At 65.5% G+C, this 54,606-nt stretch carries 61 protein-coding genes (2 of these 61 only partly in view); 23 read left to right on the top strand and 38 right to left on the bottom strand.

Translation table 11 applies throughout. The features are described 5' to 3' along the window. Window positions 1-1,013, top strand: partial view of an arylsulfatase gene (locus JN280_RS10080; protein WP_202311867.1) — the end only. 1,222 nt of this gene lie to the left of the window's left edge; 1,013 of the gene's 2,235 nt are visible here — the last part of the coding sequence; its start codon lies off the left edge, out of view; it ends in the stop codon at window positions 1,011-1,013. A 7-nt stretch (window positions 1,014-1,020) separates the two neighbouring features. Here JN280_RS10080 and JN280_RS10075 read toward each other — a convergent pair whose 3' ends face one another. Beyond that, entirely contained in the window at window positions 1,021-1,902 is an 882-nt protein-coding gene (locus JN280_RS10075; RefSeq protein WP_202311865.1) for a LysR family transcriptional regulator, read from the bottom strand. 115 nt (window positions 1,903-2,017) lie between these two features. On the opposite strand from JN280_RS10075, the gene JN280_RS10070 reads away from it, so the two are divergent. From JN280_RS10070 to JN280_RS10050, 5 genes are all read left to right on the top strand, one after another. Beyond that, a complete protein-coding gene (locus tag JN280_RS10070; RefSeq protein ID WP_202311863.1) occupies window positions 2,018-2,509 on the top strand; it encodes a DMT family transporter in 492 nt (163 codons plus the stop codon). Continuing rightward, complete coding sequence (locus tag JN280_RS10065; protein WP_202311861.1) at window positions 2,506-3,060, top strand: DMT family transporter; 555 nt, start codon at window positions 2,506-2,508, stop codon at window positions 3,058-3,060. Before JN280_RS10070 ends, JN280_RS10065 begins: the two co-directional genes overlap by 4 nt. Window positions 3,061-3,429: 369 nt before the next feature. Further along, entirely contained in the window at window positions 3,430-4,341 is a 912-nt protein-coding gene (locus tag JN280_RS10060; protein WP_202311859.1) for a hypothetical protein, read from the top strand. Next, window positions 4,322-4,801, top strand: a complete 480-nt coding sequence (locus tag JN280_RS10055; RefSeq protein ID WP_202311857.1) for a hypothetical protein — start codon at window positions 4,322-4,324, stop codon at window positions 4,799-4,801. The genes JN280_RS10060 and JN280_RS10055 overlap by 20 nt, the downstream gene beginning before the upstream one ends. Window positions 4,802-4,885: 84 nt before the next feature. After that, entirely contained in the window at window positions 4,886-5,647 is a 762-nt protein-coding gene (locus JN280_RS10050) for a glycosyltransferase family 25 protein (protein ID WP_202311855.1), read from the top strand. A gap of 139 nt (window positions 5,648-5,786) precedes the next feature. On the opposite strand, the gene JN280_RS10045 is transcribed toward JN280_RS10050, so the two are convergent. After that, window positions 5,787-7,031: an RNA polymerase sigma factor gene (locus JN280_RS10045; RefSeq protein ID WP_202311853.1), complete on the bottom strand. Its 1,245-nt coding sequence runs from the start codon at window positions 7,029-7,031 to the stop codon at window positions 5,787-5,789. Next, window positions 7,028-7,390 carry a YciI family protein gene (locus JN280_RS10040; RefSeq protein ID WP_202311851.1) on the bottom strand — a complete coding sequence of 121 codons (363 nt, stop codon included), beginning with the start codon at window positions 7,388-7,390 and terminating at the stop codon, window positions 7,028-7,030. Before JN280_RS10040 ends, JN280_RS10045 begins: the two co-directional genes overlap by 4 nt. Before the next feature lie 169 nt (window positions 7,391-7,559). Between JN280_RS10040 and JN280_RS10035 the strand changes: the two genes are divergently transcribed. The 3 genes from JN280_RS10035 (at window position 7,560) to JN280_RS10030 (ending at window position 8,750) form a co-directional block, all read left to right on the top strand. Further along, window positions 7,560-7,994, top strand: coding sequence for a YybH family protein (locus tag JN280_RS10035; RefSeq protein ID WP_202311849.1), 435 nt, complete (start codon window positions 7,560-7,562; stop codon window positions 7,992-7,994). A gap of 78 nt (window positions 7,995-8,072) precedes the next feature. Beyond that, on the top strand, window positions 8,073-8,294 hold the full coding sequence (locus tag JN280_RS40285; RefSeq protein WP_446720747.1) for a DUF6958 family protein: 222 nt from the start codon (window positions 8,073-8,075) through the stop codon (window positions 8,292-8,294). 75 nt (window positions 8,295-8,369) lie between these two features. Continuing rightward, window positions 8,370-8,750, top strand: a complete 381-nt coding sequence (locus JN280_RS10030; protein WP_202311847.1) for a VOC family protein — start codon at window positions 8,370-8,372, stop codon at window positions 8,748-8,750. A gap of 206 nt (window positions 8,751-8,956) precedes the next feature. On the opposite strand, the gene JN280_RS10025 is transcribed toward JN280_RS10030, so the two are convergent. Continuing rightward, on the bottom strand, window positions 8,957-9,838 hold the full coding sequence (locus JN280_RS10025; RefSeq protein WP_202311845.1) for an EamA family transporter: 882 nt from the start codon (window positions 9,836-9,838) through the stop codon (window positions 8,957-8,959). 80 nt (window positions 9,839-9,918) lie between these two features. Here JN280_RS10025 and JN280_RS10020 point away from each other — a divergent pair, with 80 nt between their 5' ends. Then, window positions 9,919-10,410 (top strand): MarR family winged helix-turn-helix transcriptional regulator, encoded by a 492-nt coding sequence (locus JN280_RS10020; RefSeq protein ID WP_202311844.1) that lies wholly within the window; start codon window positions 9,919-9,921, stop codon window positions 10,408-10,410. 129 nt (window positions 10,411-10,539) lie between these two features. On the opposite strand, the gene JN280_RS10015 is transcribed toward JN280_RS10020, so the two are convergent. Beyond that, a complete protein-coding gene (locus tag JN280_RS10015) occupies window positions 10,540-10,848 on the bottom strand; it encodes a hypothetical protein (RefSeq protein ID WP_202311843.1) in 309 nt (102 codons plus the stop codon). A 309-nt stretch (window positions 10,849-11,157) separates the two neighbouring features. Here JN280_RS10015 and JN280_RS10010 point away from each other — a divergent pair, with 309 nt between their 5' ends. After that, complete coding sequence (locus tag JN280_RS10010) at window positions 11,158-11,583, top strand: OsmC family protein (RefSeq protein WP_202311842.1); 426 nt, start codon at window positions 11,158-11,160, stop codon at window positions 11,581-11,583. A gap of 30 nt (window positions 11,584-11,613) precedes the next feature. On the opposite strand, the gene JN280_RS10005 is transcribed toward JN280_RS10010, so the two are convergent. The 7 genes from JN280_RS10005 to JN280_RS09975 form a co-directional block, all read right to left on the bottom strand. Then, complete coding sequence (locus JN280_RS10005) at window positions 11,614-12,702, bottom strand: glycosyltransferase family 4 protein (RefSeq protein WP_202311841.1); 1,089 nt, start codon at window positions 12,700-12,702, stop codon at window positions 11,614-11,616. Between the two features lie 25 nt (window positions 12,703-12,727). Beyond that, the gene (locus JN280_RS10000) at window positions 12,728-13,507 is read right to left on the bottom strand and encodes a succinate dehydrogenase iron-sulfur subunit (RefSeq protein WP_202311840.1); all 780 of its coding nucleotides are present in this window, start codon (window positions 13,505-13,507) and stop codon (window positions 12,728-12,730) included. A gap of 103 nt (window positions 13,508-13,610) precedes the next feature. Next, a complete protein-coding gene (gene sdhA / locus JN280_RS09995; protein WP_202311839.1) occupies window positions 13,611-15,446 on the bottom strand; it encodes a succinate dehydrogenase flavoprotein subunit in 1,836 nt (611 codons plus the stop codon). Window positions 15,447-15,449: 3 nt separating this feature from the next. After that, window positions 15,450-15,833: a succinate dehydrogenase, hydrophobic membrane anchor protein gene (gene sdhD / locus JN280_RS09990; RefSeq protein ID WP_202311838.1), complete on the bottom strand. Its 384-nt coding sequence runs from the start codon at window positions 15,831-15,833 to the stop codon at window positions 15,450-15,452. Window positions 15,834-15,835: 2 nt separating this feature from the next. Next, complete coding sequence (sdhC, locus tag JN280_RS09985) at window positions 15,836-16,243, bottom strand: succinate dehydrogenase, cytochrome b556 subunit (RefSeq protein WP_202311837.1); 408 nt, start codon at window positions 16,241-16,243, stop codon at window positions 15,836-15,838. Between the two features lie 234 nt (window positions 16,244-16,477). Then, a complete protein-coding gene (locus JN280_RS09980; protein ID WP_202311835.1) occupies window positions 16,478-16,843 on the bottom strand; it encodes a hypothetical protein in 366 nt (121 codons plus the stop codon). Window positions 16,844-17,012: 169 nt separating this feature from the next. After that, window positions 17,013-17,474, bottom strand: coding sequence for a GNAT family N-acetyltransferase (locus JN280_RS09975; RefSeq protein ID WP_202311833.1), 462 nt, complete (start codon window positions 17,472-17,474; stop codon window positions 17,013-17,015). A 138-nt stretch (window positions 17,475-17,612) separates the two neighbouring features. Here JN280_RS09975 and JN280_RS09970 point away from each other — a divergent pair, with 138 nt between their 5' ends. Continuing rightward, window positions 17,613-17,954, top strand: coding sequence for a hypothetical protein (locus JN280_RS09970; protein WP_202311831.1), 342 nt, complete (start codon window positions 17,613-17,615; stop codon window positions 17,952-17,954). 159 nt (window positions 17,955-18,113) lie between these two features. Here JN280_RS09970 and JN280_RS09965 read toward each other — a convergent pair whose 3' ends face one another. From JN280_RS09965 to JN280_RS09945, 5 genes are all read right to left on the bottom strand, one after another. Beyond that, complete coding sequence (locus JN280_RS09965) at window positions 18,114-19,307, bottom strand: GGDEF domain-containing protein (RefSeq protein ID WP_202311829.1); 1,194 nt, start codon at window positions 19,305-19,307, stop codon at window positions 18,114-18,116. Between the two features lie 90 nt (window positions 19,308-19,397). Continuing rightward, the gene (locus tag JN280_RS09960) at window positions 19,398-20,585 is read right to left on the bottom strand and encodes a GGDEF domain-containing protein (RefSeq protein WP_202311828.1); all 1,188 of its coding nucleotides are present in this window, start codon (window positions 20,583-20,585) and stop codon (window positions 19,398-19,400) included. Between the two features lie 154 nt (window positions 20,586-20,739). After that, on the bottom strand, window positions 20,740-22,149 hold the full coding sequence (gene leuC, locus JN280_RS09955; protein WP_202311827.1) for a 3-isopropylmalate dehydratase large subunit: 1,410 nt from the start codon (window positions 22,147-22,149) through the stop codon (window positions 20,740-20,742). Between the two features lie 284 nt (window positions 22,150-22,433). Beyond that, entirely contained in the window at window positions 22,434-22,976 is a 543-nt protein-coding gene (locus JN280_RS09950; protein ID WP_202311826.1) for an MgtC/SapB family protein, read from the bottom strand. Between the two features lie 51 nt (window positions 22,977-23,027). Then, complete coding sequence (locus JN280_RS09945; protein ID WP_202311825.1) at window positions 23,028-23,663, bottom strand: class I SAM-dependent DNA methyltransferase; 636 nt, start codon at window positions 23,661-23,663, stop codon at window positions 23,028-23,030. Window positions 23,664-23,819: 156 nt separating this feature from the next. Between JN280_RS09945 and JN280_RS09940 the strand changes: the two genes are divergently transcribed. Continuing rightward, on the top strand, window positions 23,820-24,266 hold the full coding sequence (locus JN280_RS09940) for a group I truncated hemoglobin (protein ID WP_202311824.1): 447 nt from the start codon (window positions 23,820-23,822) through the stop codon (window positions 24,264-24,266). A 29-nt stretch (window positions 24,267-24,295) separates the two neighbouring features. Here the strand turns inward: JN280_RS09940 and JN280_RS09935 are convergent, their stop codons facing one another. The 6 genes from JN280_RS09935 to rplS form a co-directional block, all read right to left on the bottom strand. Further along, the gene (locus tag JN280_RS09935) at window positions 24,296-25,111 is read right to left on the bottom strand and encodes an amino acid ABC transporter permease (RefSeq protein WP_202311823.1); all 816 of its coding nucleotides are present in this window, start codon (window positions 25,109-25,111) and stop codon (window positions 24,296-24,298) included. A gap of 36 nt (window positions 25,112-25,147) precedes the next feature. Beyond that, the gene (locus JN280_RS09930; protein WP_202311822.1) at window positions 25,148-25,942 is read right to left on the bottom strand and encodes a transporter substrate-binding domain-containing protein; all 795 of its coding nucleotides are present in this window, start codon (window positions 25,940-25,942) and stop codon (window positions 25,148-25,150) included. Between the two features lie 190 nt (window positions 25,943-26,132). After that, window positions 26,133-26,633 carry a MarR family winged helix-turn-helix transcriptional regulator gene (locus JN280_RS09925; RefSeq protein WP_202311821.1) on the bottom strand — a complete coding sequence of 167 codons (501 nt, stop codon included), beginning with the start codon at window positions 26,631-26,633 and terminating at the stop codon, window positions 26,133-26,135. Beyond that, complete coding sequence (locus JN280_RS09920; protein ID WP_202311819.1) at window positions 26,630-27,046, bottom strand: organic hydroperoxide resistance protein; 417 nt, start codon at window positions 27,044-27,046, stop codon at window positions 26,630-26,632. Before JN280_RS09920 ends, JN280_RS09925 begins: the two co-directional genes overlap by 4 nt. Before the next feature lie 90 nt (window positions 27,047-27,136). After that, window positions 27,137-27,955 carry a class I SAM-dependent methyltransferase gene (locus tag JN280_RS09915; RefSeq protein WP_202311817.1) on the bottom strand — a complete coding sequence of 273 codons (819 nt, stop codon included), beginning with the start codon at window positions 27,953-27,955 and terminating at the stop codon, window positions 27,137-27,139. Window positions 27,956-28,176: 221 nt separating this feature from the next. Further along, on the bottom strand, window positions 28,177-28,680 hold the full coding sequence (rplS, locus tag JN280_RS09910) for a 50S ribosomal protein L19 (RefSeq protein WP_202311816.1): 504 nt from the start codon (window positions 28,678-28,680) through the stop codon (window positions 28,177-28,179). Window positions 28,681-29,044: 364 nt separating this feature from the next. Here rplS and JN280_RS09905 point away from each other — a divergent pair, with 364 nt between their 5' ends. Beyond that, on the top strand, window positions 29,045-29,797 hold the full coding sequence (locus JN280_RS09905; protein ID WP_202311815.1) for a sulfite exporter TauE/SafE family protein: 753 nt from the start codon (window positions 29,045-29,047) through the stop codon (window positions 29,795-29,797). Here JN280_RS09905 and trmD read toward each other — a convergent pair. The 3 genes from trmD to JN280_RS09890 form a co-directional block, all read right to left on the bottom strand. Continuing rightward, a complete protein-coding gene (gene trmD, locus JN280_RS09900) occupies window positions 29,779-30,483 on the bottom strand; it encodes a tRNA (guanosine(37)-N1)-methyltransferase TrmD (RefSeq protein ID WP_202311814.1) in 705 nt (234 codons plus the stop codon). The two genes, JN280_RS09905 and trmD, sit on opposite strands and share 19 nt — an antisense overlap. After that, entirely contained in the window at window positions 30,480-31,076 is a 597-nt protein-coding gene (gene rimM, locus JN280_RS09895) for a ribosome maturation factor RimM (RefSeq protein WP_202311813.1), read from the bottom strand. Before rimM ends, trmD begins: the two co-directional genes overlap by 4 nt. A 170-nt stretch (window positions 31,077-31,246) precedes the next feature. After that, a complete protein-coding gene (locus tag JN280_RS09890) occupies window positions 31,247-31,798 on the bottom strand; it encodes a DMT family transporter (RefSeq protein WP_202311812.1) in 552 nt (183 codons plus the stop codon). Between the two features lie 289 nt (window positions 31,799-32,087). On the opposite strand from JN280_RS09890, the gene JN280_RS09885 reads away from it, so the two are divergent. Beyond that, on the top strand, window positions 32,088-32,789 hold the full coding sequence (locus JN280_RS09885) for a LysR substrate-binding domain-containing protein (RefSeq protein WP_244743168.1): 702 nt from the start codon (window positions 32,088-32,090) through the stop codon (window positions 32,787-32,789). 64 nt (window positions 32,790-32,853) lie between these two features. Here JN280_RS09885 and JN280_RS09880 read toward each other — a convergent pair whose 3' ends face one another. Continuing rightward, window positions 32,854-34,347 carry a hypothetical protein gene (locus JN280_RS09880; protein ID WP_202311811.1) on the bottom strand — a complete coding sequence of 498 codons (1,494 nt, stop codon included), beginning with the start codon at window positions 34,345-34,347 and terminating at the stop codon, window positions 32,854-32,856. A 362-nt stretch (window positions 34,348-34,709) separates the two neighbouring features. Here JN280_RS09880 and JN280_RS09875 point away from each other — a divergent pair, with 362 nt between their 5' ends. From JN280_RS09875 to JN280_RS39370, 4 genes are all read left to right on the top strand, one after another. After that, a complete protein-coding gene (locus JN280_RS09875; protein ID WP_202314668.1) occupies window positions 34,710-35,657 on the top strand; it encodes a tyrosine recombinase XerC in 948 nt (315 codons plus the stop codon). A gap of 258 nt (window positions 35,658-35,915) precedes the next feature. Then, window positions 35,916-36,983, top strand: coding sequence for a TraB/GumN family protein (locus tag JN280_RS09870; protein ID WP_202311810.1), 1,068 nt, complete (start codon window positions 35,916-35,918; stop codon window positions 36,981-36,983). Window positions 36,984-37,069: 86 nt separating this feature from the next. Further along, window positions 37,070-37,282, top strand: coding sequence for a hypothetical protein (locus JN280_RS09865; RefSeq protein WP_202311809.1), 213 nt, complete (start codon window positions 37,070-37,072; stop codon window positions 37,280-37,282). Between the two features lie 139 nt (window positions 37,283-37,421). Next, the gene (locus JN280_RS39370) at window positions 37,422-37,772 is read left to right on the top strand and encodes a hypothetical protein (protein WP_244743164.1); all 351 of its coding nucleotides are present in this window, start codon (window positions 37,422-37,424) and stop codon (window positions 37,770-37,772) included. Window positions 37,773-38,047: 275 nt separating this feature from the next. Here the strand turns inward: JN280_RS39370 and lpdA are convergent, their stop codons facing one another. From lpdA to JN280_RS09805, 11 genes are all read right to left on the bottom strand, one after another. After that, window positions 38,048-39,454, bottom strand: coding sequence for a dihydrolipoyl dehydrogenase (gene lpdA, locus JN280_RS09855; RefSeq protein ID WP_202311807.1), 1,407 nt, complete (start codon window positions 39,452-39,454; stop codon window positions 38,048-38,050). Window positions 39,455-39,532: 78 nt separating this feature from the next. Continuing rightward, window positions 39,533-40,036 (bottom strand): hypothetical protein, encoded by a 504-nt coding sequence (locus JN280_RS09850; protein WP_202311805.1) that lies wholly within the window; start codon window positions 40,034-40,036, stop codon window positions 39,533-39,535. Continuing rightward, window positions 40,033-40,461 carry a VOC family protein gene (locus JN280_RS09845; RefSeq protein WP_202311803.1) on the bottom strand — a complete coding sequence of 143 codons (429 nt, stop codon included), beginning with the start codon at window positions 40,459-40,461 and terminating at the stop codon, window positions 40,033-40,035. Before JN280_RS09845 ends, JN280_RS09850 begins: the two co-directional genes overlap by 4 nt. A 55-nt stretch (window positions 40,462-40,516) precedes the next feature. After that, window positions 40,517-40,789: a hypothetical protein gene (locus JN280_RS09840; protein WP_202311801.1), complete on the bottom strand. Its 273-nt coding sequence runs from the start codon at window positions 40,787-40,789 to the stop codon at window positions 40,517-40,519. A gap of 12 nt (window positions 40,790-40,801) precedes the next feature. Continuing rightward, entirely contained in the window at window positions 40,802-42,073 is a 1,272-nt protein-coding gene (gene odhB / locus JN280_RS09835) for a 2-oxoglutarate dehydrogenase complex dihydrolipoyllysine-residue succinyltransferase (protein WP_202311799.1), read from the bottom strand. Between the two features lie 26 nt (window positions 42,074-42,099). Beyond that, window positions 42,100-45,087, bottom strand: a complete 2,988-nt coding sequence (locus JN280_RS09830; RefSeq protein WP_202311797.1) for a 2-oxoglutarate dehydrogenase E1 component — start codon at window positions 45,085-45,087, stop codon at window positions 42,100-42,102. 132 nt (window positions 45,088-45,219) lie between these two features. After that, on the bottom strand, window positions 45,220-46,122 hold the full coding sequence (gene sucD / locus JN280_RS09825; protein WP_202311795.1) for a succinate--CoA ligase subunit alpha: 903 nt from the start codon (window positions 46,120-46,122) through the stop codon (window positions 45,220-45,222). Window positions 46,123-46,213: 91 nt separating this feature from the next. Continuing rightward, entirely contained in the window at window positions 46,214-47,407 is a 1,194-nt protein-coding gene (gene sucC, locus JN280_RS09820) for an ADP-forming succinate--CoA ligase subunit beta (RefSeq protein WP_202311794.1), read from the bottom strand. 13 nt (window positions 47,408-47,420) lie between these two features. After that, window positions 47,421-48,389, bottom strand: a complete 969-nt coding sequence (mdh, locus tag JN280_RS09815) for a malate dehydrogenase (protein WP_202311793.1) — start codon at window positions 48,387-48,389, stop codon at window positions 47,421-47,423. 304 nt (window positions 48,390-48,693) lie between these two features. Next, entirely contained in the window at window positions 48,694-49,872 is a 1,179-nt protein-coding gene (zapE, locus tag JN280_RS09810; RefSeq protein ID WP_202311792.1) for a cell division protein ZapE, read from the bottom strand. Between the two features lie 37 nt (window positions 49,873-49,909). Next, the gene (locus tag JN280_RS09805; protein WP_202311791.1) at window positions 49,910-50,440 is read right to left on the bottom strand and encodes an AprI/Inh family metalloprotease inhibitor; all 531 of its coding nucleotides are present in this window, start codon (window positions 50,438-50,440) and stop codon (window positions 49,910-49,912) included. A gap of 555 nt (window positions 50,441-50,995) precedes the next feature. On the opposite strand from JN280_RS09805, the gene JN280_RS09800 reads away from it, so the two are divergent. From JN280_RS09800 to ftsY, 4 genes are all read left to right on the top strand, one after another. Next, complete coding sequence (locus JN280_RS09800) at window positions 50,996-52,024, top strand: MBL fold metallo-hydrolase (RefSeq protein WP_202311790.1); 1,029 nt, start codon at window positions 50,996-50,998, stop codon at window positions 52,022-52,024. Between the two features lie 88 nt (window positions 52,025-52,112). Continuing rightward, window positions 52,113-52,994, top strand: a complete 882-nt coding sequence (gene dapF / locus JN280_RS09795) for a diaminopimelate epimerase (protein WP_202311789.1) — start codon at window positions 52,113-52,115, stop codon at window positions 52,992-52,994. After that, window positions 52,994-54,277, top strand: a complete 1,284-nt coding sequence (gene mtaB, locus JN280_RS09790) for a tRNA (N(6)-L-threonylcarbamoyladenosine(37)-C(2))-methylthiotransferase MtaB (RefSeq protein WP_202311788.1) — start codon at window positions 52,994-52,996, stop codon at window positions 54,275-54,277. The genes dapF and mtaB overlap by 1 nt, the downstream gene beginning before the upstream one ends. An 11-nt stretch (window positions 54,278-54,288) precedes the next feature. After that, window positions 54,289-54,606: the 5' end (the start) of a signal recognition particle-docking protein FtsY gene (gene ftsY / locus JN280_RS09785; protein WP_202311786.1), read on the top strand. It continues 1,464 nt past the right edge of the window; the window shows 318 of its 1,782 coding nt (coding positions 1-318); its start codon is at window positions 54,289-54,291; the stop codon falls past the right edge of the window.

Below are 54,606 nucleotides of genomic sequence, written 5' to 3'. Positions count from 1 at the left end.
ACCCGCTCATCGTCTCGTGGCCAAGGCGTATTGCCGATCACGGCGCGATACGACACCAGTTCCACCACGTGACCGACATCACGCCGACCGTGCTCGAGATTTGCGGCGTCGACGCACCCATGACGTTTCGCGGCGTGCCGCAGATGCCGATCCACGGCACCAGCCTGGCCTACACCTTCGCCGACCCCAAGGCGGAAACGCGCAAGGAAGTGCAGTATTTCGAGATGTATGGCCACCGCAGCATCTGGCACAAGGGCTGGAAGGCGGTCACCAACCACCAGCCGGCGACCTCCTTCGATCTCGACGACTGGGAGCTCTACCACCTCGACGAGGACTTCGCCGAGACGCGAAACCTGGCGAAGTCGCATCCCGAAAAACTCCGGGAACTGGTCGAACGATGGTGGGCGGAAGCCGGCAAGTATGACGTCCTGCCGCTGGACGACCGGCGCGAGATCCTGTTCAAGCCGGCGCCAAAGCCCGATTCCATCCGGGCGAAGAAGCGCTTCGTCTATCATCCCCCGATCTCGGCCGTTCCCGCCGAGGCCGCGCCGCTCACCCAGGACGTCTCGCACCGCATCGAGATCGAAGCCGAACTCGGCGACGGCGACGCGGGCGCGCTGGTGGCCTTCGGCAGCAGCGCCGGCGGCTACGCTCTCTTCGTCAAGGGCGGCAGGCTCGTCTATGCCTACAACCGTTGCGGGGAGATCATGCGGCTTGTTTCGGACCGGGCGATCGGGACGGGACGGATGTCGCTGGGCTTCGAGTTCAGGAAGACCGGTATCCTCAGGGGAACGGGCCGCCTGACGGTTGCTGGACGGGCAGCGGGAGAGCGCGCCTTCGACGCGACCCTGCAGCGCATCTCGCTCTCCCCGATGCTGATCGGCCGCAGCGGCATGCCGCCCGTGGTCGACGACTATGCCGACCAGTTCTGCTTTTCGGGTCGGATCGAGCGCGTGACCTTCGAAATCGGCGACGACAGGGACCTGCCGCCCCCCTCGCCCGAGATCGATTGACCGGAGATCAGGACACCACCAGCCGCTCGGCCAGGAAATCGACGAAGGCCCGGATTCTCGGCGAGCGGCTTGCCGGCCACAGCACGCGCAACGCCCCGCAATCGCGCACCGAGCCTTCGAGCAGCGACACCAGCCTTCCCGCCGCGATCTGCCTGGTGACCGCATAGGCGGGCAGGCAGGCGATGCCGAAGCCCTCTTCGGCCAGATAGGCACGGGCTTCGATCGTGCTCACCGTGGCGGCGACCGGAAACTCAATGTCCAGATCGGCGCCATCCCGCACCAGCGGCCATGGTTCCAGCTTGCCCGATGTCGGATGCCGGTGGTGCAGGCAGGCATGTTTCGTCAGGTCTTCCGGCACGGCCGGGACGCCGCGGCGCGCCAAATAGGCGGGGGCGGCGACGAGCCGATGCGGGAAACTGCCGAGCTTACGGCTCATCAGCCGGGAATCGGCGACGTCGCCGGTCCGCACCACCGCGTCGAAACCCTCCTCGATGATATCGACGAGGCGGTCGGAAAAATCGATCTCCATGCGGATATCGGGATAAGCGCGCATGAAGGCCGCGATCGTCGGCAGCAGCAGGCCCTCCGCGATCGGCAGGCTGACCCGAAGCGTCCCTCGCGGAGCGGAGGCGGCTTCCGACAATTCCTGCTCGGCCGCCTCGATCTCGCCCAGGATCCGTCGGCAGCGTTCGAGAAAGATGCCGCCGTCGGCGGTGAGCATCATGGTGCGCGTGCTGCGATGGAACAACCGCACGCCGAGTTGGCCCTCCAGCCGCGCCACCGCCTTGCCGACGGCGGATGCCGACATGCCGAGTTGCCGCCCCGCGGCAACGAAACTACCAGCCTCGGCAGCCTGGACGAAGGCGCCGAGCGCGACGAGCCTGTCCATGGTTGCACCTCGATTGCGGAAGAATCTTCCGGATTGTCCGGAACCATAGCTGATTTTTCCGGAAAGCCGATGCGCTTATTTCGATGGCCATCGACCAGACAGGCAGGAAACCTTCATGGGACGCCCGACAGACTGGCTGCTCGCAACCGCCGCCGGTGCAGTGCTCGCAGTGATGATCCAGTTGAACAGCCTGCTCGCCGCGCACAGCAGCGCCCTTTTTGCATCATGGGTCGCTCACGGCGTCGGCGCCGCAATGGCCCTTTGCCTGGCGGCCGCCGCCTCGCGGCTCGCCCGTTTTGCAGGCCCCCGCGACGTAGGGGACACGCAGGAGCCTCTTCCGCGCCTGCCGACGCCGTTCTGGGCCTATCTCGGCGGGATTCCGGGAGCCTTCACGGTCGTTCTGGCGGCAATCGCAGTGAATGGCGGCCTGACGCTTTCGGCGACGCTCGCCCTGATGCTTGTCGGACAGACGGCATTCGGCATGGCCGCCGATCGTTTCGGATGGTTCGGCCTTGCGCGGCGACCGCTCGGAGCCAGGGAACTGGTCGGCGCCCTCGCGCTTCTTGCCGGCAGCGCGTTCCTGCTTCTCGGAGGGCGCGCGCCGTGACCATCCTCATCCTCGTCGCCTTTCTCAATGGCGGACTGATCGCAGCCAGCCGGTCGATCAACGCACGCCTCGGCATGTCGATCGGCGCCCTGCGTTCCTCCTTCTGGAACCATCTCGGGGGCCTGATACTGCTCACCGTCCTGTTGACTGCCGCCGGGCTGCCCGATCCCGACAGAGCGCTCGGCGCACCGCCCGCCGCCTATTGCGGGGGCGTTCTGGGGGCACTCTTCGTCGCGATCAACAGCCGCGTCCTCCCAAGGCTCGGCGCCCTCACCACGCTGACGCTGATCATCGGCGGCCAGATGGCGGCGGGCCTCGCGATCGAATACCCCATTTGGGGGATGCCGCTCGATCCGCTGCGGATCGCCGCGGTCATGCTCATCATCCTCGGCGCAGCGCTTGCACGGGGAGGCATCATGCATGCAACATGTTGCAACGGCGGGCTTATCCGATGCGAAACCGGTAAGATCCGACGCCTGGTCGAAACGCGGGAGTCGGATGCAAAGCCAGTTGGACGCACGACAGTCCCACAAGAAACGCGTCCACCCTGAATCCGTACCGCGCTTACGCCTTATGCGTAACGTGGCACGCGCGGACGTTGTGGTAAGCTCCGGTCAGTTTTTCCATACGGGCTGGGAGTAGTAGGAATGCGGAAGATCAAAACCTTTGCTTGGGCAGGCGCGGTCTTGTTGATGGCCACAGCTCCGAGCTTTGCGATGGGATGGTGGTTCCCCGGTGACGGGGATGGCGAGGGAAACCCGCCGCAAAGCCATTCCGCGCCGGGGCCTGTCCTTGGAATCGGCCTCCCGGCATTGGCGATCGCAGGTGGGTACGCGCTGTACATGATCCGGCGCAGGAAATAGCGGCGCGCGTAAGTGGCCGCGGCTAAAGGACTCCGTCCGGTTGGGTGTCGGCAGGCCGTGACGAAACTTCTCTCACAACTTTCCCGTGCCGGCGCGCCGAAGTCAGGCGCACACGCCTCGGGTTCGGCGGCCGCGCCGGAGGCGAGCGGTCACCTTCAGGCCGCACCGGTCACCCGGGGTGTGCTCTTTGGCGGCCTCACTGTCGTGGGCTTCGCCAACGGCATCAGCGAGCGGGCCGCCGACCAGATTGCCGGGAGCGGTGTCGCGACGGCACTGTTCAACACATTCGGGGTCAGCGCGGTGGTCTGGGCTGGCGCAATCGCGGCCCTCTGGCTGCTCGCGCGGGCTCCGCGCGAGGCTGCGACGCGAATGGATTTCGGCGTCGCCGCGGCCGCGGCGATCGCTTTCCTGCTGCCGGTCCCGTCTCTCGCCTGGCTGGCGATCACGGCGCTGGCCGCCTGGCTCGTCTGGACCTCGCCACCCGACGGGCCCATGCGGCGCGCGGCGGTCGTGCTCGCCGCCCTGACCGTGCCGATGCTGTGGGCCCGCATCCTCTTCGCTTCATTCAGCAATGCGATCCTCGGCGTCGACGCCAAGCTAGTCGGCTGGCTCGTCGGCACTCAGAGCACGGGCAACACGATCCCCTTCGCCAACGGAAACGGCGTGCTGTTCCTCGAGCCGGCCTGCTCCTCACTCACCAATGTGTCGCTCGCCCTTCTGTGCGGCGTGCTGTTCGTGAAGGTCTACGATCGGCTATGGTCTGGCCCGATCATCGGCGCAACCTTGCTCGCCTGCCTTGCCACCATCGCGATCAACGTGTTCCGGATCGCTCTCATCGGGGTCTTCCCCGACAGCTACGCACTGCTCCACGGTACGACCGGCGCAATGGCGGCGGAATGGGCGACCATATTGGCGGTTCTCGCCATTTACACCGCGGGGATCAAACCCGATGCGCCGGCTCGCGCTTAGCGTCGCCCTCGGCCTGCTGCTCGCGGCAAGCCTCGCCATCAAGGTCTACGGCCGTGCCGCGCTCGCCGGGAGCGCGGACGATGTCGGCGACCAGGATATCGTCGCCCTTCTTCAAAAGCACGGCTTCCAGACGTGGAGAGCCGCGACCGACACGGATCCGGTCTGGGTGCACGGCACCAGGAATGGCTGCCAAATCGACATCGCCGGCGTCTCCCCGCAGGGTTGGCATCGCGCAATCGTCGACTGGCATGCAGCCGGCAAAAGACTTCAATACTCCGCAATGGGCGAACTGCGCGACCAGCAGCCTATGCTGAAGCCGATGATGGTTCACTATCTCGCCCGGCTTCAGCGTTATGCGGGCATAGGCGCGCCGGAAGTGAAGATCCGGGCGATCGTCATCACGCCCGGTTGCCCGGCTGATGTCGTTCCGCCCGCAGAGCTGGCCGCCTTGTCGGATTGATGCTTTCGCCTGCCGCGCGGAACGCGGTTTGTCATCATTGAAGAACCCGGCGGCTTCATATACCCAAGGCCCGGTCGAAGTACGATGCGGCGGGTCCTCTTGCAGCTCTACGTCATCAATCTGCAGCGGTCGGGCGCCCGGCGGGCAACGATGAAGCGCCAGCTCGACGCGCTTGGCATCGGCCATTCCTTCTTCGATGCTGTCGACGCGTCGAAGGGTGAGCACCTGTCCATCTCGCGCTACGCTCCACGGCGCGCGGTCTGGCTGCGCCAGCGGCGCATGAGCGCCGGCGAGATCGGCTGTTTCGCCAGCCACTATCTGCTTTGGCAACGCTGTGCATCCGGCACGGAGCCCATGATCGTCATGGAGGACGATCTCGCCATCGATGCCGGCTTCTGCAGCGTGGTCGCGCTCGTCGAGGCTTCGATCGCTCGTTTCGGCTTCATCCGCCTGGCCGGCCTCAACAAGGTCGCCGAGGTGACCATCCGTCCGCTCGAAGCGCCCTATCGGCTCGTCCGCTTCCTGAAAGGGCCTGCCGGCACGCAGTGCTATGCGATCTCGCCGGAGGCCGCGCGCATGCTGCTCGCCAAGGCGGGTGCCTGGATCGAGCCGGTCGACGATTATCTCGACCGTTTCTGGACCCACGGCGTCCAGAGCGTGGCGATCCTGCCCTTCCACATCCGTCATGATGTCGAGGAACGGTCTGACATCGGCGACACCAGGGCAAACCGCGAGAGGTCGTTTGTCGGGCCGGTCGGACGAACAGCGAGCCGGCTCCATGCTTCGCTCGCCCGGCGGCTGTCCAATATCCGTCATCTCGGCCTCACGGCATCGCGGCCGAGATAAAGCATGTCTCCCGAAAGTGGGTACCGGTTTCGGGACAAAGACATGCGTCAAATTAAAGACCTACAGCGTGTCGCGTTAATCCATTTTCACGCAACACGCTGTAGTAGGCCGGCGATCCCCAGGCGCCACGAGCGCACGCTCAGCGCGTCGCGCCCAGCCGATCGAGTTGCATCCGGATATGAGCCGCCTCGGCTGCGGTGTTGGCGAGGACGATCGCCCTGGCAAACGCGGCCCTGGCCTCGCTGTCACGCCCCGCCTGCACCAGGAGCTGGCCCTTGAGACCGTGGAAGTGGAAATAGCCGTCGAGCGGCGCGGCCAATGGCTCGACCATGGCGAGCGCGGATTCCGGTCCATGGAGCCTGGCCACGGCGACCGCCCTGTTGAGGCTCACGACAGGTGAGGGCTGCAGCCTTTCGAGCGCCTCATAGAGCGCGTCGATCTCGGCCCAGTCCGTGTCTTCAGGCCGGGCCGCGGCGGCATGTGTCGCGGCGATCGCCGCCTGGATCTGATAGGGCCCGGGGCGGCGGTGGCGCAGCGCCTTCTCGACCAGCACCGTGCCTTCCGCGATCAGTGCGGTGTCCCAAAGGCGGCGGTCCTGGTCGTCGAGGAGCACGATCGCGCAATCGGCATCGAGCCGGGCTCCGGCGCGCGCATGCTGCAGAAGCATGAGTGCAGCCAACCCCATGATCTCGGGTTCGCCGGGAAAGAGTTGGAGCAGCAGTCGCGACAGGCGGATCGCCTCCTCACAGAGCGGCAGCCGGATATGCGCCTCGCCGCCGCTTGCGGCATAGCCTTCGTTGAACAGCAGGTAGATCATCGCCGCTACGACGCCCAGCCGCCTTTGCCTTTCGAGGGCGTCGGGCGCGCCATAGGGAACTGAGGCTGCGGCGATCCGGCGTTTCGCCCGCGTGATCCGCTGCTCCATCGCGCTTTCTCCCACGAGGAAGGCGCGGGCGATCTCCTTGACGGAAAGGCCGGACACGATGCGCAGCGCCAGCGCGATCTGCTGTCCCGCCGGAAGATCGGGATGGCAGCAGATGAACAGCAGCCTGAGCACATCGTCGCGATAGAGCCCGTCGTCCAGCCGCTCGGCCATCGAAGCCTCCGCGTCATCAAGGTCGGAAATCGCATCCTCGGGCGGCAGGGCCTGCTGCCGCGCCTTGCGGCGGGTCTCGTCGAGCGAGGCATTGCGACCGACGAAGATGAGCCAGGCTAGCGGATCGCGCGGTGGCCCTTTCCCGGGCCAGGTCTTCAGCGCCCGGAGCGAGGCTTCCTGGTAGGCCTCTTCGGCCAGATCGAGATCCCGGAAGTAACGCAGCAGCGCACCGATGGCCCGAGGCCGGGCCGCCGCAAGCTGTGCGCCGATCCAGCCGATTTCGGTCATTTCAGTCCGACACCCGGGTTGAATTCCTTGACCGGACGGAGCTCGAGCCCGCCGCCCGGCATGTGGCTGGCATATTCGCGGGCGATGTCGATGGCCTCCTCGAGCGATGCCGCCTCGAAGACCCAGAAGCCGAGCAGAACCTCCTTGGTCTCGACGAAAGGACCGTCCAGCACCATCGGTTCGGCCCCGCCGCGAATGCTCATCGCGGTGCTGGTCGGCATAAGGCGCAGATTGGGGCCGAGCTTTCCCGCAGCTTCGAGCTTTCCATCCGTGACCGTATGCCTGGCCATCACGGCCTCGTCGTCCTCCTTGCGCCACTCGACCGATTCGGGGGCGTAGCAGAACATCGCAAAACGCATCGGTTCGTCCTCCTTCATCCAGATCAAGGACGTAGCACAGCAGGCCGCGCCGACAAGCGCGGCGGGATTTTTCGGTCCGCCTGGCCGGATGCAAGAAAAAATGCCCGCCATGATGTCGGGATCGCCCGATGCCGATCGTCCTCGGGCAAGAACAACGAGGAGAATGAACATGACCAGCGAGACCGACCGCAACGCGATCAGCGCACTGATCGAAGGCATCCAACGGAGCTTTCATGACAAGGACAGCGCGGCCGCATTGGCGCCCTATGCATCCGATGCGACCATTTTCGACCTCGCTCCGCCGCTCGTTTCCGCGACGGGGACCGATCCCGCCAGGCTGCAGGCTTGGTTCGACGGCTGGGAGGGACCGATTGACCGGTCGACACAGGACCTCGCCATAACGGCCGAGGACGACATCGCCTTCTGCCACGCCCTGCTCCGCACAAGCGCGACGACCAGGCGTGGCGAGCACGCCGTCTTCTGGACCCGCGTCACTCTGTGCCTGAGGCGAATCGGCGGCGACTGGCGGATCGTGCACGAACACGAATCCGTGCCCTTCTACATGGACGGTAGCTTCCGTGCCGCCGTCGACCTCCAACCCTGACAGGAGGCGGACCATGGCCATGGTGACGGGCGAGAACCTCAACCATTCCGGCTCGACCAGGCAAGTGGACGCCGCCCGCTGCGAGGCGGCGAAACGAGCCTATCTCGCCGTGCTCTCGTCGGCTCCGGACGGGCCGACATCGGAAGAAATCAGCCTGCGCCTCGGAACGCATCCTTCCGAAGAGACGTTTCCGGCAGGGCTGGATTGGGCCGGTGGGCCAAGACCGTCCAGCTCGATCTGGAGGCCAAGGGCATCGCCAGACGCGACAAGAGCCGGCCTCTACGCCTGCGCAAGGCGTGAGGCGGCAACCACCGCATCGGCCCGAACCTCATGCTCGGCAAGAACGATGCGCCGCTTCAAACCAGGGAGAAGATCATGTTGAACGACAAGCAACCGGTTGCGACCATCGCCGTGAGAGACCTTCAGGTGGCTCGCAGATTCTACGAGGACAAGCTCGGACTGACGCCACCAGGCGACCCCGATCCGCATATGGTCGCCTACCCGTGCGGCGGAAGCTCATTGTTCGTCTACCAGTCCGAGTACGCCGGGACCAACAAGGCGACGTCGGTGACATGGAATGTCGGCAGCGATCTCACGGAAATCGTCCGCAGGCTCGGAGCGAAAGGCGTCGCCTTTGAAAACTACGACTTCCCCGGCACGACGAAGGAAGGCGACATCCACATATTCGGCGAGATCAGGAATGCCTGGTTCAAGGATCCCGACGGCAACATCCATTCGTTGGTCGATGGCGGATGAACGGCACGGCATCCTTTCCCCGACGGGGAAAGGATGAAGCCGCATCGGAAGCCCACCGCGCGCTCGGCCCGTTGCCTGAACAGGACCCGGATGCCCTTGTGAGGCAGGCCGGAATTCCACCCCTCGGCCGAGCGCCGACCGGGTTTTGTTACGCAAAGACCCGTCCCGGTAGCTTGAACCTGCGCCGATTCGGTTAACGTTTCCTTTCACCGCGCCACGGCGGGTGAAGCCACTGTCGCGGGCACCTGTTGCGCACGCTGGCTCAGCCAGACGCTGCCGAGAACCACGACCATGCCTGCGACCTGCATGGGGCTGAGCGACTGTCCGAGCACGGACCAGCCCAGGATGACCGCCGTCATCGGGCTGAGGAAGCCGAGCGGCGATACGACGGAGGGCTCGAGCCGCGCGATGCCGCGGAACCAGAGGATGTAGGTCAGCGCCGCGCCGATGAGGCCCAGATAGATGAAGCCGAGGAGATTGTTCACCGAGAGCGCCGGCAGCGGCGGTTCGAGCCACAGGGCAACCGGCAGCAACAGCAAGCCTCCGGCCGTCAATTGCCATGCCGTGAAGGTGAGCGGCGAGACCGGCGGCTGCCAGCGGCGGCTCAGCACGGTGCCCGCCGCCATGGAGGCCGCCCCGCCCAGACCCGCCACGATCCCGAGCGGATCAAGCGCTGCCTGCGGCGTGAGGATGAGCAGCGCGACGCCGGCCATGCCGCTCAGCGCCGCTGCTATGGCGAGCGGCCGGATCGTCGCGCCGAGCAGCGGGCGCGCGAGAAGGATGACGATCAGCGGCTGAATGGCGCCGACCGTGGCGGCGACGCCGCCGGGCAGGCGGTAGGCGGCAACGAAGAGCAGCCACCAGAAGACCGAGAAATTCAGCGCGCCGAGGACCAGCACCCTGCCCCACCACGCGCCGTGCGGCAATTGCCGGACGAGGAGCAGCAGCAGGATGCCCGCCGGCAGCGCCCGCAGCATGGCGACCGTCAGCGGATAGCCCTGAGGCAGCAGTTCAGTGGTCACGAGATAGGTGCTGCCCCAGATTGCCGGTGCCACGGCGGTGAGCAGGAGATCGACATTGCGGGCCATGAGAGGCGTCCCCGTTTATCTTGACCTCAAGATAATGCCGTTTAGCTTGACGTCAAGATAGATTATGGAGATAAGGGCACATGGATCGGGTCGACGACATCCTTGCGCAGTGGAACCGGGAACGCCCCGATCTCGATGTTCGTCCAATGGGGCTCATCGGCCGCGTGAGGCGCATCTCGCACCACATGACGCGGACCATGGAAAAGACCTTCGCCGCGCATGGGCTGAACGCGGCCAGCTTCGATGTGCTGGCGACCTTGCGGCGATCCGGTCCGCCCTATCGCCTGTCGCCAGGCGATCTCATCGCCACCATGATGATCACATCGGGGACGATGACCAACCGCATCGACCAGTTGGAGAAGGTCGGGCTCGTGGCGAGGGAACAGAACCCTCAGGACGGGCGCAGCGTGATCATTTCGCTTACGGACAAGGGCTTTGCCGTCATCGAGGCAGCCGTTGCGGAACATGTGGCGACCCAGGCGCGACTGACCTCGGCGCTCAGCCCGGAAGACTTCGCCGCGCTCAACCGCCTGCTGAGCCGATATCTCTCCAGGCTGGAGGCGGAGGGATAGTTCCAGCCGTCGACAGGATCAGCCGTTGGAGCGCGCGGCCCACGCCTGTTGACGAGAAAGCCGGGCAGTCTGGACCGGCCGCGCCGGCGACCTGGATATGTAGACACCCGGACCGTTGAACAAGGACCCTCACATCTGGTCGTTGTAGGGTTCCTTGGTCTGCGCGACGAGCCTGGCCAGATCGGAGAAGGACGGCGTCGCCGCCGTGGCCGACGCGCGGTTCGCCAATTGGAGCAGCCGGAGCGGGAAGCAGACGGCGTCGCGATTGGCCGGCGACATGTCCTGATAGAGCCGTTCCTCCCCGGTGAGCCCGGCTTCGGCCCGACGCAGGGCATTGTCGACTTCATCAGATGTCAGCAGGCCCTTGCGCACGAGGGTGCTGTTGATCGAGGCGACGGCCATCAGCAGGCCCTCGAGTTGGAGATTGGCGACGTTCATGGGCTTCCTCCAATTCCGGTTGGCCTCACTATAGCGCGCTTGTCGCGAATGCCGAACCGGGTCTCGTGGTCGAAGCCTCGCGTCGCAAACGACAGCGGCTCCTCCGCTGCGTCTCTGCCTCGACGCTTGTGCAGGCAGCGTCGTGCGCCCGGCTGCGGGCCCGAAAGCATCGGCCGGGACCGACACCGGCCGACCTCGTGATACCGTTTCCTCTTCGACGGGCGACAATATCCTGTCCGGGCCGATCGCCCGCGCTATAGTATCTGCTCGCCGCGTTGGCGGCGCCACCCCAACCTCTGGAGATGAGCCATGGATCGTCACGCAACAGCCGTCTGGACGGGCAAGCTGAAGGAAGGCAGCGGCACCCTCGACACACAGAGCGGGGTGCTGAGCAAGACGCCCTATTCGTTCAAGAACCGCTTCGAGGACGAAAGCGGTAGATCGGGCACGAATCCGGAAGAGCTGCTTGCCGCTGCCCATGCCGGCTGCTTTGCCATGCAGCTCTCGCATTTCCTGGCGGAGAACGGCACGCCCGCCGAGAAGCTGGACGCCAAGGCCGTGGTCACCCTGGTGCCGGGCACCGGTATCACCGGCAGCGCGCTGACCCTCGTCGGCACTGTTCCGGGCATCGACGCGGCAAAGTTCACGGAACTGGCCGAGAAGGCGAAGGAAAACTGCCCTGTCTCCAAGGCCCTCGGCGCGATCAAGCTCTCCCTCGACGCCCGGCTGGCTTAGGAGGGAGCGCTAAGAAGGCAGCGGCCGTGCTCAGGCGCGGCCGTCAGGTCCGCGGGCGACACTGCGATAGAGTGCAAGACAGTCGGCCGCGATCGCTTCCGGCGAAAACCGCGCGGCGGCACGCCGACGCCCCGCTTCCCCCATCTGCCTGCATCGCTCGGGCTCCGCCGCCAGGGCCGTGATCGCCTGCATCCAGTGGCCGGCGTCCGGCGGCAGCGTGAGGCCCGCGACATTATGCTCGACAATCTCGGCGGAGCCGCCGAAATTCATGGTCAGCACGGGGAGCGATTGCGACATGGCCTCGACCGCGGCGAGCCCGAACGATTCGCCGGGCAGGCCGGTCGGCGTGGCATAGAGGTCGAAAGCCGCCATGACCGTACGTGCGCGGGGCACCAGCCCCAGCAGCCGCAGACGGTCGCCGCCGGCATCTCTCAGCCGCTGCAGTTCCGCGGCATCGCCTGCCGGCCCGATCACCGCGAAGACGAAGGGCGGCCCGAGCCGGCGCACGGCATCGGCGAGGAAAGGAAGGTTCTTGATCGGCCGGATGGTGCAGACCGTCCCGATCACGAATTCGTCCGGACGCAGGCCGAACCCCGACCGCAAGGCCTCGCGGTCGCGCGGATCGGCCTGCGCCGGCTGCTCGATCGCGTGATGCAGCACGGCGCAGCGTTCGGCCGAAATGCACCGGCGCAGCCAGGCCTGCCCCATCCAGTTGTTCACCATGGCATGGGAGGGCACGACGAGCTTGTCGATGCGCCGGTTGAAATAGGTCATCCAGTCGAAGGGGTTGAACAGATTTAGACCGCCGATCGCACCGTGGTCGAAGATGACGGGCACTTTCTGATGGTCCCGCAAAGCCTTGACCACGGCGAGCCCCACCGGCCTGCCGGCCCCGGCGTGGACGAGATCGGGGCCGAAAGTCGCCACGGCTTCGGCCACCGGCCCGGTTATGTTCCGATCCGGAAAATAGCGCCGTCGCTTGCGGGCGAGCCGCGAGCCCCCCTCCAGGCGCAGTTCGGACAAGGCGATGCGGTGGAAGACGACCCCGCGGGACTCCAGCACGCGGAAGACCGGATCGTTGATCGTGCCGGCATGCTCCGAGACGAGAAGGACGTTCATCCGACCGCCTCCAATGACGAAACCGTCAGACCCGGCGTTCCACCATCATCTTCTTGATCTCGGCGATCGCCTTGGCCGGATTCAATCCCTTCGGGCAGGTCTGCGCGCAGTTCATGATGGTGTGGCAGCGATAGAGCCGGAACGGGTCCTCGAGATTGTCGAGCCGCTCGCCCTTGGCCTCGTCGCGGCTGTCGATCAGCCAGCGATAGGCCTGAAGGAGCACCGCCGGCCCGAGGTAACGTTCGCCGTTCCACCAGTAGCTCGGGCACGACGTCTGGCAGCAGAAGCAGAGGATGCACTCATATAGCCCGTCGAGCTTCTGGCGGTCCTCGTGGCTCTGGCGCCATTCCTTGGCGGGCTCGGGCGACACCGTCTTCAGCCAGGGCTCGATCGAGGTGAGCTGGGCGTAGGGCACGGTGAGGTCGGGCACCAGATCCTTGACGACAGGCATATGCGGCAGCGGATAGACCTTCACCGCGCCGGAAATGTCGTCCATGCCCTTGGTGCAGGCCAGCGTGTTCGATCCGTCGATGTTCATGGCGCAGGAGCCGCAGATGCCCTCGCGGCACGAGCGGCGCAGCGTCAGCGTCGGGTCGACCTTGTTCTTGATCCACAGCAACGCGTCGAGCACCATCGGACCGCAATCGTCGAGATCAACGAAATAAGTGTCGACCTGCGGGTTCTTGCCGTCGTCGGGCGACCAGCGGTAGATCCGGTATTCGCGCAGATTGGTCGCGCCTTCGGGCTTCGGCCAGGTCTTGCCGGGCTGGATCTTCGAGTTCTTGGGAAGGGTGAGTTCGACCATATCCTACCTCTTGAAGAAACCAGACGGGCTCTTCCTGGACATCGCGCCGGGCCAGGCCGTCACCGGCTTGCCCGAACAGTCGACCGACGCGAGCCCGCTCATATCAATACACCCGCGCCTTGGGCGCGATCTTCTTGGGATCGATGCCGCCTTCGTCGATCGGCAGCATCGTCTCGGTGTGCACCGGCCGGTAGGTGAGCGTCACCTTGCCGCTCTCATCGAGATGGGCGAGCGTGTGCTTGCGCCAGTTGGCGTCGTCGCGGCTGGAGAAGTCCTCGCGCGCATGGGCACCACGGCTCTCCTTGCGAGCCTCCGCGCCATGGACCGTGGTGATGGCGTTGGCCATCAGGTTCTCCAGCTCCAAGGTTTCGACCAGATCGGAGTTCCAGATCATCGAACGGTCGAAGACCTTGATGTCGGGCAACTCTTTCCAGAGCGCCGACACGCGGCGGCAGCCGTTCTCCAGCGATTCCTGGGTGCGGAAGACGGCGGCGTCCTCCTGCATGGCGCGCTGCATCTTCTCGCGCAGAAAGGCCGTGGGCGTCGAGCCATTGGCGTGGCGCAGCCGGTCGAAGCGATCCATGATCTTCTCGACCGATTCCGCATTGGGCGACGGCACCGGCACCTCGCGGTCGACCACCTGGCCGGCGCGTATCGCCGCGGCGCGGCCGAACACGACGAGATCGATCAGCGAATTGGAGCCCAGCCGGTTGGCGCCGTGCACGGAAGCGCAGCCGGCTTCGCCGACCGCCATCAGGCCGGGCGACACCTTGTCCGGATTGTCGGCGCTCGGGTTCAGCACCTCGCCCCAATAATTGGTCGGGATGCCGCCCATATTGTAGTGGACCGTCGGCAGCACCGGGATCGGTTCGCGTGTCACATCCACGCCAGCGAAAATCTTGGCCGATTCGGAGATGCCCGGCAGCCGTTCATGCAGCACGGCCGGATCGAGATGGTCGAGATGCAGGAAGATGTGGTCCTTGTTCTTGCCGACGCCGCGCCCTTCGCGGATCTCCAGCGTCATGCATCGCGAGACGACGTCGCGCGAAGCAAGGTCCTTTGCCGACGGCGCATAACGCTCCATGAAGCGCTCACCTTCGGAATTGACGAGATAGCCGCCCTCGCCGCGGGCACCTTCCGTGATCAGGCAGCCCGCGCCGTAGATGCCGGTCGGATGGAACTGGACGAACTCCATGTCCTGGAGCGGCAGGCCGGCGCGCGCCGCCATGCCGCCGCCGTCGCCGGTGCAGGTGTGCGCCGACGTCGCCGAGAAATAGGCGCGGCCATAGCCGCCGGTGGCGAGCACCACCATCTTGGCCGAAAAACGGTGGATGGTGCCGTCGTCGAGGTTCCAGGCAACGACGCCCGTGCAGGTGCCGTCAGGCTCCATGATCAGGTCGAGCGCGAAATATTCGATGAAGAACTGCGCGTTGTTCCTGAGCGACTGGCCGTAGAGCGTGTGCAGGATCGCATGGCCGGTGCGGTCGGCGGCCGCGCAGGTGCGCTGCACCGGCGGTCCGTCGCCGAAATTCATCATGTGGCCGCCGAACGGCCGCTGGTAGATCTTGCCTTCTTCGGTGCGCGAGAAGGGCACGCCGTAATGTTCGAGCTCGTAAACGGCGGCCGGCGCCTCGCGCGCCAGATATTCCATGGCGTCGACGTCGCCCAGCCAGTCCGAGCCCTTGACCGTGTCGTAGAGGTGCCACTGCCAGGAATCAGGGCCCATATTCTGCAGCGAGGCGGCGATGCCGCCCTGTGCCGCGACCGTGTGCGAGCGGGTCGGGAACACCTTGGTGATGCAGGCCGTGCGCAGCCCCTGCTCGGCCATGCCGAGCGTGGCGCGCAGCCCGGCCCCGCCGGCCCCGACCACGACCACGTCGAACTTGTGGTCGACGAATTGATAGGCCTTGCCGGCCCCGTTTGCCTGTGCCTTGGCCACGCCTCAGCCTCCGAATGCCAGCTTGAGCAGCGAGAAGACGGCGGCCGCGCCGACCGCCACCGCGAAGAAGGTGTTAAGCACGATCAAAGCGAGCTTGCCGCCCTCGCCGTGCACATAGTCCTCGATGATGACCTGCATACCGAGCCGCATATGATAGAGGCCGGAGAGCAGCACCAGAATGAGCGGCAGCGCCACGAAGGGGCTGGCAAGGGTCGCCCGCGTCTCTTCATAGCTCGCGCCGTTGAGCGAGATCAGCAGGCCGACGAAGAACAGGATCAAAGGAATGTTGGCTATCGCGGTCAGCCGCTGCCGCCAGAAATGCCCGGTGCCTTCGCGCGCCGAACCGAGGCCGCGGACCTTGCCGAGTGGAGTGCGCATATCGGCCATGGTCAGAGCCCTCCCCGCGCGGCGTAGCCGGCGATCCAGATGAGGATGGTGAGCACTGCCGAGCCGCCGAGTGTGGCCCAGGCGATCTTCGAGGCGGTGTGCTTCTCGAGGCCGGCGCCGGTGTCCCAGACGAGGTGGCGCAGACCGCCGAGCATATGGTGCATCAGCGCCCAGCTGTAGCCGAACAGCACGAGCCGGCCGATCCAGCTGCCGTAGACCCAGCTCACGAAATCGAAATACTGTTCCGACGTTGCCGCGGCGATCAGCCACCACGCGACCAACAGCGTGCCGAAATAGAGCGCCCCGCCGGTGACCCGGTGCAGGATCGACATCGTCATGGTGATCGGCCAGCGATAGACCGTGAGATGCGGCGACAAGGGCCGCTGGCGGGTGGCTGGTGATTGGCTCATGGCTCCCCCAGGATCGAGTCCGCGCCCATGCCGGAAAAGCGGCACGGCCGCCCCGAAACGCGACGTCGGACAGCGGCTTTCTAATGCGCTTTTTGCAGCGCGTCAAAGCCCGAAAAACCGTTTCAGCCCATTGATTTAGTTTCAATCGATATGATTGGCGCCGCAGCCCTTGCCTTCAACCGATTGAAGCCTGAAGCATTTTGGGCGGCGGCGCAATGGCAGCGCCGAGGACGGTCAGCGCGTACAGGTGAGCGGCGGGTGCCGGCCATGCATGAACAGAGCCTCCCGCCCCTCGATGACGATCGCGTCGGCGCCGGCGCCGTACCGGCTGCGCTGGGCGGCCGGCGCCGCGGGCAGATCGATGGCCTCGCCGTCCGTGCCGACGACATGCACCGAATCGCCGCGATTCTCCACCGTGATCACGCCGTCGCTGCCGCATTCGTAGGTCGCCACGCGCGGTTGCGACACTTCGCCGGCGACGGGCTGTGTCGCGGTGGCCTGCGTCTGTTGCGCGACACAGGCCGAAACCGAGGCCGCAATCAGGAACGCCGGCAATGTCCGGACGAGACGGCGAAGGGCCGGGCGACGGCTTGAAGTCATGGTTCGGCTACCCCCACAGGTGAGGAGATCGGCCCGACCCGACGAGGCTCTCGGGCCCGACTTTGCGCTCCAAGTGGGTTTGCGCGGCTCCGTCGACGCTTCACCTGCCTGGCCTCTCGTCTTGCCGCCGGTTTCTTGTCGGAAAGCCGTGGGACACTTTTCCGGGAGCCTAGCGCTCGTCGAAGCGGATGACGAAGCTCGACCAGTCGGCCGGCGCGGCGATCTGCTCGTAGAGCTTTCGCCCGTCCTCGGGCTGGCGGGGCGCGTTGAGCATCAGCCTGGTCCAGCCGCGATCCTCGGCCTGGTCGGCGAGCACGTCGATCAGCGCCTTGGCGATGCCCTTGGCCCGATGCTCGTGATGCACATAGATGTGATCGCAGGCGCAGCAGCGCAGGCCCGACACCGGCTCGGGCATGTCGGTGAAGATGGCGAAACCGACCAGCTCGCCGTCGACCCTCGCGCCCAGCACTTCCGCCGTCCGATCCTGCAGCAGCGATTCGGCGTAAAACTTGTCGGGGCGGCGCGGGGCGCCGCGTTTGAGGGCCTGGGCGTAGGCGGCCAGAAGCGGCGCGAATTCGAGCGCGTCCTTGAGCCGCAGCAGGCCGATGTCGATCGTGTGGTTCACGCTCATGCCTCTTCTTGGCCATTGACCGCCTCGCCTGTCAATCGCGGCGTGCAATGAAAGCCGTACCCCGTGACAAATGTTAAGAAAAGGTTAACCTGCGCGATCGGGAAGCCGTATTGCGGATTTGCCGGGGAGAAACTCGCCATGCGTCCGAAACTGAGGGGTCTTTCGCTTCTGGCGCTCGTCGGGGGGGTCGTCATCGCCGGCCAATCGCTCGCCGACGGCCGCTACCGCGACCAGGTCCATGCCGACTCCTTCGGCAATCTCGTGGTCTACAGCGCGTCGGGCTACAAGCGAATCGTCGTCGGCGAAGGCCACATGGCGAAGCGCCTTGCCGCCAACACAAGGGCATTGGTCGAGGCTCCCGAAGCGGGTGCCGCCTGGTTCGTCTGGAACTGCCCGGCGGTACTGCTCAAAGGTCGCAGCTATATGTACGGCCTGCCGGAGCACGTCGTTCCGGAACCGTCGCGCGAATTCTGCCGATAGTCATACCACGGCCGGCCAATCGACCGTTGGAGCGCGCGACCGCGTTGCTCACGCCTTTTGGCGCGAACGCCGAGCGGCCCGGATGGGCCACGCCGGGCGACCGGGGCCGGGCGAACGCATAGCTCCATGCCACTGGATGCATCGACGTCCAGGCAGGTATCAGGCGTTTCGCGCTTCCGGCGAGCGTCCGCTGCCTTTTTCCGTCGAGACGCGCACGCGGTCCCGACCGGATTTCTTGGCTTCGTAGAGCGCCTTGTCGGCGCGCTGCATCAATTCCTGCAGGCCTTCCCCGGATGCAAGCTCGGCAACGCCGAAGCTGGCGGTCAGCCGGCTCGGCTCGGGTATGCCCTCGACGCAGAGCCGGGCCGCCACGCCGCGAACGCCTTCCGCGAAGAGGCGCGCAGCCACGAGATTGGTGCCGGGCAGCACGACTGCGAATTCCTCGCCGCCGATACGGCCGGCGACGTGATGATCGGAAAGCGCGGTTCTGAGGAACTGTGCGAAGGTCGCAATCGCCCGATCGCCGATCGCATGGCCGAAATTGTCGTTGATCGACTTGAAGTGGTCGATATCGGCGATAACCAGCGAGATCGGCATGCCTTGCCGGCTTCCAAAGGCCAGCGCGCGATGCGCCTGTCGTTCGAAGCCGCGGCGGTTGAGCAGCCCCGACAGCGTGTCGGTCTCGGACTTCTCCGCCATGTCGGCGATGAGATCACGCACCAGGATGACCAGCATCATCAGCGCGATCGCCATGGCGAAGACAGTGCCGAGTGACTGTGAGACCATCGCATAGGTGCTTTGGGAATAGGCCTGCGGGTTGGCGCCCCAGCCGCCGAAAGCCGCCGCCAGGAACGGCTTGCTCAGGAACTGCAGCGCGCTCGCCGAGAGCAATGCGGCGAGCGCGAAGTCGATGCCGCGCTGCGTGCGCGCCGACAGGACGATGCCGGCGGCGATCGCCTGCATGACGAAATAAGGCACCTGGTAGGCCATCATTCGCCAGAAGTCCTGCCGCGGCAGATCCTGGGCGAAATAGACCGCCAAGGTGGAGGCCACGAAGATCGCTCCCATCAGCCGCCATGGCACGCCCACCTCGTATTTGTGGGCAACGCCGGCATTGAAGGCGACGGTCGCGGCCAGAAAGACGGCGAACGCAACCACCACAGGCACGCGCGCGTCCGTGACGAACGGCATGCTGACTTCGACCACATAGTAGGCCATGCCGAGAAAGAAGCTGAATGCGAGCCAGCGGGCCGTGACGCGGGCGCGATCATAGACGGCGACCATCAGGAACGCCGTGCCAAGAAGCCCGGCGACGACGAGATTGATGGCGAGTATGAAACCTGCGGCGCTCATGAAACCCTGCTGTCCCGACGCAAGTAGCACACTTCGGCGAAGATCGCGTTAACGCCGCGACCGGCAAGCGGATCGGTCCGCCTCGGCCGGTTATTCCATGCGGCGCAGACGACGTTCCCCCATCCTGTCGGGCATGGCCACGACTCTGTCCCGCCCGCCATGTTTTGCCTCATAGAGGGCGATGTCGGCGCGAATCAAGAGCGTCGATAGCGAATCGCCCTGCGCGCGCTCGACCACGCCGAAGCTCGCCGTGATCGGCGTTCCGGCCGGCATGCCGGGAATGGCAATGACGCCAAGCGATGTTCTCACTCCCTCGGCGAAGAGCCGCGCGGACGCCAGCCCGTTGCCCGGAAGGATGATGGCGAATTCCTCGCCGCCGATACGGCCCGCGATTCCTTCCCCACCGGCCGCGTCACGCAGAATTCCGGCAAAGGCTGCGATGACACAATCGCCACAGGCATGGCCCCAACTGTCGTTGATGTCCTTGAAACGGTCGAGGTCTGCGAGGACGAGCGTCACCGGCATGGCGCCGGCCGGGTCGCGCCCCAGCACCTCACGACCGCGTTCCTCGAAGCCCCGGCGGTTGAGCAGGCCGGACAGGGGATCGTTCAACGCATCCGATTGCAGCTTGCCGATGACGTCGAGGGCAATCCCAGTGATCAGGCAGATGGCGATAAGCACCGAGAAGAAGGCGTGTGTGACGCTGGTGGAGATCCAGTAGGCCGACATGAAGACGTCACCCTCGGTGCCGGGCGCGCCCGCCACCGCGATGATCCATAGCGGTCGCACCAGGAAGCTCAGCCCGTAGATGAGCAACGCCGCCATGAGTACCTGGTCGACGAAAATCTTGCGCGGCGCCGAACGGATCTCGGCCACGACGATGAGCGACATCGCCGCCAGCGCAAAATTGATCGAGAAGATGCGCCAGGTCATGTTCGGTTCGACGAACAGGAACCAGCTCAGCCCGGAAAGGCCGGCCGCACCGACGAGGCCGAGAGCGAGGTGCGGCGGCCGCCTGCCGAAGCGACCGACGACGCCGACAGCCAGCATGTGGCCCGCCACGAGGAAAAACGCGTTCGATATCAGCTTTGCCGTCTCGCCGCCGATCGGCGGGGTGACGCCTCGTATCAGGAAGCCGGTAACGCCTGCGAGGTAGGAGAAAGCAAGCACGCGGATATAGCGGCGATCGCGCTGATGCCGCCACAACAGGAAAAAGCCGCCCGCGAAGATCGCCGAGATCGCCGGGTTCAGCAGCGCAATGAAAATCCCCTTGCCCACAGTCCGCCGCCTTTCCGCTTGGGACGACCATAGGCGGCAACGGAAAACAAGGTGTTAACCTGTGAAATACCCGAGCCTGGATGGGAAAGGGGGCCGGAGCCCCCTCATCGTCTCGCTGCCCTTGCGCGTCCGAATGGACGCGCGGCGCCCTGCTTTAATGCCAGTCGCGGATGTCGACGAAATGGCCGGCGATCGCAGCGGCGGCGGCCATGGCCGGCGACACCAGATGGGTGCGGCCCTTGAAGCCCTGGCGGCCCTCGAAATTGCGGTTGGAGGTCGAGGCGCAGCGCTCGTGCGGCTTCAGCCGGTCGTCGTTCATGGCCAGGCACATGGAACAGCCCGGTTCGCGCCAGTCGAAGCCGGCGGCGACGAAGATCTTGTCGAGCCCCTCGGCCTCCGCCTGTTCCTTGACCAGGCCCGAGCCGGGCACGATCATCGCATTGACGCGCGCATTGACGGTCTTGCCCTCGACCACCTTGGCCACGGCGCGCAGATCCTCGATGCGTCCGTTGGTGCACGAGCCGATGAAGACGCGATCGATCTCGATGTCGGTGATCCTGGTCCCCGGGGTGAGCCCCATATAGTCGAGAGCGCGTTTCTTGGAGTTGCGCTTGTTCTCGTCCTCGATCGCCTCCGGATCGGGCACGGTGCCGAGCACGGACGCAACGTCCTCGGGCGAGGAGCCCCAGGTGACGATAGGCGGCAGCTTGGCGGCGTCGAGCACCACGACCTTGTCGAAATGCGCGCCCTCGTCGGAATGCAGCGTTTTCCAGTAGTCCAGCGCCATGTCCCAGGCCTCGCCCGTCGGCGCCTTCGGTCGGCCCTTGATATAGGCGTAGGTCGTCTCGTCGGGCGCGATCAGGCCGGCGCGAGCGCCGCCCTCGATCGACATGTTGCAGATGGTCATGCGGCCTTCCATCGACAGGTCCCGGATCGCCTCACCGGCATATTCGATGACGTAGCCGGTGCCGCCGGCCGTGCCGATCTCGCCGATGATGGCGAGCACGATGTCCTTGGCAGTGACCCCTTCGGGCAACTTGCCGTCAACGCGCACCAGCATGTTCTTGGCCTTGCGCTGGATCAGCGTCTGGGTGGCGAGCACATGCTCGACTTCAGACGTGCCGATGCCGTGAGCCAGGGCGCCGAAGGCGCCATGGGTGGAGGTGTGGCTGTCGCCGCAGACGATGGTCATCCCGGGCAGGGTGAAGCCCTGCTCGGGACCGATGATGTGGACGATGCCCTGGCGCTTGTCGTTTTCCGAATAGTACTCGACCCCGAAGTCGGCGGCGTTCCTGGCGAGCGCCTCGACCTGGATGCGGCTTTCCTCGTTCTTGATGCCGTTCTTGCGGTCCGGCGAGGTCGGCACATTGTGGTCGACGACGGCCAGCGTCTTTTCCGGATGCCGCACTTTGCGGCCGGCCATGCGCAGGCCTTCGAAGGCCTGGGGGCTCGTCACCTCGTGCACGAGATGGCGATCGATATAAAGAAGGCAGGTGCCGTCGGCCTGGCGGTCGACCACATGGTCGTCGAAGATCTTGTCGTAGAGGGTGCGCGGTGCGCTCATGGTTTTTGATCCGTCGATATCGAAAGTTTGGAAAAGTCCGGCCCGCGGCCGGAAGCCCGTCGGCGTCAGTCGAGGCGGCTGGTCAGCGCGCCGGAAATCCGGGCAAAGAATCGCGACGGCAGGCGCTTGCGGTCCTGCAGCACGAAGCCTTTGTAGGCCGGATCTCCAAAAAGCTCTTCCATCGCCCGGCTAGATAACAATCTTTTGCCGTCCCGGCAATTGCGGTCCTTTCCGCCGCCTTTGCCGACACAGTTGCCTGTATCGGCGCCGGCCGACTGCCGCTGCTATTTTTCAACGGCCTCGACGCGCGACGGCTTCTTGTCCTGCTTCGGCTCGATCTCGCCGGCCGGCTGATTGAGCTCCAGCCGGTCTTCAAGCTTGCCCAGCAAGTAGAGCACGATCAGCGCCAGCAGGGTTCCGAAACCGGCGATCTGCCAGTAGCCAAATCCGCAGGCGAGCCCGATGGCGCCGGCGAGCCACATGCCCGCGCCCGTGGTCAGGCCTTGGACATGACCACGGGCGAAAAGGATCGTACCGGCGGCCAGGAAGGCGACGCCGGCCGTCACCGCCTCCACCGCCCGGATCGGATCCACCCTGGTCGCTTCGCCGACGAACATCGGCGCATGGATGATTTCGATCGTCAAGACGCCGAAGGTCGCCGCGGCCAGGCAGACCAGCATATGAGTCCGCAACCCGGCGGGCCGTTGGCGCCATTCGCGTTCGAAGCCGATCGCCGCGCCATAGATCGTGGCCAGCAGCAGGCGCGCGGCGATCACCGAGAGGGCCGTGTAGGTGGGATGACCGAATTCCTCGACGAGCTGTTCCATGGGACCCCAACTGCAGTTCGGCCGGTAACGCGCCGCCCGCCGTCGGGTTCCTCAAAGCACCTCGAAGACGAAGGTCTTGACCAGCGCGTCGGGATCCGCGACCGCATAGGCCCTGTACCAGCCGCTTTCCTCGACCGGCCGCCACTTGCCCCCTTGTTGGAGGTCCTCGAAGACCGGCCGGAAACCGCCGCTGTCGAGCACCTGGTCGCGCACTGTGAAGATGGCGTGCCCGCCCTCGGCCGTGATGCGCACCAGCTCGTGCAATCCGGAGGCCGGCGCATGGCTGATGGTGAAGACGCCGGTCGAGAAGAAGGCGCGGAAATGACCGTCCGGCCAAGGCAGCGGGCGACCGAGTTCGGCCTGTTTCAGCGCGCGATAGGCGCCACGGCTACCGGCGATCGCCAGCATATCCGGGGAGAGATCGAGCCCTTCGATGTCGCCATAGCCCAGCGCCTTCAGACAAGGACCGGAAAGGCCGGTGCCGCAACCGGCGTCGAGCAGCGGGCCCTCTCCGGCCGGCACGTGGCGCGTCACCCATGACGTTATGAGGAAGGGCAGGCAGTAGCCGAGAGCGGCCGTCTCGCCGTCATAGGTCGCGGCCCAGGCGGCATAGGCAGCCGATAGCTCCTCCGGCGTGCTGGCGGTATACACCATCTCCAGCGCCGCATTGGCCTTGTCGAGGTCCACCAATTCGCCTCCCTTGTCACGCCTCCCTCGTCGAGAGAGTGCTGCCGAAAGCGTCGGCACGTCAACCCTGCGCTTCCTCCCGCGATTTTCCCGGTCCGCATGAAACTGGAAAGTCCCTGCTATCGTTTCTTTCGTGCCTATTTGGTGGAGGAACAGATGAAAGGAATCTTGCATATGGCCGCAGGCGCCGGTTTCGGCGCGACGCTGCTGCTCACACCCGCCCTCGCCGCGGACGAGACCCTCTATCAGCGTCTTGGGGGGTATGACGCAATCGCCGCCGTGACCGACGACTTTCTCGGCCGGCTGAAAGGCGACGACAAGCTCGGACGCTTCTTCGTCGGCCTTTCCGACGACAGCGCCGCCCGCGTGCGCCAGCATGTCGTCGACCTGATCTGCGCCGAGACCGGCGGTCCCTGCCTCTATACCGGACGGGACATGAAAACGGCTCACAAGGGAATGCGCATCACCAAGGAAGACTGGGACCGGACCGGCCAGCTTTTCGGCGAGACGCTCGACAAGTTCAAGGTGCCCGAGCAGGAGCGGAAGGATCTCGGCGGCCTCATCGCTCCGCTCGATAAGGACATCGTCGAGAGCGGCACCTGAGAGGCTTGCGCGTGTCCGGGGAGGCGGCGCTAGCCTGGTCCTTGCCGGCGCAGCCGCTTCTCCAGGGCACGCAGTGCGAGCGAAAGGCCGACGGTCAGGATCAGGTAGATGTAGGCGATGATCGAATAGGTCTCGAAGAAGCGGAACGAGCCCGCTGCGTAGACCTTGCCCATCTGGGTGATGTCGGCCACGCCGAGCACGGAGACGAGCGAGGAATCCTTCACCATGGCGATGAAGTCGTTGCCCAGCGGCGGCAGCATGGTGCGGATCGCCTGCGGCATGACGATCAGCCGGAAACGCTGGAAGCGGGTGAGGCCGAGCGACTTCGCGGCCTCGATCTGCCCCTCGTCGACGGACAATATTCCGGCCCGGAACACTTCCGAGATGAAGGCCGAATAGCCGATCGTCAATGCGATGATCGCCCGCCACAGCAGCGACACGTCGCGCACCAGAAGCTCCTCGGCAAGCCCGGCCTGGCGCAGCGGCACGGTAAGCGCATTCCAGGCTGCGACGAAGGCAGGGGCGCCGGCGAAGGCGATCCAGAACAGGAGCACCAGGATCGGCACGCCACGGATGATCTCCACATAGAAGCGTGCGATCTGGCGCAGCGATGTTGACCCGGAAAGCCCCATCAGCGCGACGCCGAGGCCTAGCGCGGAGGCCAGCGTGAAGCCCGTGACGGTGACGAAGATGGTGATGCCGATGCCTTTGACGACGGTTCGGAACACCTCGGCATAGAGGCCGTTTGCAGCAATGAAGACCGCGACGGCAAGCGCTGACACGCCCGCCGCGACGAGCCAATAGGGGAAGTCGGCCTTTCTGGCGGTCGGAGCGGAGAGGGTCATCGCCTCACGGAGGCAAGCCAGCGGCTCACGGCGAGCCTACTGGCCCATCTTGTAGTCGAGGAACCATTTCTTGTTGAGGGCGTCGATCGTGCCGTCGGCCTTCATCGCCTCTATCGCCGCATTGACCGGCGCCACGAGGTCGGAGCCCTTGGTGAAGATGAAGCCGAAATCCTCGGTGCCGAGCGGCCCGCCGATGACCTTCAGCTTGCCTTCCGATGCATCGACATAGCCGTTGGCAGCGACGCCGTCGGTGAGCACCAGGTCGACATCGCCAGCGCGCAGCGCCTGGACGCCGGCGCCGAAGGTTTCGAAAGTCTTGATGCGGGGGTTCTGCTCGTTGCCGTCGAGCACGTCGTAGACGGTGACGTAGAAGGGCGTCGTGCCGGGCTGCGCGGCCGCCAGGCCGCTCTCCAGCGCAGCGAAGCTCTTGGCATCGGTGAAGCGGGTCTCGTCGCTGCGCACCAGCATGCGCATCTCGGAGCGCATATAGGGGTTGGAGAAGTCGACCTTCTGCTTGCGCTCTTCCTTGATGGTGATGCCCGTCATGCCGATATTGTATTGGCCGTCGGAAACCGACTGGATCATCGCGTCCCATGAGGTGTTCCGGTAGTCGATCCTGAAGTTCAGCCGCCTGGCGATCTCGTCCATCGCGTCATATTCCCAGCCGATCGGCTTGCCGCTCTTGGGATCGACGAATTGCAGCGGCGGATAGGCGTTTTCGGTGACCACGACCACGGTGCGGCCGCCGAGGTCGGGCAGCGTCTGCGCCCATGCGGCGATCGGAAAGAGAAGCATGGCCAGCAGGCCGGCGATGGAGAACTTCCTGGTCATGTATGGCTCCTGTCACGATGCCGAGAGGCTGAGGCCAACCCGGCCGCGACTGTAGCGGTCCTACGGGGCTGCGCAAGCGCCGCACGCCGATTGGCGCCATGGCCAGCGAATCCGCCTCTGCGAGGATGTCGGGCAAAATCACGTCGTGTGGCGGGCGAGGCGGCGTTGCGCCTCGTTACCCCGGAAGGCCTCAGCTTTCCGGGGTCACCGTGCGGCGCAGCGCTTCGTTCAGGCCGCGCAGGGCGTCGTGGATCCGTTGGATCTCCACAGCCGGCAGAGGCAGGCTGCAAGAGAGAGCCTCCCTCACGCGCAGGGCCTTTTCCTTCAGTGCGATGCCGCTTTCGGTCGGCGCCACCAGCACCCGACGCTCATCCTGCGGATCTCGCCGGCGGCTGACATAGCCCGTCGCTTCCAGCCGCTTGAGCAACGGGGTCAGCGTTGCCGAGTCGAGGCCGAGCGCGGAACCGATCTCCCCAACCGTCAGCGGCGCCCGTTCCCACAGCACCAGCATGGCGAGATATTGCGGATAGGTCAGGGCAAGCGGCTCCAGCAGCGGCCGGTAGAGCCGGGTGACCATGCTGCTGGCCGAGTAGAGCGCGAAACAGAACTGCCGGCCGAGCATCAGTTCATCGGCCGCTTCGGCGCGGTCCTCATCCCGCGCCGCGGTTTCGCGCCTTGCCCGGCCCGTCATGCCGCCTTGACCGTGAGCGCCACGTCGACATTGCCCCGGATGGCGTTGGAATAGGGGCAGACCTGATGCGCGGTCGCGACCAGCGTCTCGGCCGCCGCCTGGTCGAGGCCCTTGGTTTCGGCTTCCAGCGCGACGCCCAGCCGGAACCCCTCGCCATTGGGCAGAAGCTGCACGGTCGACGTCACCGCCGCGTCCTGCAGGGGCAGCTTCTGCTTGCGCGCCACGAAGCGGATCGCGCTTTCGAAGCAGGCGGCATAACCCACCGCGAAAAGCTGTTCGGGATTGGTCGCGCCGCCGGCGCCGCCGAGTTCCTTCGGCATCGCGAGCGCGACGTCGAGAAGCCCGTCTTCCGTGCGCCCCTTGCCGTTGCGGCCCCCGGTGACATGCGCCCTGGTCGAATACAATGCTGGCATTTCGTCTCTCCAGTTAATTTGATTGCGATCAAATCGCACACAAACTAATCGACGTCAAGATGCCGCTGCATCGATCCGCGTCGGGTATCGTCAGCCGCGCCTGGTCGCGCCGATCGAGAAGGACATCGGGATGCGCGGCATGCCGGCGGGAAGCTCGAACTTGTTCCTGCCGGTCTCTCGCAAGAATGAAAACGCCTTCCAGACGATCACATCGTGCTCGTTCAGAAAATCGATCGAAAGGCCTGCCCCCACCAGCGCATTGACGATGCTGGAGAGCGGATGAAGCCATTCATAGGTTCGCACATTCGTCAGGGACCGCGGGTCGCCCGTATAGGTCTGCGCATCATCCCAGGCCAGCGGCTGGGCCTGCGGCGTGCGCCAGTCGAGTTGCAGCGTCAACGTGTCGGCCATCATGTCGAACTGGAGCATGGTCGGGTGCCCTTCCAGCAGATAAAGCCTGCCGCCCGGCCGCAGCAGCGCGGCGACCACCCGGGCCCAGCGCGTTATGTCGTCCAGCCAGTTGATCGCCCCCCAGGTGACGAAAACCATGTCGTAGTCTGCGTTCAACGCCTCGACGGCATCGTAGACGGGCGCTTCGACGAAGCGGACATCCACACCGGCCCTTGTCGCGAAGTCGCGTGCCGCGGCGATCGCCTTCGGCGAAAAATCAAGCCCGGCTACGCTTCTGGCGCCGAGCCGTTTCAAACTGATCGTGTCGAGACCGATATGGCATTGGAGATGTGCGATATCCTTGCCGGAGACGTCGCCGATCTCGGACAGCTCCAGCGCGTGCAGGCTCGAACCTCCCTCCAGCACTCTTGCGATGCAGTAGCTGCCGGTCGGATCGGTCGCATGCAGTTCGGCCCGGTCGTCCCAGTTGAGCCGGTTGGCCGCGATATGCTCGTCCATGCTCCCCCCTTTGCGCATCGGAACCTGGAACGGAAGCCGCTCAAAGCCCGATGCCCAACCCCAAACCCAAGGCACCCCAAATGCCTTCCGCATCCACAGGAGGCCCAAGCCGATTTCCTGGTTGCGTCGCTTCAAAGTGTGGAGCGTCAGTCGCTCCGCGCGAGCTGCGCACAAGAAAAAGGCGGCCGAAGCCGCCTTCATCGATGTCCGTATCGAGGCGCTCAGTCGGCGGCCTTGGCCTCGGCTGCATCGGCAGCGGCCTTCTCGGCGGCCAGCGCCTCGGCGGCGGCGAGCTTTTCGGCTTCCAGTTTCGCCTTCTCGGCGGCAAGCGCCTCACGCTCGGCGTCGTTCAGCTTGCGGGCGCGAACGCCGGTGTTCTCGGAGATACGGGCCGACTTGCCGCGGCGATCGCGCAGATAATAGAGCTTGGCACGGCGCACCTTGCCGCGGCGGACGATCTCGACGCCCTCGACCAGCGGCGAATAGACGGGGAACACGCGCTCGACACCTTCGCCGTAGGAGATCTTGCGGACGGTGAAGTTTTCCTGGAAGCCGGAACCCGAACGGGCGATCACGACGCCTTCATAGGCCTGCACGCGGGTACGCGAACCTTCGGTGACGCGCACCTGGACGCGCACGGTATCGCCGGGCTGGAACTCGGGGAGCTTGCGCTTGGCTTCGATCCTGGCGGCCTGCTCGGCCTCGAGCTGACGGATAAGGTCCATCTCAAAAATCCTCTTCTTGCTTCTCGACAGCCAGAGCGCCCTACGCTCGCCTTGCAGTTCATCGGACCGCTCGGCTATGCCTTGTCTTCTCCCGGAGATCTCCCTGGAGACACAAGGCAGGGGCGAATGCACCGTTCTTATCGACGGGACCGGGACAATTCCCGATTTCGCGCGGGCTCATACACGCTTCCGTGTGCCTTGTCACCTTTTAGTTGACAATTTTCCTCGCGGAAAGGCAGGAAGGCTGCTTCCGCTGCCGCCCTCGCGGCATATCGTCCCCGCACCGCGCCGCTGTCCGCGTGCCGCCTTGCCTTGCCGCGCAACGCTTCCTACAGGGGACAAAACATCCTGAGGGGTTCCCGCCGTGTCGCCGCTGATCGCCGCCCTGCTCTTTCTCGCCGGTTTTCTTTCCGGGGCCGTCAATGCAGTCGCCGGCGGCGGCACTTTCATCACTTTCGGCGCGCTGTCGATCGCGGGCATTCCGCCGATCGTCGCCAATGCAACCTCCTCCGTGTCCCAATTCCCGGGCTACATCACCTCGACTCTCGCCTATTGGAGCGACATCCGGAGATTCTGGCGCGGCGCGCTGCTGCTTGCCGCCATCTCCGCCGTCGGGGCGCTGTGCGGCGCTCTGATCCTGCTGGCGCTCGACAATCCTTCGTTCCGGCTGATGGTGCCCTGGCTGCTGATCGCGGCGACGGCGCTGTTCGCTGCGGGCCCCTGGCTCAAACCCAAGCCGAAGCCGGGGCGCGAAGCTGCCGTCGGCTCCCTTCCGGGAGCCATCGTGCAATTCGCCACCGCCGTCTATGGCGGCTTCTTCGGCGCGGGCATGGGCGTCATGATGCTGGCCACGCTGGGCCTCACCCAGAGCGGCGACTATCACCGGCTCAACGCGTTGAAGAACATGCTCTCGATCGTGATCGCGGCGGTCGCCATCGCCGTCTTCGTCGGCGGCGGCGTCGTGGCCTGGCCGGAGGCCCTGGTGATGGTTCCCGGCGTGGCGCTCGGCGGCTATGCCGGCGTCTGGGCCGCCAAGCGGGTTCCGCAGGGTATCGTGCGCGCCTTCGTCGTCGCCACCGGCCTGTTCCTCGCCGTCTATTATTTCGTGACCGGCTGACCCCGCAGGGCCGTGAGATCCGGCCGCCGCTCGGCGGTCAGCCGCTCGGCTTCGGCGCGCCGCCATGCGGCGATCCTGGCGTGGTTGCCCGAGGTCAGCACATCGGGGATCGTACGGCCCTCGAACTCCTGCGGGCGCGTATAGTGCGGGTGCTCGAGCAGCCCGTCCTCGAAGCTCTCATGCGTGCCCGAGGCCTCGTTGCCCATCACGCCGGGCAGCAGCCGAACGATCGCGTCGAGCAGGACGAGCGCTGCCGGCTCGCCGCCTGACAGGATGTAATCGCCGATGGAGACCTCCTCGAGCGCGCGCGCCTCGATGACACGCTGGTCGACGCCCTCGAAGCGCCCGCACAGGATCGTCACGCCCGGACCTGCCGCCAGCTCGCGCACCCTCGCCTGGGTCAGCGGCCGTCCGCGCGGGCTCATCAGCAAGCGCGGCCGCGGATCGCCTTCCGGCGCCGTGCCATCGATGGCTTTCGCCAATATGTCGGCACGCATCACCATGCCGGCCCCGCCGCCCGCCGGGGTGTCGTCGACCGTGCGATGCCTGTCCGTCGCATAGTCGCGGATCTGCACCGTCTCCAGCGACCAGGTGTCGTCGGCGAGCGCCCGCCCGGCCAGTGACAGGCCCAGCGCGCCGGGGAACATCTCGGGATAGAGCGTGAGCACCGAGACGCGGAAGCTCATCGGTTGCCTCCGGCCTCCCGGGGCCCACGCGGCCGGCGGGTCGGATCGAAGCCGTCGTCGTCATCCGGCCCCTCCTCGTTCTCGACGAGGCCCGCAGCGACGGGATCGACGACAACATATCCGCCGGCAACGGAAACTTCGGGCACGGCCGCCGCGGTGAAGGGAACGAGCACGTCGCCGCCCGTGTCCAGCACCACCTCCAATATATCGCCGCCGCCGAAATTCTGCACGGCCCTGACTTTGCCGATGCCCGCCCCGACGCCGTCGCGCACCAGAAGGCCGACGAGGTCGGCATGGTAGAATTCGTCGTCCTGCAGATCGTCGGGCAGGGCCGACCGGTCGACGAAGAGCGCCACCCCGTTGAGCGCCTCGGCGGAGTTGCGGTCGCCGACGCCCTTGAAACGCACCACCGCGACGGTGCCCTGGGGCCTTATGTCCACGACCTCGAAGGCGCGCCCGTCCTTGGCATAGAGCGGCCCGTAGTCGCCGAGCGCCAGCGGGTCGCCCGTGAAGGTCTTCACGCGCAACTCGCCCCTGATGCCGTGCGCAGCGCCGATGACGGCCATCTGGACGGGGTTTTGCGGCTTGGGCATGGAACAGCTCCTGTTCCGGAGGCTCTAGCGCATCGGCTGGAGAATCGGAATCGATTTTCGGAAAGCACGATACGTACATAGATCGGCGAGCATCCTTTGCATCCCCAGGGCGACGAGCGCGTTCTGCTGCCGACTCAAGCGTTCCGCCGAACCTATTCTAGGGGAACAGGTCACCGCTTCGAGATCACATCATCCGTCACCCGCGCCGCGGGCAGCGGGTGCTTCGCTGTGCTCTGTTTTCTCGCCTCGGCACGCACGCCCGCGCCATTCGCCCATTGAAAGATGACGAAACCGGCAAGGATGAGCGCGAGCCCGGCCAGGCGCGCCACGCCCGTGGGTCGATGCGCGAAATTCATGAGCGCGAAATGGTCGATAACCAGCGAGGCCATCAGCTGGCCGGCGATGACTGCGATCATGAAGCTCGCAGCACCGAGCTTTGGGGCAAGCAGCAGTGCAGCCGTCACATAGACGACGCCAGCCGCGCCGCCGACCCAGATCCACCACGGTCCCTTGATTGCCGCTCCGATCGTGGGCACCGGCAAACGGAAGGCGAGCATGACGGGAACGACAAGCGCGGCACTCACGAACAGGGAAACCAGCGTTGCCCACAACGGATGGCCGAGCAACCGACCGAGCATCGCATTGGCGCCGGCCTGGAACGGGACGGCGGCGCCGGCGAGCAGGGCCGTGAGAAGAAACGGGAAACTGCCTGGATTGGACATGAGCTTGGCCCCCGGTGTTGACGCCCAGGGACATAGTTCATGATCGATATCTATGGAAATTCGATTTCGTCACTCGTAATATGCATGGGATGAATGATCTTGGCGGCGTCGATCTCAACCTGCTCGTCGTTCTCGAAGCGCTGCTCGCCGAGCGTCACGTCTCACGAGCGGCGGTGCGGCTAACAGGAGCCAGCCGGCGGTCAGCCACGCGCTGGCGCGACTGCGCATCCTGCTCAACGATCCCCTGCTGGTGCGACGCGGCGGGCGGCTGGAGCCCACGGCCCGCGCCATGGAGATCGCACCGCAGCTCGCCGAAGCACTCGGCCGCATGCGACACCTGCTCGCGCCGGCGGGCTTCGACCCTGGGACGGAACGGCGGACGTTCCGGCTGGGCATGTCCGACTACGGCGCGGCCCTGATGCTTCCCGCCCTCCTGCCGCTCATCCGCGCACAGGCGCCGCATGTCGACCTCGTGGTCAGCCAGGCGAGCCGCGAGGTCATGGCCGCCGAAGTCATGGACGGCGAGACGGATCTGGCTTTCGGCGTCTTTCCGGATCCTGACCGAGCCCTGCGCGTCGATCGGCTGTTCGAAGAACGTTTCGCCTGCCTGGCCGGCGCGGAAAGCCTCGCGGGCCGGCAAGGCATGGATATGGCAACCTATCTCACGCGGCCGCACGCGCTTGTCGCCCTGCGGGCCGATAGCGAAAGCGAGGTCGACTCGGCACTTGCCGCTCTCGGGCTCAAGCGGCGTCTCTGCCTGGTGCTTCCCCATTGGAGCGTAGCACCTGACCTGATCGCGGGCACCGATCTCGTGCTCACGATAGCCAGACGCATCCTTCCCTCGCGGCCAGAGGAAAAGGGACTGCGCATCTTCACGCCGCCCTTCGACATACCGCCCTTCGGTTTCCAGCAGATCTGGCACCGGCGGCGCGATGGCGACCCCGCGCATCAATGGCTTCGCGGGCAGATCAAAGATCTTCTCGCTGCGTGACCGCCCGCGGCACCTCGGGACGCCGAGTTCAACCTCCGGCATCCAACCATACGACCCGCGCCGCTCAGACGGCGCGCCTGCGGCTCGATCCGCCCCTCCTGGTCGAGGTCCGTTTGGCCCCAGCCCGGCCGCCCACGTCGGTGACATCGCCGCCGGTATCCTGCTGCCTGGCCTTTGTCACCCGATAGATGCGTTCGTAAGGCAGCAGTTCCTTGATCCGGACATTGAGCGATGCGATTTCGGCGCGCAGGTCCTCGCACTCCTGTTTGCGGATATCGAGCTGTATCTGTTCGGATGCCTGCTGGAGGGAAAGCTGGGAAAAATTCGCGCTCGCCGCCAGGAGGTTCATCTTGTCGTTCTCGTTCTCCTTCAGCAGAGCGGACAACCTTTCGTCCCCGACATGCTTTTCCGCGAGTGCATCGCTCAATTGAACCTTCAGCGTCGCGAGTTCGCTGGCAGCGTCGCTGCGCTCCTTCGCGGCGAGTTCGAGCCGTGATTGCAGGCTCTGGATTTCGGAACGCAGCCCGCGCATTTCAGCAAGGCCGCGTTCGATTTCGGCTTCCCTGTCGACTTCCATGATCCGTATGGCTTCCGCCAGCTCCGACTGCTTCATCTGAGCAAGTTCCAGCGATTTCTGCAGCCGCAGCACGTCCTTTTCGCTCTTGCCGAGCATGCCGAGCAGTTCGGAGTGGCGCGCCGCCTCGCCGGCATGGATCGCCGAGAGTTCGTCGAGCTTGTGGCGCGCCTCGGCCTCCCGCTTCAGCGCCTTGTCGGCATCGATCGACAAGCTGACTTGCTTTTGCCGGAGCACCTCGTTTTCGCGCGACCGCCTTTCGACCTCGACGGTTCTGGCGGAAAGCGTCTTGATGAGATCGCCGAGCTCGGCTTCGTTCCTGGCGATGGTGTTGGTGGCCTCGACGAGTTCCAGCTTTGCGGCCGCCAGTGCGGCACGAAGCACCTCATTGTCATGAACAAGGCTCGCTTCGCGTTGTCGCATGGCCTCCGTGGCGGTTTCGAACTCCTGCTGTTTCTTGCCGAGGTAGCGGAGTTGCTCGGATTGCCTTCTTTGCTCGGAGACAAGATTGCCGTTCTCCAGCTCGAGTTCGTTGGCACGAAGGATGTCGGCGTGGAGAATCTTGAAGAACTCGCGTGTCAGGCGGTGCGCATTCGCCACCTCGCCGAGCTTCGCATGGACCTCCTGCAGATGCTCCTGCGCCTCATGGTTGAGACCGTCGAAAGAGTTCAGGGCGGCGAGCCGGCTTTGAGTGTGCGACGTGAGCCGTTGCGGGGCCTCCTGGGCTTCCACCGGGGCGTCGGCCGGCACCTCCTCGTCCACGGCCGCGGCAGCGGGTTCCTGCTCCTGTTCGGGGGCGTCGCCCTCATCTGCCTGGAAATTCTCGTCCGGCGACTGATCGTCGCTCGACGACGGCGCATCGCTTTGGAAGCTCTCGTCGAATGCGACCGACATCTCCGCCTGAAGTTCGTCGAACGCCTTGTCGACTTTCTCGATTGACTTGTCGACCTTGTCGCTTCGGTGAATCAGAGCCTTGAAGTTCATGGCCAACACCCTTGAGCTAGCCCCGGAAATTCAATCGGTATTTTAGATTTCGTTAACCTATCCTACACGTCGGCCTGCATTAGGGAAGCGCACCGCCGACCCGAACTTTAGTGGTAATTCCTACGCTTTCCGGCCATCCGGGCTAATCCCCAACCACGAACCGCCGGCAGTCAGTTGTGGACTTCGACAGTGCCCGCTCGGCGAAGCGACGGCCCCACGGTCCGGGCCCCCCGATCCGTTCGGGCAGACTCGCCCCTCTCGACAAGGTCGAGCATCCGGACGCGAGCGCAAGATTGTCGATTCCTTAACCCGAAGCTGGCGAAGTGGAAGTCTTCCGAAACAGCATCGGCGATGGCGGTTCGATGGCGCAACAGCAGGAGTTTCTGATCTCCGCCAGGGAGGATCTCCAGGCGGCGCGGACCGACTGGCTAAAGTCGCTCGCGCGCGAAAGGCGGCTGTCGGCGCTCACCGTCGAGGCTTACGAGCGCGACACGCGCCAGTTCCTCCAATTCATCACGGGCCACAATGGCGGCCCGCCCGGAATTGCCGACATCAAGGAATTGCGTCCGGCCGATCTTCGCGCCTTCCTAGCCTTTCGCCGCACAGGCGGAGCCGGAGCCAGCACGCTCGGGCGCGGCCTCGCAGGGTTGCGCTCGCTGCTGCGGTTCCTGGAGCGCCGGGGCCAGGTCAATGCCGCCGGCGCCGCGGCGCTGCGTGCGCCGAAACAGCCGAAATCGCTTCCCAAGCCGCTCACGGCGCAGGATGCCCGGCGTGTCGTCTCGGCCGAAGAGCAGTTCGCGGAGGAGCCCTGGATCGCCGTCCGCAACGCCGCCGTACTGACGCTGCTTTACGGATCGGGCCTGCGCATCTCGGAGGCGCTGGCGCTCGGCGGCGAGGACCTGTCGAACGAAGGCGAGACGGTGCTGAGGATATCAGGCAAGGGCGGCAAGACGCGCCTGGTGCCGGTGCTTCCCGTCGCTCTCCGGGCCGTCGCTGAGTATCGCCGGCTCTGCCCCTATCGGATCGACGCGCAGGGACCGCTTTTTCGCGGAGCGCGCGGCGGCGCGCTCAATCCCGCGATCATCCAGCGCGAGATGCGCAAGCTGCGTTCGGCCCTCGACCTGCCCGAAACGGCCACGCCGCACGCGCTGCGCCACTCCTTCGCCACGCATCTGCTGGGCCGCGGCGGCGATCTTCGCGCGATCCAGGAACTGCTCGGCCATGCCAGCCTGTCGACGACGCAGATCTATACCGGGGTCGACACGGCGCGGCTGCTCGACATCTACGAGGCCGCCCACCCGCGTGCATAAGCAGGTTTCGAAAAAGTGTCCCACGGTTTTCCGGCAAAAACCTGCGGCAAAAAGAAGTGGCCAAGCAGGTGAAGCGTGGGCGAAGCCACGCAAGCCCGGTTAGGGCGCGGCGTTGTCGGGACAATTTCCCGACGCCGGTTAACTGTTTCGCCGTTTTTGCGTCCTATGCAGGTTTCGGAGAAGTGCGCCACGGTTTTGCAAGGCATGCAGCAGGTGGAGAGCGGGCGAGCCACGCAAACCTGCCCGGGGGGTCGGGACATGAAACGCGTCGTCGCCATGGCAGATCATTCGGCAGTCCTGTGGTTGAAGCTGCTCGCGGCGATCAACGTATTGTTCTTGTTGTCCTTCATGGCCGTCGCCACGCTTGCCTCGGGCCAGGCCCGCGCCGAGATGCCGGAATGCACCGGAAAGGATCTCATGGCGTCGATCAGGACGGATGACCCGGACACGTTCCGCAGGATCGAGCAGGAGGCCGCCGCGACAGTCAATGGAAAGGGGCTGTTGTGGAAGCTGGAGAAGGAAGGCCGGGCGCCCTCCTTCCTGTTCGGCACCATGCACATGACCGATCCGCGCGTGACCTCGCTGCCCCCCGCCGCCCAGCGCGCCTTCGACGCGTCGCAGACGGTGGTCATCGAGACGACCGACGTGGTCGACCCGGCCCGCATGATGGCTGCCGTGATGAAGAAGCCCGAACTGACGATGTTCACCGACGACACCACGCTGCCGTCGCTCTTGTCCCCGGAGGATGCCGCGGTCGTCGATGCGGCTCTCGCGAAGCGCGGCATCCCGCTCGCCAGCGTGATCAAGATGAAGCCGTGGATCCTTGCGACAATGGCGGTCTTGCCGGCCTGCGAAACGGCGCGCAAGGCGGCGGGCGCACCGGTGCTCGACGTCAAGCTGGCCAAGGACGCGGAGGCCAGCGGCAAGAAGCTGGAAGGCCTGGAGACGGCGACCGAGCAGCTCGAGGCGATGGCCTCGCTGCCGATGGATTTCCATCTGGAGGGCCTCGTCGAGACGTTAAAACTCGGCGACAGGATGGACGACATCGTCGAGACCATGATCACGCTCTATCTGCGGGGCGATATGGGCATGTACTGGCCCTTGTTCCGTGCCGCGCTGCCGGACGCCGCCGGCGACGAGGCCGGTTACGCCGCCTTCGAAGAGGCGATGATCACCGAGCGCAACAAGACGATGGCCGGGAAGGCCGAGCCGCTGCTGGCGGCCGGCAATGCCTTCATAGCGGTCGGCGCGCTGCACCTGCCGGGACCGGACGGCCTGGTCGAACTGTTCCGCAAGGCCGGCTACACTGTCTCCCCTGCCGGCTGAACGGACCACTTCACGCAAAGCGTGATTTGGCGCAGCGGCGAGGCTTTGTTAGCGTCTGTCGTCGCAATCGAGACAGGATGAAGAGGATGACGAAAGCCCTGCTTGTGGCCGCAGCCCTTGGCCTCTCCATTGCGGGCGCGAATGCCTGCGAATTCATGCATTCCGCCGCCAAGACCGACAACATGACCGTGGCCGGTACGAGTGCCACCTCGCAGACCATGTCGACACCGGAAAGCACGGCGGCGACAGATGCGGTGCGGGCCGACCGGGCGAAGGACGCCGACGACGAGCGAGGCTGACCGCACCGCTCCTTCGGGAATTGCATGGCTATGTCGGGCAAGGATGCGCCCGACATAGCCTCTTATGCTTGCGTGCCCTTTTGAAACCGAACCGGCAATGAAACGTTATCCGTCGTTGCAACCGACGGAGGATCATTTCATGGCCAATCCCGCGCGGGGAGACAACGATCCCCAGAAGCCACCCGACGATCCCCGGAATCCGCCCGGCAATCAGCCGCCTGTCGAAGACGTCGCTCCGGTTCGCAATCCAGTGCGTCAGGAACGCGGCATGGGCACCAGCGTCATCATCGCGGCCATCGTGCTCGTTCTAGCCGCGATAGCATATTTCCTGTTCGGCCCCAGCGGCACCCAGACCACGACGACCGCGAACCCGCCGGCGGCGACGGAACCTGCGACCCCTGCACCGGCTGAACCTTCGACGCCGAGCACGCCGGCGGCACCGTCCGCGACGCAGCCGGCCGCCCCGACGGAGCCGGCTCCGGCTCAGTAGGGCAGCGGGCATGAATACGGCCCGCCGTGGCGGGGCCGTTTATTGGCTGCTCTGATCCGACCGGCGGCCTATATCTTGCCGAACCTTATATTCGGGCGGGGACGCGATGCGTTTTTTGCCCGCGGCCAACATCGCGTCATTACAACGGGCGTGGATGCCGACACAGCCACGCCAGGCGGATGCTCGCGCACCCACCTTGCCTCGATCGACGGCGCCGCCCGGCGTGGGGTCACGCAGTCGCGCGATCCAACGGTGAATCCTGTCGAGCGTCGGTATCAGATATGGATCGGCTTGAAGAAGGTTGCCAGCGCCGCCTCCTTGACGGCCTCCGACATGGTCGGATGGGCATGACAGGTGCGCGCGAGATCCTCCGACGAGCCGCCGAACTCCATCAGCACAGCGGCCTCGTGGATCATCTCGCCGGCGCCGAAGCCGACGATGTGGGCGCCGAGCACGCGGTCCGTGTCCTTGTCGGCCAGTATCTTCACGAAGCCGTCGGTATGGAGGGAGGCGCGCGCGCGGCCGTTGGCCGAGAAAGGGAACTTGCCGGCCTTGTAGGCGACGCCCTCGGCCTTCAGCTGCTCCTCCGTCCTGCCGACCGACGCGACTTCAGGGCTGGTGTAGACGACGCTGGGGATCACCTCGTAATTCACATGTCCGGACTGGCCGGCGATCATCTCGGCGACCGCGACACCCTCGTCCTCCGCCTTGTGGGCGAGCATGGGCCCGGCGATCACATCGCCGATGGCATAGATCCCCGGGACATTGGTCCTCAGATGCGCGTCGGTCTCGACCCGGCCGCGATCATCCACCGCCACGCCCGCCTCGGCAAGGCCCAGCCCCTCGGTATAGGGTTTGCGGCCGGTTGCGATCAGCACCACGTCGGCGTCGATCGTCTCGGCCGCGCCGCCCTTCACTGGCTCGAACGTGACGCTCGCGCCCTTCTTGGCCCTGGCGACGTCAGTCACCTTGGCGCCGAGCTTGAAGTCGAAGCCCTGCTTGGCCAGCATGCGCTGGAACTGCTTGGCCACCTCACCGTCCATGCCCGCCAGGATCGTGTCCAGGAACTCGACGACCGTGACCTTGGCGCCGAGCCGCGCCCAGACCGAGCCGAGCTCCAGGCCGATGACGCCGCCACCGACGACGACCAGATGGCCGGGCACCTTCTCCAGGTCCAGGGCGCCGGTCGAGGAGACGATGACCTTCTCGTCGAAGTCGATCTTGACGCCGGGAATGCCGTTCACGTCGGAGCCCGTCGCGATGACAATGTTCTTCGTCTCGACCTCTACGATCTTGCCGTCGTCGCCGGTGATCGCGACCTTGCCCGCCTCCATGATGCGGCCGGTGCCGCGCAGCACCTCGATCTTGTTCTTCTTCATCAGGAAATCGAGGCCCTTGACGTTCTGGTCGACCGTCTGCGTCTTGTGCGCGAGCATCTGCCTGAGGTTGAGCTTCGGCTTGCCGACCTCCACGCCGAGCGCCTGGAAGGAGTGTCCGGCCTCCATGAAGACCTCGGACGCATGCAGCAGCGCCTTGGACGGAATGCAGCCGACATTGACGCAGGTCCCGCCATGCGTCAGGCGCTTCTCCACCACGGCCGTCTTCAATCCGAGCTGCGCGGCCTTGATCGCGCAGACATAGCCCCCCGGGCCGGTTCCGATCACCACGACGTCGTAAGTCATTCTCGTTCCTGTTGGTTGGGGCCGTCCGGCCGAACTCCATTTATGGTCCGCCGGGGCGAGGTGCCACCGCAGACCCATTCATTCCTGGCAACCCTTCAATGCGAAAACGTCCCAGGGCAGCTTTGAAGACCCCTGGTCGCGATACGCTGACGAATGCCTGAGCGCCGGGCCGAGATCGGGGAAGATCAAGGTCCTGGGCGCGGCCGTCCCTTCCGCCGGCAGCAGGCCGATGCCGCCCGAGGCGTCCGCCGTGTAGATGACGCCCTGCCATGCCGTGCAGGCGGCGAGTTCCTCCCCGGTCACGTCGCCCTCGGGGCAGTCGTGCATCAGCATCCCGTTCGGGCGCGACACATCGGCCGACCACATCACGATGCCGTCGAGCACGACGCCGTCGCCGAGCTCCATGCGGAACGTATTGGTGACGGCGGCACTTTCTCCGGTCGGAACGAACTCGACGGAGGCGGCTTCGTCACGATCGCCGAACACGGCGAGTTCGATCGGACAAGCCGCCCGTGCAGGCGCGGCCGCAACCGCAAACACTGCGAGAAAGGTGGCGGCCGACGCGCCCTCACGAAGCGTCATCCAGCCTTCCCCAGCGGCGCGTTGAAGGCCCAGACATGGCCGAACGGGTCCTGGATCTTGCCGTATCTGGCGCCCCAGAACATGTCGTCGGCCGGCATGGTCACCCCAGCACCCGCCGCGACGGCGCGCTCGATCGCCTTGTCGACCTCCTGCGGCGACTTCAGATTGACGTTGATCGACAGGCTCGCGCCGCCACGCGAGTGCGGCGACATCACGTCCGCTACGAATTCCGGGAATTCATCGTGCAGCATGACCTCGCTGCCGAAGACGGAAAGGTTGGCATGCAGCACACGCTCGCCGTCCTCGGCCATCTGCTCATAAGTCTCGACTGCGCCGAACGCGGCCTCGTAGAAGGCGATCGCCGCCTTGCCGCCCTTGACGCAGAGGTGAACCTGGATCGGTGGAATGTCGGGTTCGAAGGCCATGCCCGATGATCCTCTCCTCGCTTCGCCGCGATTTGGCCCCGGCAGAACGCGGACGTCAATCGCGCCCGCCGGCCATATTCCGCCAGGCCCGCTCGAGGCCTTCGATCACGCGGGCAAAATCGTCCGCATTGATCAGTTCGCCCCAGTCGCTTTCATGATTGCGCGGGCGCGGCCAGTGCCAGACGAGATCGTCGAGGATCTCGAGCAGATGCGGCGGCGCGCCGTTGACGAGCCGCCGGATGCGCGCATTGGTCTCGCGGTCGAAGATCTCCTCGCCGTGAATGGAGATGTCCGTCAGCGGGTGATCCCCGGGGCGGCCGTCCGGCATCGGCCTGGTCTCCTACAGATCCAGTACCAGCCGCTCCGGATCCTCGAGGCTCTCCTTGACGCGCACCAGGAAGGTCACAGCCTCCTTGCCGTCGACGATGCGGTGATCGTAGCTCAGCGCCAGATACATCATCGGGCGGATCACGATCTGGCCACCGACGACCATCGGCCGTTCCTGGATCTTGTGCATGCCGAGGATGCCCGACTGCGGCGCATTGAGGATCGGGGTCGACATCAGCGAACCGTAGACGCCGCCGTTGGAGATGGTGAAGGTGCCGCCCTGCATGTCCGCGACGGCAAGCTTGCCGTCGCGGGCCGCGACGCCGAGCCGGCCGATCTCCTTCTCGATCTCGGCGATGCTCATGGAATCGGCGTTGCGGACGACAGGCACGACCAGACCCTTGTCGGTGCCCACGGCCACGCCGATATGGGCATAGTTCTTGTAGATGATGTCGGTACCGTCGATCTCGGCATTGACCGCCGGAATCTCCTTCAGCGCATGCGTCACGGCCTTGGTGAAGAAGCCCATGAAGCCGAGCTTCACGCCGTGCTTCTTCTCGAAGACGTCTTTGTACTTGGTCCGCAAATCCATCACCGCCTTCATGTCCACCTCGTTGAAGGTGGTGAGCATGGCCGCGGTCGACTGCGCCTCCTTGAGCCGGCGCGCGATGGTCTGGCGCAGCTTGGTCATGCGCACGCGCTCCTCGCGCGCCTCGTCGTCGGCCGGCGACGGGGCCCGTACCGAGACAGGCACGGCAGCCTGGGCGGGCTGTGCGGCGACGCCCCTGGCGATCGCGTCGAGCACGTCGCCCTTCAGCACCTGCCCGCGCTTGCCGGAGCCGGCGACCTGGTCGACGGCGATGTTGGCTTCCGCGAGAAGCTTCGCCGCGCTCGGCGCCGGCGGCATCCTGCGTTCGGCGATCGGTGGCTCGCCGGCGATCACCGCGGTCTTGGCCCCGGCCTCCTTCACGGTCCCGGCACCCGCCGGGCCGACGGTTTGTGCAACCGCCTCCGGCTTCGGCGCCGCGGCCTTGGCGGCGGGGGCGCCGCCGGCTGCGATCGAGCCGAGAAGGGCGCCGACATTCACCGTCTCGCCTTCCTTCACGGCGATCTCGGCCAGCGTGCCGCCAGCGGGCGCGGGCACCTCGACCGTCACCTTGTCGGTCTCGAGCTCGACGATCGGCTCGTCGGCCGCGATGGCTTCCCCTGCCTGCTTGAACCATTTCCCGACGGTCGCCTCGGTAACGGATTCGCCGAGGGTCGGAACGCGGATTTCGGTAGCCATGGTATCTTCCCTGCTCGCCTTTACCGTTATTCGCCGAGCGCATCCTCGAGGAAGGCCTCGAGCTGCGCCAGATGCTTGGACATGAGGCCGGTCGCCGGCGACGCTGCCGCCGGGCGCCCGGTGTAACGCACCCGCTGATGCTTCGCGTCGATATGGGCGAGCACCCATTCCAGATAGGGGTCGATGAACGACCAGGCTCCCATGTTCTTGGGTTCCTCCTGGCACCACACCATCTGCGCGTTGCGGAAACGCGACAGCTCGTTGATCAGCGCCTTGGCCGGGAACGGATAGAGCTGCTCGACACGCAGCAGGTAGACATCGTTGATGCCGCGCTTCTCACGCTCCTCGTAAAGGTCGTAATAGACCTTGCCCGAGCACAGCACGACGCGGCGGATCTTGGAGTCCTTGACCAGCTTGATCGCCTGACCGGGCAGGTTCTGCGCGTCGTCCCACAGGAGACGGTGGAACGCGCTTTCGCCCGACATGTCGGCCAGCGTCGACACCGCGCGCTTGTGGCGCAGCAGCGACTTCGGCGTCATCAGGATCAGCGGCTTGCGGAAGTCGCGCTTGAGCTGCCGGCGCAGGATATGGAAATAGTTGGCCGGCGTGGTGACGTTCGCCACCTGCATGTTGTCTTCCGCGCAAAGCTGGAGGAAGCGCTCCAGGCGCGCCGACGAGTGCTCCGGCCCCTGGCCCTCATAGCCGTGCGGCAGCAGGCAGACCAGCCCCGACATTCTGAGCCATTTGCGTTCGCCCGACGAGATGAACTGGTCGAAGACCACCTGGGCGCCGTTGGCGAAGTCGCCGAACTGGGCTTCCCACAGCGTCAGCGCCTTGGGCTCGGCCAGCGAATAGCCGTATTCGAAGCCGAGCACGGCTTCTTCCGAGAGCATCGAGTTGATGACCTCGTAGTTGGCCTGGGCCGGCGACAGGTTGTTGAGCGGGATGTAGCGGGTCTCGTCGCGCTGGTCGTAGAGCACGGAATGGCGCTGCGAGAAGGTGCCGCGCTCGGAGTCCTGGCCGGACAGGCGGATCGGGTTGCCGTCGAGCAGGATCGAGCCGAAGGCCAGCGCCTCGCCGGTGGCCCAGTCGATGCCCTCGCCCGTCTCGATCGCCTGGCGGCGGTTGTCGAGGAAGCGGCCGATCGTGCGGTGGACCTCGAAGTCCTTCGGCACCTCGGTGAGCTTCTTGCCGACCTCCTTCAGCGTCTTGGCCGGCACAGCGGTCTTGCCGCGCCGGAGTTCATCCTGCTGGTCGGCCGTCCTCAAGCCCGACCAGGCGCCGTCGAGCCAGTCGGCCTTGTTCGGCTTGTAGGCATGGCCGGCCTCGAACTCGGCCTCGAGATGCGCCCGCCAGTCGGCCTTCATCTTGTCGATCTCGGCCTGGCTGGCCAGCCCTTCGGCAATCATCTTCTCGCTGTAGAGCTGCAGCGTCGTCTTGTGGGCACGGATGGTGCGGTACATGATCGGCTGGGTGAAGGCGGGCTCGTCGCCTTCGTTGTGGCCGAAGCGGCGGTAGCAGAACATGTCGATCACCACCGGCTTGTGGAACCGCATGCGGAACTCGATGGCGATCTTGGCCGCGTAGACGACGGCCTCCGGATCGTCGCCGTTGACATGGAAGATCGGCGCCTCGATCATTTTGGCGACATCGGACGGGTAGGGCGACGACCGCGAGAAACGCGGATTGGTCGTGAAGCCGATCTGGTTGTTGATGATGAAATGCAGCGTGCCCGCAACGCGGTGGCCGCGCAGGCCGGACAAGCCGAGAATCTCCGCGATCACGCCCTGGCCGGCGAAGGCGGCGTCGCCGTGCAGCAATAGCGGCAACACCTTCGCGCGTTCGGCGAGCGGCACGATCTCCTCGCGCGTGCGGCCGTAGAGCTGGTCCTGCTTGGCGCGCGCCTTGCCCATCACGACCGGGTCGACGATCTCCAGATGCGACGGGTTGGCGGTGAGCGACAGATGCACCTTGTTGCCGTCGAACTCGCGGTCGGACGAGGCGCCGAGATGGTACTTCACGTCGCCCGAGCCCTCGACGTCATCGGGGGCGAAGGAGCCGCCCTTGAATTCATGGAAGATCGCGCGGTGCGGCTTGGCCATGACCTGGCTGAGCACGTTGAGGCGGCCGCGATGGGCCATGCCCAGCACGATCTCCTCCATGCCGAGCGAGCCGCCGCGCTTGATGATCTGCTCCAGCGCCGGGATCAGCGATTCTCCGCCGTCCAGGCCGAAGCGCTTGGTGCCCTTGTATTTGACGTCGATGAACTGTTCGAAACCCTCGGCCTCGATCAGCTTCTGCAGGATCGCCTTCTTGCCGGCCGCGGTGAAGGCGATGCCCTTGTCGACGCCTTCGATACGCTCCTGTATCCAGGCCTTCTCCTCGGGGTCGGAGATGTGCATGAATTCGACGCCGAGCGTTGAGCAATAAGTGCGGGCCAGGATCTCCAGCATCTGCCGGATGGTCGAATATTCGAGCCCCAGCACGTTGTCGATGAAGATCCTGCGGTCGTAGTCCGCCTCGGTGAAGCCATAGGAGGTCGGCGACAGTTCGTCATAGTCCTCGATGGGCTTGGCGAGCCCGAGCGGATCCAGATTGGCGTGGAGATGGCCGCGCATGCGATAGGCGCGGATCATCATGATGGCGCGCACGGAATCGCGCGTCGCCTGCATCACCTCGCCATCCGACAACGGCAGCCCGGCGGCGGCCGCCTTGTCCTTCACCTTCTTCTCGATGTGCTTCTCGACGAGGCCCCAATTGCCGTCGAGCGCGCAGACGAGCTCGCCATTGGCGACCAGCGGCCAGCTCGGAGTGGACCAGGAAGCGCCCCTGGCGTTTTTCCTGACGTCGCCGGCATCGTCCTGCAGCGCGCCGAAGAAGTCGCGCCACTCGGAATTCACCGAGGACGGATCGTCCTGATAGCTGGAATAGAGCGCCTCGATATAGTCGGCATTGCCGCCATAGAGGAAAGAGGTGAGGGAAAACTGGTCGTTGGCTTGATCTTGCCGTGCCATGTCCTTGATCGGAGCGTCAGCCCCGTCTCCTATTCAGGGGTGAATGGCAAAATGGTGAATGGTGAATGGAAGCGTCGCAGTTGGGCGAGCTTGCCTCTTCCATCCATTCACCACTGACCATTCACCATTCACTTACCCCTTGATCGCCTCGAGCAACGTCGTGCCGAGCCTCGCCGGCGATGGCGAGACGCGGATGCCCGCCGCCTCCATCGCCGCGATCTTGTCTTCCGCGCCGCCCTTGCCGCCCGAAATGACGGCGCCGGCGTGACCCATCGTGCGCCCCGCCGGCGCGGTGCGCCCGGCGATGAAGCCGGCCATCGGCTTCCGGCGCCCGCGCTTTGCCTCGTCCTTCAGGAACTGCGCGGCATCTTCCTCGGCCGAGCCGCCGATCTCGCCGATCATGATGATCGATTTGGTCTCGTCGTCGGCGAGGAACATCTCGAGCACGTCGATGAACTCGGTGCCCTTCACGGGATCGCCGCCGATGCCGACAGCGGTCGTCTGGCCGAGCCCCGCATTGGTGGTCTGGAACACGGCCTCATAGGTAAGCGTTCCCGAGCGCGATACAACGCCCACCGAGCCCTTGCGGAAGATGTTGCCCGGCATGATGCCGATCTTGCATTCGTCGGGGGTGAGCACGCCGGGGCAGTTCGGCCCGATCAGCCGCGACCTGGACTTCTCGAGCCTGGCCTTGACCTTGACCATGTCCATGACCGGGATGCCCTCGGTGATGCACACGATCAGCGGGATCTCGGCCTCGATCGCCTCGATGATGGCTTCTGCCGCGCCTGCCGGCGGCACATAGACCACCGAAGCATTGGCGCCGGTCTTCTCCTTGCCATCCGCCACGGAGGAGAAGATAGGCAGGGCCTCTCCGGCGGCGCCCCTCCAGGTCTCGCCACCCTTCTTCGGATGGATGCCGCCGACCATCTGGGTGCCGTGGTAGGCAAGCGCCTGCTCGGTGTGGAAGGTGCCGGTCTTGCCGGTCAGGCCCTGAACCAGGACCTTGGTGTCTTTGTTGACGAGAATGGACATTCGGGTTCCGTCCGTTCGATTGGGATAGGGTTGACGGCGAGAAGCCTGCCGCGGCGGCCGCGCCTGGCGCGCGCCGCGGCAGGCCTGCGCCTTAGCCGTTCACCGCCGCGACGATCTTCTTCGCCGCGTCGTCGAGGTCGTCGGCCGGAATGACGTTCAGGCCGCTCTCCCTGAGGATACGCTTGCCCAGTTCGACATTGGTGCCTTCGAGCCGCACGACCAGCGGAACCTGCAGCCCGACTTCCTTGACGGCCGCGATCACGCCCTCGGCGATGACATCGCATTTCATGATGCCGCCGAAGATGTTGACGAGGATGCCTTTGACCGCGGGGTCGGCGGTGATGATCTTGAAGGCTGCCGTCACCTTCTCCTTCGACGCGCCGCCGCCGACATCGAGGAAGTTCGCGGGCTCCGCGCCATAGAGTTTGATGATATCCATCGTCGCCATGGCCAGGCCCGCGCCATTGACCATGCAGCCGATATTGCCGTCGAGCGCGACATAGGCGAGATCATGTTTCGAGGCCTCGATCTCCTTGGCGTCCTCTTCGGTCGTGTCGCGCAGTTCCATCACCTCCGGGTGCCGGAAAAGCGCGTTGTTGTCGAAGGAGATCTTCGCGTCGAGGAGCCGCAGACGGCCGTTGGTCATGACGATCAGCGGGTTGATCTCGAGCAGGCTCATGTCCTTCTCGACGAAAGCCTTGTAGAGCGCCGGGAACACCTGGGCGCCGTCCGTCGCCGCATCGCCGGAGAGCTTCAGCGCCTCGTTGAGCCTGGCCACGTCCTCGCCGGTCACGCCGTTGTCCGGGTCGATCGCCAGCGTGACGATCTTCTCCGGCGTGTCATGGGCCACGGCCTCGATGTCCATGCCGCCCTCGGTCGAGACGACGAAGGCGATGCGGCCGACCGTGCGGTCGACCAGGATGGACAGATAGAGTTCGCGGTCGATGTCGGCCCCGTCCTCGATGTAGAGGCGGTTGACCTGCTTGCCGGCCGGTCCGGTCTGCTTGGTGACGAGCGTGTTTCCGAGCATCTCGTTGACATTGGCCACGACCTCGTCCGCCGAGCGCGCCAGCCTGACGCCACCCTTGGCGTCGGTGCCGAGTTCCTTGAACTTGCCCTTGCCGCGACCGCCGGCATGAATCTGGCTCTTGACCACATAGAGCGGCCCCGGCAGTGCCTTTGCCGCCGCGGCAGCTTCTTCCGCCTTCAGCACCGCCACGCCTTCGGCGACCGGCAGGCCGTAGGCCTTCAGCAGTTGCTTTCCCTGATATTCGTGGATGTTCACGGGAGCCGCCTCCTTAGTTCTTGCCGAGATTCGGCGCGATGTTGACGCAGGCCTCGCACAGGCCCTGCACCGCCCCCACCGAATTCTCGAACATCTTCTGCTCGGCCTTGTTGAGGTCGATCTCGATGATGCGCTCGACGCCGCCGGCGCCGATCACGGTCGGCACGCCGACATACATGTCCTTGACCCCGTACTGCCCCGAAAGATAGGCAGCGCAAGGCAGGACGCGCTTCTTGTCCTTGAGATAGGCTTCGGCCATGGCGATCGCCGAAGAGGCCGGCGCGTAATAGGCGGAACCTGTCTTCAGCAGGCCGACGATCTCGGCGCCGCCGTCGCGGGTGCGCTGCACGATGGCGTCGAGCTTCTCCTTCGAGGTCCAGCCCATCTTGACGAGATCGGGCAGCGGAATGCCGGCCACCGTCGAGTAACGGGTGAGCGGCACCATCGTGTCGCCGTGGCCGCCGAGCACGAAGGCGGTGACATCCTCGACCGAGACCTTGAACTCCTCGGCGAGGAAGTAGCGGAAGCGGGCCGAGTCGAGCACGCCGGCCATACCGACGACATGGCTCTTCGGCAGGCCGGAGAACTTCTGCAGCGCCCAGACCATGGCGTCGAGCGGGTTGGTGATGCAGATGACGAAGGCCTTCGGCGCATATTTCCTGATGCCGGCCCCGACCTGCTCCATCACCTTCAGATTGATGCCGAGCAGATCGTCACGGCTCATACCGGGCTTGCGCGGCACGCCGGCGGTGACGATGCACACATCCGCGCCCTCGATCGCCGCATAGTCGTTGACGCCGGTGAATCTCGCATCGAAGCCGTCCACCGGCGAGGACTGGGCGATGTCCAGCCCCTTGCCCTGCGGGATGCCTTCGGCGATGTCGAACAGAGTGACGTCGCCCAGTTCCTTGAGGCCGATCATGTGAGCCAGCGTGCCGCCGATCATGCCGGAGCCGATGAGGGCGATCTTGTTGCGTGCCATGTTGGAGAGTATCCCTTGTCTGAAAACCGTCGACAGACGGCGCTATGGAAGGCATGTGAGGACGGGCCGGAAGGGCCGGGATTTCGAGGCTGCCATAGCCTCGACGGCTGTAATATTCAACCGATTCTTTCGGCATCAAGTTTTTCAATCGGTTATAATGATTGGGATTTACGTAAACGTCAAAATTTGGAGATTTCGAGGATGATCCGGACACGGGGATCGAGAGAAAGCGCGTAGCGAGCAGCATCACAGGCGCGGGCGATCCGGCAAGCCTTCCTAATCCCTATTCGCTATTGGCTACTCGCTATTCGCTCCTTTCGCTCCTATGCCTTTCCGACCAGGCATCCAGCCAGTCGCGGCTCTGCATCTCCATGAGACGTGAGGCCGTGCGGTCGAATTCGAAGGCCTCGGTGCCGCGTTTGCCTTGATAGAGTTCCTGCGGCGGCGCCTCGGCGCTCATCACGAGGCGTACCTTCTGGTCGTAGAGCGTGTCGATCAGCAGGATGAAACGCTTGGCTTCGTTGCGCCGCGCCTCGGCCAGCACCGGCACGTGGTCGACGAAAATCGTATCGTAGCGTCCGGCGATCGCCAGGAAGTCGCGCGCGCCGAGCGGTTTCTCGCAGAGATCGCCGAAGGAGAAGCGCGCAGCGCGCGCAGCGGCCCTCGGCACGACGACATGGCGCCCCTTGACGCCGATCTCGGCCGGCGCCGGCGCGTGGCCGTTGGTCATCGTCTGCCAGGCGACATCCATCTGGCGGTCCGCCGCCGCGTCGACCGGAGCGAGATAGACCGGCAGGCGGTTCACACGGTCGAGCCGGTAATCCTTCATCGCATCGAGCGAGACGACCTCCGCATGCCTCTCCAGCAATCCGATGAAGGGCAGGAAGAGCTGGCGGTTCAGTCCGTCGCGATAGAGCTCGACGGGAACCACGTTGGAGGTAGCGACCAGCACCACGCCCTCGGCGAACAGCGCCGAGAACAGGCGCGACAGGATCATCGCATCGGCGATGTCGGTCACCGTGAACTCGTCGAAGCAGAGCACCCAGGCTTCTTCCGCCAGTGCCTTGGCCACCGGCGGGATGGGATCGTCCTCCCGGGTCTCGCCGTTCTTGCGAGCCAGACGCTGCTTCTGGATCCGATCCTGGACGTCCGCCATGAAATCGTTGAAATGGACGCGGCGCTTGCGCCGCACCGGCACGAGCTCGAAGAACAGGTCCATGAGCATGGTCTTGCCGCGGCCGACGGCACCGTGGATGTAGAGGCCCTTGACCGGCTCGGGCTTGCGCTTCTTCCCGAACAGCCAGCCGAGCGAGCTCGATTTGGCGGCAAGCCTCTTGGAGGCGATTTCTCCGATCAGGCGGTCGAGCGCGACCGCGACCGCTTCCTGGGCGGCGTCGCGTTCAACGGCGCCGGTCTCCACGAGGTGGCGATAGCGCTGCGCGACAGAAGGGTGTGTCTGGATGCCGTCGCGCAGATGGTGCATGAAGTCGTCTTGGCTGGAACGGGTTGGACGATGCCTATCACCGCGTCAGCGAAACCGGAACGCCGCCTTCGGTCTGACCGTCGAATTTTTCCGGGCCGGACGAGTAGAGCCTGGCGAGCGTGCCGCCGTTCTCGTCATAGAGCGTCAGCTGCTTGCCGCTGACGTTCCACGACTTGACGCCGTCGAGCGGAGCCGGGCAGCGCAACGGACCGGCGCGGAAACCGGCGCCGAACTTGGTCTGCGGGGTGGCGACCTTGCAGCTCTGGCCCGAGACCGATGCATTCCAGACGCCGGCGACATTGCCGGCGGTCAGGTCGGGAGCATCGGCCGGCGGCGCGACCGGCGTGGCAGCCGCTACATTCGTCCCGCCTGGCGCCGGCGGGAACTGGCTGGCGTCCGTCCCAGGAGCAGCCGGCGGCGGCAGTTGGGAGCCTGTCACTGTCCCGGACGGGGCCGGCGTCAGCGGCGCCGGCTGGGAATCCAGCGTCGAAAACCGCGAACTGGAACAGCCGGCCGCGGTCAGCGCCATCAGCGACACAAGAACAAGGCCCGTCTTGGAAAAATTCATCAAATCCTCCGTCGGAGCCAGTCCACGCTCCGGCCGTTGATATCATTGAACCCAAATCATCGATATTGGCTAAATTGCAACCGGATATGGTTAAAATGCGGTTTCGATCCTACAAATGTTGCGATTTTACCACGCTGCATGCTCAGCCCGGAGAATTCACCCACCGATTGATCTGCTCGGCACGCAAACAGCCGCAAGGCGCTGTGAGACGGGCCTCCCGCGGCCCGAACGGCCTGTCGACGGAGCCGACCGGCACCGTGGCCGGCCTCTCTGTCCGGGCCTCGATCCAGCCGGCGTCGGCTCTGCAAAGGCGCATCTCGAAGCAAGGACTAGCCAAACGGCAGCGCCTTTGTCAGCATCAGGAGGGGCCGCTTGCTCCAGCGCCATCGTGTCGGGTTCATTGCCAACGGTCGACAGGATCGCTCGTTGGCGCGAAGCGGAGCGGCCCGGAAGGACCGCGACGGCAACTGAGGTCGCGCGGATGCGTCAGCGCCCAGGCACATGGCATCAGATGATGGAACAAAGCGGCGGATCTGCACGTTCGAGACGACAGGGATGAGACCTCTGGCCGGAAACGTCACTCGCACCAAAAGGCGCAACCCCTATTTCCAGGGCGATGTCAGCGACCATTTCGACGGGCGCGTGTTCTTCAATCCGGGCGGCAGGCCGCCGGCCGGTTTCGCCGACCTCCTGCGCTGGCAACTGGGCGGGGAGCGCACGCCGTGGCCAGCCTCCTGGCCGAGCCCCTTTCCTTCGGCGCGACCGGCTGCGCGCGTGGCCGGCGACGAACTTCGCGTCACCATGGTCGGCCACTCCACCTTGCTCATCCAGTTCGCCGGCCTCAATATGCTCACCGATCCCGTCTGGTCGGAGCGTGTCTCGCCCTTCTCCTTCGCCGGACCGAAGCGGGTGAACGAACCCGGCATCGCCTTCGACGACCTGCCTCCCATCGACCTCGTGCTTCTGAGCCACAATCACTACGACCATATGGACGCCGCCACGCTGAAGAAGCTCCGCGCCGGACATGATCCGCTCGTGGTGACGCCGCTCGGCAACGACGCTATCCTTGATGCCGCCGCGCCGAGCCTGCGTGTCGTCGCCCGAGACTGGGGAGAGACCCTGGCGGTGACGGACCGGGTGACGATCCATGTCGAGCCGGCCCATCACTGGTCGGCGCGCGGCGCGGCGGACCGGCGCATGGCGCTGTGGGGCGGTTTCGTCGTCGAGGCCCCTGCCGGAAAGCTCTATTTCGCCGGCGACACCGGCTTCCATGGGGGCAGCATCTATCGACGGCTCGGCCAGAAGCATGGCGGTTTCCGCCTTGCCGTCCTGCCCATCGGCGCCTACGCGCCACGCTGGTTCATGGAGCCGCATCACCAGGATCCCGACGAGGCGGCCGAGGGAATGTTGCTGTGCAAGGCCGCCTGGGCCGTCGGCTGTCACTGGGGCACCTTCCCGCTGACCAACGAACCGATCGAGGAGCCGCGCGACAGGCTCTGGCGCGCACTCGAGGCGCGCAACATCGGGCGCGAATGCTTCCGGCCGATGCTGCCGGGTGAAGTATGGGACGTGCCGGCCCCCTGATCGGCTCCGCTCCAACGGGTCGCACTGGTAATTCCCGGCCGTTTCCGCCATATAGGCGCCAAACGCAACAGGCCGAAAAAGCAACGGAATGACCGCGAGGGCGAAGTTCGCAAAGATGAACGGGCTCGGCAACGAGATCATCGTCGCCGACATGCGCGGTCGCGCCGGCCGCGTCTCGCCCGCCGCCGCGGTCGCGCTCAATGCCGATCCCGCCACCCGTTTCGACCAGATCATGGCGATCCACGATCCGCGCACATCAGGCACCGAGAACTATATCGAGATCCTGAATTCCGACGGCTCGATCGCGCAGGCCTGCGGCAACGGCATGCGCTGCGTGGTGCGGGCCCTGTCGGCCGAGACCGGCCGCAGGCACTTCACCTTCGAGACCGTGGCCGGCATCCTCAACGCGAACGAGCATGCCGACGGGATGATCTCGGTCGATATGGGCATGCCGCGCTTCGGCTGGCGGGACATCCCGCTTGCCGAGGAGTTCCGCGACACGCGCATGATCGAGCTGCAGGTCGGCCCCATCGACAAGCCGGTGCTGCACTCGCCCTCGGTTGCCTCGATGGGCAACCCGCACGCCATCTTCTGGGTCGACCGCGACGTCTGGTCCTACGAACTCGACCGCTTCGGTCCGATGCTCGAAAATCATCCGATCTTCCCCGAGCGCGCCAACATCACGATCGCGCAGGTCACGGCACCGGACGCCATGGCCATTCGCACCTGGGAGCGCGGCGCCGGCCTGACCCGGGCCTGCGGCTCGGCCGCTTGCGCGGCCGCGGTGAGCGCCGCACGCACGCGGCGAACCGGCCGCGCCGTTACCGTGACCGTGCCGGGTGGACCGCTCCTGATCGAGTGGCGCGACGACGACCACGTGATCATGACCGGCCCGGCCGAATGGGAATTCGCCGGCAGTTTCGATCCGGCCACCGGTGCCTGGAACCGCGACGAAAGGGACGTTGCCTGATGGCGGTCGACATCGTCACCTTCGGCTGCCGGCTGAACACCTATGAATCCGAGGTGATGCGACGCGAGGCGGAAACCGCCGGGCTGGGCAGCCTGAAGGGCGGCGCGGTGATCTTCAACACCTGCGCGGTGACGGCCGAAGCCGTTCGCCAGGCGAAGCAGTCGATCCGCAAGGCGCGCCGCGAGAGCCCCGACGCGCGCATCATCGTCACGGGCTGCGCCGCCCAGACCGACCCCGCGGCCTTCGTGGCGATGGACGAGGTCGACCTCGTGCTCGGCAATGAGGAGAAGCTGCGCTCGAGCAACTACCGCGCTTTGCCCGACTTCGGCGTCAACGATACCGAAAAGGCGCGCGTGAACGACATCATGAGCGTGCGCGAGACCGCCTCGCATATGGTCGACGCGATCGAGGGCCGCGCCCGCGCCTTCGTGCAGGTCCAGAACGGCTGCGACCATCGCTGCACCTTCTGCATCATCCCCTTCGGCCGCGGCAATTCGCGGTCCGTGCCGATGGGCGCGGTGGTCGAGCAGGTCAAGCGTCTGGCCGGCAACGGATACGCCGAGATCGTGCTGACCGGCGTCGACATGACCAGCTACGGTGCCGACCTGCCGGGCGCGCCCAGGCTCGGAAAGCTGGTCAAGACGATCCTGAAGCAGGTGCCCGACGTGAAGCGGCTGCGGTTGTCCTCGATCGATTCCATCGAAGCGGATGACGACCTGCTCGATGCGATCGCCAACGAAAACAGGCTGATGCCGCATCTGCACCTGTCGCTGCAGGCCGGCGACGACATGATCCTGAAGAGGATGAAACGCAGGCATCTGCGCGACGATTCCATACGCTTCTGCGAGGAGGTGCGCAGACTGCGCCCCGGCATCGTGTTCGGGGCCGACATCATCGCCGGCTTCCCGACCGAGACCGAAGCGATGTTCCAGAACTCGCTCGGCATCGTCGAGGAATGTGGCTTGACCCATCTCCACGTCTTTCCCTTCTCGCCGCGCGAAGGAACACCGGCTGCCCGCATGCCGCAGGTCGACCGGGCCGTGGTCAAAGCGCGCGCCGCACGCCTGCGCGCCGCCGGCGACGCCGCCTATGCCGGGCATCTGGCGACGCTCGCCGGCACGCGGCAATCGATCCTCGTCGAGCGTGACGGCATCGGTCGCACGGAAGGTTTCACGCTGACCGCGATCGCGGCCGGCGCGCCCGGCGACATTGTCGACGCCGTGGTGACAGGCCATGACGGACGCCAGCTGCTGGCCTCCCCCCTCTCGGCCCGCGCGGCCTGACGGAACGTTCGATGGCATTCAATTTCATCAAGAAGGTCTTTTCCTTCGGCCGCAAGCAGGCTGAGGAAAAGGAGCAGGTCGAAGCGCAGCCGGCACCAGGCGCAGACGAGACGACGCGCGCTGCCGAGGCAACCCCCTCTGGCCCTTCGGGCCATCTCCCCCTCAAGAGGGGAGAGGACATCGCGCCGACCTCCCCCTCCCCCTTGAGGGGAGGGTCGATCGGCGAAGCCGATCGGGGTGGGGTCGCCGCAGAACCTGACGCCCCCATCGAGGAAGCGCCTGGCCCTGCCGAGACGATCTCGGCAGAGGCCGCTTCGGAGCCGGTTGCC

The organism is Mesorhizobium sp. L-8-10 (assembly GCF_016756635.1).
GTDB lineage: Bacteria > Pseudomonadota > Alphaproteobacteria > Rhizobiales > Rhizobiaceae.
The sequence above is the reverse complement of the archived record's forward strand: the minus strand, read 5'-3'. Positions and strand labels throughout refer to the sequence as shown.

Bases quoted from the DNA above. Each gene is read 5' to 3' on its own strand.
- JN280_RS10075 (WP_202311865.1), bottom strand. From the start codon at position 1,902: ATGGACAGGCTCGTCGCGCTCGGCGCCTTCGTCCAGGCTGCCGAGGCT.
- JN280_RS10070 (WP_202311863.1), top strand. From the start codon at position 2,018: ATGGGACGCCCGACAGACTGGCTGCTCGCAACCGCCGCCGGTGCAGTG.
- JN280_RS10055 (WP_202311857.1), top strand. From the start codon at position 4,322: ATGCGCCGGCTCGCGCTTAGCGTCGCCCTCGGCCTGCTGCTCGCGGCA.
- JN280_RS10050 (WP_202311855.1), top strand. From the start codon at position 4,886: ATGCGGCGGGTCCTCTTGCAGCTCTACGTCATCAATCTGCAGCGGTCG.
- JN280_RS10045 (WP_202311853.1), bottom strand. From the start codon at position 7,031: ATGACCGAAATCGGCTGGATCGGCGCACAGCTTGCGGCGGCCCGGCCT.
- JN280_RS10040 (WP_202311851.1), bottom strand. From the start codon at position 7,390: ATGCGTTTTGCGATGTTCTGCTACGCCCCCGAATCGGTCGAGTGGCGC.
- JN280_RS10035 (WP_202311849.1), top strand. From the start codon at position 7,560: ATGACCAGCGAGACCGACCGCAACGCGATCAGCGCACTGATCGAAGGC.
- JN280_RS10030 (WP_202311847.1), top strand. From the start codon at position 8,370: ATGTTGAACGACAAGCAACCGGTTGCGACCATCGCCGTGAGAGACCTT.
- JN280_RS10025 (WP_202311845.1), bottom strand. From the start codon at position 9,838: ATGGCCCGCAATGTCGATCTCCTGCTCACCGCCGTGGCACCGGCAATC.
- JN280_RS10020 (WP_202311844.1), top strand. From the start codon at position 9,919: ATGGATCGGGTCGACGACATCCTTGCGCAGTGGAACCGGGAACGCCCC.
- JN280_RS10015 (WP_202311843.1), bottom strand. From the start codon at position 10,848: ATGAACGTCGCCAATCTCCAACTCGAGGGCCTGCTGATGGCCGTCGCC.
- JN280_RS10010 (WP_202311842.1), top strand. From the start codon at position 11,158: ATGGATCGTCACGCAACAGCCGTCTGGACGGGCAAGCTGAAGGAAGGC.
- JN280_RS10005 (WP_202311841.1), bottom strand. From the start codon at position 12,702: ATGAACGTCCTTCTCGTCTCGGAGCATGCCGGCACGATCAACGATCCG.
- JN280_RS10000 (WP_202311840.1), bottom strand. From the start codon at position 13,507: ATGGTCGAACTCACCCTTCCCAAGAACTCGAAGATCCAGCCCGGCAAG.
- sdhD (WP_202311838.1), bottom strand. From the start codon at position 15,833: ATGGCCGATATGCGCACTCCACTCGGCAAGGTCCGCGGCCTCGGTTCG.
- sdhC (WP_202311837.1), bottom strand. From the start codon at position 16,243: ATGAGCCAATCACCAGCCACCCGCCAGCGGCCCTTGTCGCCGCATCTC.
- JN280_RS09980 (WP_202311835.1), bottom strand. From the start codon at position 16,843: ATGACTTCAAGCCGTCGCCCGGCCCTTCGCCGTCTCGTCCGGACATTG.
- JN280_RS09975 (WP_202311833.1), bottom strand. From the start codon at position 17,474: ATGAGCGTGAACCACACGATCGACATCGGCCTGCTGCGGCTCAAGGAC.
- JN280_RS09970 (WP_202311831.1), top strand. From the start codon at position 17,613: ATGCGTCCGAAACTGAGGGGTCTTTCGCTTCTGGCGCTCGTCGGGGGG.
- JN280_RS09965 (WP_202311829.1), bottom strand. From the start codon at position 19,307: ATGAGCGCCGCAGGTTTCATACTCGCCATCAATCTCGTCGTCGCCGGG.
- leuC (WP_202311827.1), bottom strand. From the start codon at position 22,149: ATGAGCGCACCGCGCACCCTCTACGACAAGATCTTCGACGACCATGTG.
- JN280_RS09950 (WP_202311826.1), bottom strand. From the start codon at position 22,976: ATGGAACAGCTCGTCGAGGAATTCGGTCATCCCACCTACACGGCCCTC.
- JN280_RS09940 (WP_202311824.1), top strand. From the start codon at position 23,820: ATGAAAGGAATCTTGCATATGGCCGCAGGCGCCGGTTTCGGCGCGACG.
- JN280_RS09935 (WP_202311823.1), bottom strand. From the start codon at position 25,111: ATGACCCTCTCCGCTCCGACCGCCAGAAAGGCCGACTTCCCCTATTGG.
- JN280_RS09930 (WP_202311822.1), bottom strand. From the start codon at position 25,942: ATGACCAGGAAGTTCTCCATCGCCGGCCTGCTGGCCATGCTTCTCTTT.
- JN280_RS09925 (WP_202311821.1), bottom strand. From the start codon at position 26,633: ATGACGGGCCGGGCAAGGCGCGAAACCGCGGCGCGGGATGAGGACCGC.
- JN280_RS09920 (WP_202311819.1), bottom strand. From the start codon at position 27,046: ATGCCAGCATTGTATTCGACCAGGGCGCATGTCACCGGGGGCCGCAAC.
- JN280_RS09915 (WP_202311817.1), bottom strand. From the start codon at position 27,955: ATGGACGAGCATATCGCGGCCAACCGGCTCAACTGGGACGACCGGGCC.
- rplS (WP_202311816.1), bottom strand. From the start codon at position 28,680: ATGGACCTTATCCGTCAGCTCGAGGCCGAGCAGGCCGCCAGGATCGAA.
- trmD (WP_202311814.1), bottom strand. From the start codon at position 30,483: ATGAGCTTCCGCGTCTCGGTGCTCACGCTCTATCCCGAGATGTTCCCC.
- rimM (WP_202311813.1), bottom strand. From the start codon at position 31,076: ATGCCCAAGCCGCAAAACCCCGTCCAGATGGCCGTCATCGGCGCTGCG.
- JN280_RS09890 (WP_202311812.1), bottom strand. From the start codon at position 31,798: ATGTCCAATCCAGGCAGTTTCCCGTTTCTTCTCACGGCCCTGCTCGCC.
- JN280_RS09885 (WP_244743168.1), top strand. From the start codon at position 32,088: ATGGAGATCGCACCGCAGCTCGCCGAAGCACTCGGCCGCATGCGACAC.
- JN280_RS09880 (WP_202311811.1), bottom strand. From the start codon at position 34,347: ATGAACTTCAAGGCTCTGATTCACCGAAGCGACAAGGTCGACAAGTCA.
- JN280_RS09875 (WP_202314668.1), top strand. From the start codon at position 34,710: ATGGCGCAACAGCAGGAGTTTCTGATCTCCGCCAGGGAGGATCTCCAG.
- JN280_RS09870 (WP_202311810.1), top strand. From the start codon at position 35,916: ATGAAACGCGTCGTCGCCATGGCAGATCATTCGGCAGTCCTGTGGTTG.
- JN280_RS09865 (WP_202311809.1), top strand. From the start codon at position 37,070: ATGACGAAAGCCCTGCTTGTGGCCGCAGCCCTTGGCCTCTCCATTGCG.
- JN280_RS39370 (WP_244743164.1), top strand. From the start codon at position 37,422: ATGGCCAATCCCGCGCGGGGAGACAACGATCCCCAGAAGCCACCCGAC.
- lpdA (WP_202311807.1), bottom strand. From the start codon at position 39,454: ATGACTTACGACGTCGTGGTGATCGGAACCGGCCCGGGGGGCTATGTC.
- JN280_RS09850 (WP_202311805.1), bottom strand. From the start codon at position 40,036: ATGACGCTTCGTGAGGGCGCGTCGGCCGCCACCTTTCTCGCAGTGTTT.
- JN280_RS09845 (WP_202311803.1), bottom strand. From the start codon at position 40,461: ATGGCCTTCGAACCCGACATTCCACCGATCCAGGTTCACCTCTGCGTC.
- JN280_RS09840 (WP_202311801.1), bottom strand. From the start codon at position 40,789: ATGCCGGACGGCCGCCCCGGGGATCACCCGCTGACGGACATCTCCATT.
- odhB (WP_202311799.1), bottom strand. From the start codon at position 42,073: ATGGCTACCGAAATCCGCGTTCCGACCCTCGGCGAATCCGTTACCGAG.
- JN280_RS09830 (WP_202311797.1), bottom strand. From the start codon at position 45,087: ATGGCACGGCAAGATCAAGCCAACGACCAGTTTTCCCTCACCTCTTTC.
- sucD (WP_202311795.1), bottom strand. From the start codon at position 46,122: ATGTCCATTCTCGTCAACAAAGACACCAAGGTCCTGGTTCAGGGCCTG.
- mdh (WP_202311793.1), bottom strand. From the start codon at position 48,389: ATGGCACGCAACAAGATCGCCCTCATCGGCTCCGGCATGATCGGCGGC.
- zapE (WP_202311792.1), bottom strand. From the start codon at position 49,872: ATGCACCATCTGCGCGACGGCATCCAGACACACCCTTCTGTCGCGCAG.
- JN280_RS09805 (WP_202311791.1), bottom strand. From the start codon at position 50,440: ATGAATTTTTCCAAGACGGGCCTTGTTCTTGTGTCGCTGATGGCGCTG.
- JN280_RS09800 (WP_202311790.1), top strand. From the start codon at position 50,996: ATGAGACCTCTGGCCGGAAACGTCACTCGCACCAAAAGGCGCAACCCC.
- dapF (WP_202311789.1), top strand. From the start codon at position 52,113: ATGACCGCGAGGGCGAAGTTCGCAAAGATGAACGGGCTCGGCAACGAG.
- mtaB (WP_202311788.1), top strand. From the start codon at position 52,994: ATGGCGGTCGACATCGTCACCTTCGGCTGCCGGCTGAACACCTATGAA.